This window comes from Blautia hominis, from assembly GCA_002270465.1.
GTDB lineage: Bacteria > Bacillota > Clostridia > Lachnospirales > Lachnospiraceae > Blautia > Blautia hominis.
In genome coordinates, this window is the sequence record NQOF01000010.1 from 57,672 (window position 1) to 115,342 (window position 57,671).

General features: G+C 46.9%; 54 protein-coding genes (2 of these 54 cut by a window edge). 40 read left to right on the top strand and 14 right to left on the bottom strand.

Annotated elements, in window-relative coordinates; all coding sequences use genetic code 11:
* The 7 genes from CI595_RS23825 to purM form a co-directional block, all read left to right on the top strand.
* A protein-coding gene (locus CI595_RS23825; RefSeq protein ID WP_095176103.1) for an ABC transporter ATP-binding protein crosses the window boundary here: on the top strand, window positions 1-72 show its 3' portion. Its footprint begins 684 nt before the window's first position; only the last 72 of its 756 coding nucleotides appear in the window; its start codon lies beyond the left edge, outside the window; it ends in the stop codon at window positions 70-72.
* On the top strand, window positions 69-791 hold the full coding sequence (locus CI595_RS23830) for an ABC transporter permease (RefSeq protein WP_095176104.1): 723 nt from the start codon (window positions 69-71) through the stop codon (window positions 789-791). Before CI595_RS23825 ends, CI595_RS23830 begins: the two co-directional genes overlap by 4 nt.
* A complete protein-coding gene (locus tag CI595_RS23835) occupies window positions 788-1,558 on the top strand; it encodes an ABC transporter permease (protein ID WP_095176105.1) in 771 nt (256 codons plus the stop codon). The genes CI595_RS23830 and CI595_RS23835 overlap by 4 nt, the downstream gene beginning before the upstream one ends.
* A 6-nt stretch (window positions 1,559-1,564) precedes the next feature.
* Window positions 1,565-1,849 carry a hypothetical protein gene (locus CI595_RS23840; RefSeq protein ID WP_095176106.1) on the top strand — a complete coding sequence of 95 codons (285 nt, stop codon included), beginning with the start codon at window positions 1,565-1,567 and terminating at the stop codon, window positions 1,847-1,849.
* Window positions 1,850-2,035: 186 nt separating this feature from the next.
* The gene (locus CI595_RS26975; RefSeq protein ID WP_330397480.1) at window positions 2,036-2,743 is read left to right on the top strand and encodes a metallophosphoesterase family protein; all 708 of its coding nucleotides are present in this window, start codon (window positions 2,036-2,038) and stop codon (window positions 2,741-2,743) included.
* A 108-nt stretch (window positions 2,744-2,851) separates the two neighbouring features.
* Window positions 2,852-4,180: an MATE family efflux transporter gene (locus CI595_RS23850; RefSeq protein WP_095176107.1), complete on the top strand. Its 1,329-nt coding sequence runs from the start codon at window positions 2,852-2,854 to the stop codon at window positions 4,178-4,180.
* A gap of 141 nt (window positions 4,181-4,321) precedes the next feature.
* The gene (purM, locus tag CI595_RS23855) at window positions 4,322-5,572 is read left to right on the top strand and encodes a phosphoribosylformylglycinamidine cyclo-ligase (RefSeq protein WP_095176108.1); all 1,251 of its coding nucleotides are present in this window, start codon (window positions 4,322-4,324) and stop codon (window positions 5,570-5,572) included.
* Between the two features lie 294 nt (window positions 5,573-5,866).
* On the opposite strand, the gene CI595_RS23860 is transcribed toward purM, so the two are convergent.
* Window positions 5,867-6,868, bottom strand: coding sequence for an NAD-dependent epimerase/dehydratase family protein (locus CI595_RS23860; protein WP_095176109.1), 1,002 nt, complete (start codon window positions 6,866-6,868; stop codon window positions 5,867-5,869).
* Between the two features lie 159 nt (window positions 6,869-7,027).
* Here CI595_RS23860 and CI595_RS23865 point away from each other — a divergent pair, with 159 nt between their 5' ends.
* The 6 genes from CI595_RS23865 to CI595_RS23890 all read left to right on the top strand — a co-directional run bounded on the left by CI595_RS23865 (window position 7,028) and on the right by CI595_RS23890 (window position 12,036).
* The gene (locus CI595_RS23865; protein WP_095176110.1) at window positions 7,028-7,609 is read left to right on the top strand and encodes a TetR/AcrR family transcriptional regulator; all 582 of its coding nucleotides are present in this window, start codon (window positions 7,028-7,030) and stop codon (window positions 7,607-7,609) included.
* A gap of 133 nt (window positions 7,610-7,742) precedes the next feature.
* Window positions 7,743-8,651, top strand: a complete 909-nt coding sequence (nadA, locus tag CI595_RS23870) for a quinolinate synthase NadA (RefSeq protein WP_095176111.1) — start codon at window positions 7,743-7,745, stop codon at window positions 8,649-8,651.
* 63 nt (window positions 8,652-8,714) lie between these two features.
* A complete protein-coding gene (locus CI595_RS23875; RefSeq protein WP_095176112.1) occupies window positions 8,715-10,028 on the top strand; it encodes an L-aspartate oxidase in 1,314 nt (437 codons plus the stop codon).
* Window positions 10,025-10,882 carry a carboxylating nicotinate-nucleotide diphosphorylase gene (gene nadC / locus CI595_RS23880; protein ID WP_095176113.1) on the top strand — a complete coding sequence of 286 codons (858 nt, stop codon included), beginning with the start codon at window positions 10,025-10,027 and terminating at the stop codon, window positions 10,880-10,882. The genes CI595_RS23875 and nadC overlap by 4 nt, the downstream gene beginning before the upstream one ends.
* A gap of 95 nt (window positions 10,883-10,977) precedes the next feature.
* On the top strand, window positions 10,978-11,502 hold the full coding sequence (locus CI595_RS23885) for a transcription repressor NadR (protein WP_095176114.1): 525 nt from the start codon (window positions 10,978-10,980) through the stop codon (window positions 11,500-11,502).
* Between the two features lie 30 nt (window positions 11,503-11,532).
* Window positions 11,533-12,036 carry a GreA/GreB family elongation factor gene (locus CI595_RS23890; RefSeq protein WP_095176115.1) on the top strand — a complete coding sequence of 168 codons (504 nt, stop codon included), beginning with the start codon at window positions 11,533-11,535 and terminating at the stop codon, window positions 12,034-12,036.
* Between the two features lie 32 nt (window positions 12,037-12,068).
* On the opposite strand, the gene CI595_RS23895 is transcribed toward CI595_RS23890, so the two are convergent.
* Genes CI595_RS23895 through CI595_RS23905 form a run of 3 tightly spaced genes read right to left on the bottom strand, consistent with a single transcriptional unit; the run spans window position 12,069 to window position 13,046 of the window.
* Entirely contained in the window at window positions 12,069-12,365 is a 297-nt protein-coding gene (locus CI595_RS23895; RefSeq protein ID WP_095176116.1) for a DUF6442 family protein, read from the bottom strand.
* 50 nt (window positions 12,366-12,415) lie between these two features.
* Complete coding sequence (locus CI595_RS23900; protein ID WP_095176117.1) at window positions 12,416-12,829, bottom strand: hypothetical protein; 414 nt, start codon at window positions 12,827-12,829, stop codon at window positions 12,416-12,418.
* Window positions 12,813-13,046, bottom strand: a complete 234-nt coding sequence (locus tag CI595_RS23905) for a helix-turn-helix transcriptional regulator (RefSeq protein ID WP_095176118.1) — start codon at window positions 13,044-13,046, stop codon at window positions 12,813-12,815. The genes CI595_RS23900 and CI595_RS23905 overlap by 17 nt, the downstream gene beginning before the upstream one ends.
* Before the next feature lie 366 nt (window positions 13,047-13,412).
* Here CI595_RS23905 and deoC point away from each other — a divergent pair, with 366 nt between their 5' ends.
* The 3 genes from deoC to CI595_RS23920 are packed head-to-tail and all read left to right on the top strand — an operon-like array spanning window position 13,413 to window position 15,641.
* Window positions 13,413-14,078, top strand: coding sequence for a deoxyribose-phosphate aldolase (deoC, locus tag CI595_RS23910; protein ID WP_095176119.1), 666 nt, complete (start codon window positions 13,413-13,415; stop codon window positions 14,076-14,078).
* Window positions 14,078-14,806 carry a Crp/Fnr family transcriptional regulator gene (locus tag CI595_RS23915; RefSeq protein ID WP_095176120.1) on the top strand — a complete coding sequence of 243 codons (729 nt, stop codon included), beginning with the start codon at window positions 14,078-14,080 and terminating at the stop codon, window positions 14,804-14,806. Before deoC ends, CI595_RS23915 begins: the two co-directional genes overlap by 1 nt.
* 16 nt (window positions 14,807-14,822) lie before the next feature.
* Entirely contained in the window at window positions 14,823-15,641 is an 819-nt protein-coding gene (locus tag CI595_RS23920; protein ID WP_095176121.1) for a purine-nucleoside phosphorylase, read from the top strand.
* Window positions 15,642-15,971: 330 nt separating this feature from the next.
* Here CI595_RS23920 and CI595_RS23930 read toward each other — a convergent pair whose 3' ends face one another.
* Entirely contained in the window at window positions 15,972-17,741 is a 1,770-nt protein-coding gene (locus CI595_RS23930) for a sensor histidine kinase (RefSeq protein WP_095176123.1), read from the bottom strand.
* Between the two features lie 218 nt (window positions 17,742-17,959).
* On the opposite strand from CI595_RS23930, the gene CI595_RS23935 reads away from it, so the two are divergent.
* From CI595_RS23935 to CI595_RS23975, 9 genes are all read left to right on the top strand, one after another.
* A complete protein-coding gene (locus CI595_RS23935) occupies window positions 17,960-19,264 on the top strand; it encodes an ABC transporter substrate-binding protein (RefSeq protein WP_095176124.1) in 1,305 nt (434 codons plus the stop codon).
* 64 nt (window positions 19,265-19,328) lie between these two features.
* Complete coding sequence (locus tag CI595_RS23940) at window positions 19,329-20,219, top strand: carbohydrate ABC transporter permease (RefSeq protein ID WP_095176125.1); 891 nt, start codon at window positions 19,329-19,331, stop codon at window positions 20,217-20,219.
* 12 nt (window positions 20,220-20,231) lie between these two features.
* Window positions 20,232-21,065 carry a carbohydrate ABC transporter permease gene (locus CI595_RS23945; RefSeq protein WP_158661460.1) on the top strand — a complete coding sequence of 278 codons (834 nt, stop codon included), beginning with the start codon at window positions 20,232-20,234 and terminating at the stop codon, window positions 21,063-21,065.
* Window positions 21,066-21,083: 18 nt separating this feature from the next.
* On the top strand, window positions 21,084-22,643 hold the full coding sequence (locus CI595_RS23950) for a response regulator (RefSeq protein WP_095176127.1): 1,560 nt from the start codon (window positions 21,084-21,086) through the stop codon (window positions 22,641-22,643).
* A 12-nt stretch (window positions 22,644-22,655) separates the two neighbouring features.
* Window positions 22,656-23,801, top strand: coding sequence for a Gfo/Idh/MocA family protein (locus tag CI595_RS23955; protein ID WP_095176128.1), 1,146 nt, complete (start codon window positions 22,656-22,658; stop codon window positions 23,799-23,801).
* 240 nt (window positions 23,802-24,041) lie between these two features.
* Complete coding sequence (locus tag CI595_RS23960; protein WP_095176129.1) at window positions 24,042-24,788, top strand: N-acetyltransferase; 747 nt, start codon at window positions 24,042-24,044, stop codon at window positions 24,786-24,788.
* A gap of 353 nt (window positions 24,789-25,141) precedes the next feature.
* Window positions 25,142-26,911 (top strand): Na/Pi cotransporter family protein, encoded by a 1,770-nt coding sequence (locus CI595_RS23965; protein ID WP_095176130.1) that lies wholly within the window; start codon window positions 25,142-25,144, stop codon window positions 26,909-26,911.
* 72 nt (window positions 26,912-26,983) lie between these two features.
* Window positions 26,984-27,658 (top strand): winged helix-turn-helix domain-containing protein, encoded by a 675-nt coding sequence (locus CI595_RS23970; protein ID WP_095176131.1) that lies wholly within the window; start codon window positions 26,984-26,986, stop codon window positions 27,656-27,658.
* A complete protein-coding gene (locus CI595_RS23975; protein ID WP_095176132.1) occupies window positions 27,655-28,983 on the top strand; it encodes a sensor histidine kinase in 1,329 nt (442 codons plus the stop codon). Before CI595_RS23970 ends, CI595_RS23975 begins: the two co-directional genes overlap by 4 nt.
* Window positions 28,984-29,253: 270 nt before the next feature.
* Here CI595_RS23975 and CI595_RS23980 read toward each other — a convergent pair whose 3' ends face one another.
* The 3 genes from CI595_RS23980 to CI595_RS23990 are packed head-to-tail and all read right to left on the bottom strand — an operon-like array spanning window position 29,254 to window position 31,219.
* Window positions 29,254-30,207, bottom strand: coding sequence for a DUF4097 family beta strand repeat-containing protein (locus CI595_RS23980; RefSeq protein WP_095176133.1), 954 nt, complete (start codon window positions 30,205-30,207; stop codon window positions 29,254-29,256).
* Between the two features lie 6 nt (window positions 30,208-30,213).
* On the bottom strand, window positions 30,214-30,876 hold the full coding sequence (locus tag CI595_RS23985; RefSeq protein WP_095176134.1) for a permease prefix domain 1-containing protein: 663 nt from the start codon (window positions 30,874-30,876) through the stop codon (window positions 30,214-30,216).
* Window positions 30,866-31,219 carry a PadR family transcriptional regulator gene (locus CI595_RS23990; protein ID WP_095176135.1) on the bottom strand — a complete coding sequence of 118 codons (354 nt, stop codon included), beginning with the start codon at window positions 31,217-31,219 and terminating at the stop codon, window positions 30,866-30,868. The genes CI595_RS23985 and CI595_RS23990 overlap by 11 nt, the downstream gene beginning before the upstream one ends.
* 342 nt (window positions 31,220-31,561) lie before the next feature.
* Here CI595_RS23990 and CI595_RS23995 point away from each other — a divergent pair, with 342 nt between their 5' ends.
* Both CI595_RS23995 and CI595_RS24000 read left to right on the top strand, forming a co-directional pair.
* Window positions 31,562-31,981: a spore coat protein CotJB gene (locus CI595_RS23995; RefSeq protein ID WP_095176136.1), complete on the top strand. Its 420-nt coding sequence runs from the start codon at window positions 31,562-31,564 to the stop codon at window positions 31,979-31,981.
* Window positions 31,981-32,592 (top strand): manganese catalase family protein, encoded by a 612-nt coding sequence (locus CI595_RS24000; protein ID WP_095176137.1) that lies wholly within the window; start codon window positions 31,981-31,983, stop codon window positions 32,590-32,592. Before CI595_RS23995 ends, CI595_RS24000 begins: the two co-directional genes overlap by 1 nt.
* A 64-nt stretch (window positions 32,593-32,656) precedes the next feature.
* Here the strand turns inward: CI595_RS24000 and CI595_RS24005 are convergent, their stop codons facing one another.
* Together CI595_RS24005 and trkA are read right to left on the bottom strand one after the other, a co-directional pair.
* A complete protein-coding gene (locus tag CI595_RS24005) occupies window positions 32,657-34,099 on the bottom strand; it encodes a TrkH family potassium uptake protein (RefSeq protein WP_095176138.1) in 1,443 nt (480 codons plus the stop codon).
* Window positions 34,100-34,114: 15 nt separating this feature from the next.
* Window positions 34,115-35,476, bottom strand: a complete 1,362-nt coding sequence (gene trkA / locus CI595_RS24010) for a Trk system potassium transporter TrkA (RefSeq protein WP_095176139.1) — start codon at window positions 35,474-35,476, stop codon at window positions 34,115-34,117.
* Window positions 35,477-35,692: 216 nt separating this feature from the next.
* Between trkA and CI595_RS24015 the strand changes: the two genes are divergently transcribed.
* Window positions 35,693-35,881, top strand: a complete 189-nt coding sequence (locus CI595_RS24015) for a DUF6472 family protein (RefSeq protein ID WP_065544566.1) — start codon at window positions 35,693-35,695, stop codon at window positions 35,879-35,881.
* A gap of 78 nt (window positions 35,882-35,959) precedes the next feature.
* On the opposite strand, the gene CI595_RS24020 is transcribed toward CI595_RS24015, so the two are convergent.
* Window positions 35,960-38,341, bottom strand: a complete 2,382-nt coding sequence (locus tag CI595_RS24020; RefSeq protein ID WP_095176140.1) for a heavy metal translocating P-type ATPase — start codon at window positions 38,339-38,341, stop codon at window positions 35,960-35,962.
* Between the two features lie 1,504 nt (window positions 38,342-39,845).
* On the opposite strand from CI595_RS24020, the gene CI595_RS24035 reads away from it, so the two are divergent.
* The 7 genes from CI595_RS24035 (at window position 39,846) to CI595_RS24065 (ending at window position 46,364) form a co-directional block, all read left to right on the top strand.
* Window positions 39,846-40,550 (top strand): ABC transporter ATP-binding protein, encoded by a 705-nt coding sequence (locus CI595_RS24035; RefSeq protein ID WP_095176143.1) that lies wholly within the window; start codon window positions 39,846-39,848, stop codon window positions 40,548-40,550.
* A gap of 234 nt (window positions 40,551-40,784) precedes the next feature.
* Window positions 40,785-42,077, top strand: a complete 1,293-nt coding sequence (locus CI595_RS24040) for a glutamate-5-semialdehyde dehydrogenase (RefSeq protein ID WP_095176167.1) — start codon at window positions 40,785-40,787, stop codon at window positions 42,075-42,077.
* A gap of 6 nt (window positions 42,078-42,083) precedes the next feature.
* Window positions 42,084-42,917, top strand: coding sequence for a CPBP family intramembrane glutamic endopeptidase (locus tag CI595_RS24045; RefSeq protein WP_095176144.1), 834 nt, complete (start codon window positions 42,084-42,086; stop codon window positions 42,915-42,917).
* Window positions 42,918-43,103: 186 nt separating this feature from the next.
* A complete protein-coding gene (locus tag CI595_RS24050) occupies window positions 43,104-43,322 on the top strand; it encodes a helix-turn-helix transcriptional regulator (protein ID WP_065540626.1) in 219 nt (72 codons plus the stop codon).
* Entirely contained in the window at window positions 43,309-44,055 is a 747-nt protein-coding gene (locus tag CI595_RS24055) for a DUF3169 family protein (RefSeq protein WP_158661458.1), read from the top strand. Before CI595_RS24050 ends, CI595_RS24055 begins: the two co-directional genes overlap by 14 nt.
* A 132-nt stretch (window positions 44,056-44,187) precedes the next feature.
* Complete coding sequence (locus tag CI595_RS24060) at window positions 44,188-45,084, top strand: ABC transporter ATP-binding protein (RefSeq protein WP_095176146.1); 897 nt, start codon at window positions 44,188-44,190, stop codon at window positions 45,082-45,084.
* On the top strand, window positions 45,081-46,364 hold the full coding sequence (locus CI595_RS24065; RefSeq protein ID WP_095176147.1) for an ABC transporter permease: 1,284 nt from the start codon (window positions 45,081-45,083) through the stop codon (window positions 46,362-46,364). Before CI595_RS24060 ends, CI595_RS24065 begins: the two co-directional genes overlap by 4 nt.
* Window positions 46,365-46,567: 203 nt before the next feature.
* On the opposite strand, the gene nagB is transcribed toward CI595_RS24065, so the two are convergent.
* Both nagB and CI595_RS24075 read right to left on the bottom strand, forming a co-directional pair.
* Window positions 46,568-47,296 (bottom strand): glucosamine-6-phosphate deaminase, encoded by a 729-nt coding sequence (nagB, locus tag CI595_RS24070; protein ID WP_095176148.1) that lies wholly within the window; start codon window positions 47,294-47,296, stop codon window positions 46,568-46,570.
* 108 nt (window positions 47,297-47,404) lie between these two features.
* Window positions 47,405-48,301, bottom strand: a complete 897-nt coding sequence (locus CI595_RS24075; RefSeq protein WP_084043377.1) for a helix-turn-helix transcriptional regulator — start codon at window positions 48,299-48,301, stop codon at window positions 47,405-47,407.
* Window positions 48,302-48,871: 570 nt separating this feature from the next.
* Between CI595_RS24075 and CI595_RS24080 the strand changes: the two genes are divergently transcribed.
* The 3 genes from CI595_RS24080 to galE all read left to right on the top strand — a co-directional run bounded on the left by CI595_RS24080 (window position 48,872) and on the right by galE (window position 52,029).
* The gene (locus CI595_RS24080; protein ID WP_095176149.1) at window positions 48,872-49,795 is read left to right on the top strand and encodes a nucleotidyltransferase family protein; all 924 of its coding nucleotides are present in this window, start codon (window positions 48,872-48,874) and stop codon (window positions 49,793-49,795) included.
* A gap of 3 nt (window positions 49,796-49,798) precedes the next feature.
* Complete coding sequence (locus CI595_RS24085) at window positions 49,799-50,905, top strand: phosphotransferase enzyme family protein (protein WP_187144058.1); 1,107 nt, start codon at window positions 49,799-49,801, stop codon at window positions 50,903-50,905.
* A gap of 107 nt (window positions 50,906-51,012) precedes the next feature.
* Entirely contained in the window at window positions 51,013-52,029 is a 1,017-nt protein-coding gene (gene galE, locus CI595_RS24090; RefSeq protein WP_095176150.1) for a UDP-glucose 4-epimerase GalE, read from the top strand.
* Between the two features lie 106 nt (window positions 52,030-52,135).
* Here the strand turns inward: galE and CI595_RS24095 are convergent, their stop codons facing one another.
* Window positions 52,136-53,611 (bottom strand): DUF1846 domain-containing protein, encoded by a 1,476-nt coding sequence (locus tag CI595_RS24095; RefSeq protein ID WP_095176151.1) that lies wholly within the window; start codon window positions 53,609-53,611, stop codon window positions 52,136-52,138.
* Between the two features lie 403 nt (window positions 53,612-54,014).
* On the opposite strand from CI595_RS24095, the gene ftsH reads away from it, so the two are divergent.
* A complete protein-coding gene (ftsH, locus tag CI595_RS24100; RefSeq protein WP_243135244.1) occupies window positions 54,015-56,024 on the top strand; it encodes an ATP-dependent zinc metalloprotease FtsH in 2,010 nt (669 codons plus the stop codon).
* Between the two features lie 143 nt (window positions 56,025-56,167).
* Window positions 56,168-57,671 carry the 5' portion of an excinuclease ABC subunit UvrC gene (gene uvrC / locus CI595_RS24105; protein WP_095176152.1) on the top strand. The gene runs 374 nt beyond the window's last position, so only the first 1,504 of its 1,878 coding nucleotides appear in the window; its start codon is at window positions 56,168-56,170; its stop codon lies off the right edge, out of view.

The window sequence follows — 57,671 nt, forward strand, 5'->3', positions numbered from 1 at the left end:
TCAGACAATCTGGAGGATACCTTTCTGGCAATGGTGGAGGAAGATAACCGAAAGAGAGGTGCTGGACAATGACACTTGCATTGGAGTGGAAAAAAATGAGGCGGACCGGTTTCTTTCCTGCCTTTTTGGCGGGAGGTCTTTTGACTGCAGCAGTCCCGGTGGTAAATATGACGGTCCGTTCTGAGAACTTCGTAAACCTGCCAAAATCCCCCGGGGCAATTCTGATGGATGCCAACTGGCAGGTGATGTCCATGCTGCTGTCGTTTCTTCTCATCATAGGTGCATGTATCATGTATCACACAGAATTTGCGGATAATGCCATGCAGCGCATGGATACCCTGCCCGTGCAGCCTAAGAATCTGTTTTTGGGCAAATGTATTGTGCTGGCAGTCTTGGCATTGGGTGCATTGATATTGGGAGGCGCGGCCCTTCTGTTCTGCGGATGGAAATGGTTTTTGGCGGACGGGACATTTGCGGCGGAGATATTGAAAAGTATGGGATTTTCCCTGGTCATGTTTCTGCCTTTGCTTGTCTTCATGGCAGCGGTGTCTTCCATCTGCAGAAACATGTGGATAGCCCTTGGGATCGGAACCATCGGATTGTTTATGACATCCATCCTACAAAACACGGAAGGGATATTAGCCTATCTGCCTTTTATGATGCCGTTTAAGGTATACCCGGCGCTAAAGGAGGCGCAGATAATGAAATGTATTATGATATCCTGCGGGGAAACAGCAGGACTGGGACTGCTGGAAATGATCTATATCAAAATAAGGGGGAACTTTACATGAACTTTTTATCCTTAACGGCAGTAGAATTGAAGAAAATACGCCGCTCAGGTATCCTCTGGATCCTGTTGATCCCTGTATGTTTGATATGGCTGACAAGCGTGAGCAACGCTGATATAAACTTCACCATGGGGAATGAGGGGATATCACCGGAAAACAATTTTTTTATTCAAAGTTTTATGGGGTATGCCTGGTTTATGTACCCGGCAAGTATTGTCATCAGTACGGTAATGATGGTGCAGACGGAGAGGAAGAATAAAGGAATCCTGAAAATGCTGGCCCTGCCTGTCTCCGCAGCACAGCTCTGCCTGGTGAAGTTTTTCGTTCTTCTGCTGCTGGCGGCCGTACAGATCCTGGTCATGACACTGGCGTATTTTCCAAGTGCAGCCATTGCGTCCCACATGCAGGATTATCCTTTCATGCTTCCTGTCCTTGACATAGTAAGAGAGGCGGGAAGGATTTACCTTTCATCCATTCCTATGGCAGCGTTTTTCTGGATGCTTGCTGTATGTATACAGACACCTATTTTTTCTATGGGTGTGGGGATGGCGTCCATAGTGCCGTCTGTGCTTTTGATCAATACGAAATATTGGTTTGCATATCCCATGTGTTACCCCTTTCTCATGACTGCGTCCAGGATGCATGAACTGGCAGCCAATATGGGGACATTTGGTTTTGATCTGATACCGTTCATACCGGTGGCGGCGGGCCTTACGGTTGTCTGCCTGCTGATCGCCTGCGTCCGTTTCGGACAGGCGGAAAGGAGATAAATGATAATGAAAGAAAAATTATTTACTGCCATAAGCACTGTTTTGCTGATTTTCCCGTTCACAATTTTCCCTGTCCGGTCAAATCCCTGGGCATTGGAGTCGCCGGCAGCGGAAACCATCATACTGATATATATAGCGGTAATGCTGCTGGGTGGTATTTTCACCATTGTCGCCTACAACAGAGGAAAGGTTAAGAACAATCTTATGAAAATATGCCTGGTAGTCCATAGTATTTATCTGGCAGGGGGCGTAGTGCTGCTTGGCATGATGGGTGTGACCAAATTTTCATAGGCAGCAGACAGGTCCTTTACAAACAGGAGAGTTTCAGATAAGATAAAAGAAAACCGCCTTTGGCGATAGGAATTTTACTTGACTTTGTAATGCGTTCTGACGGTCCGTGCAGTGAATGCGAAGGCCTGCCGAATCCTTACAAATAACCATACAGTTGAAAAAGCTTAAATGATCGGGAGCAGTCAAATGAGAATAGCCGTTTTATCTGATACCCACGGGCTTCTTCGCCCTGAGGTGATAGAAATTGTGAATACCTGTGATGTGGTTCTCCACGGCGGGGATATCAACACGCAGAAAATTGCGGATGAACTGTCCAAAGATAAGCCCCTCTATATTGTCAGAGGCAACAATGACAAGGAATGGGCGGAACATATACCGGCGTCCCTTCGTTTTGAACTGGACGGCATCGGTTTCTATATGGTACACAACAAAAAAGAGATTCCCCTTGATTTGACGGGTGTGGACGTGGTGGTCTTTGGGCATTCCCACAAATATCTGGAGGAACGAAAAGACGGACGTCTTTTTCTCAATCCGGGAAGCTGTGGAAAGCGGCGGTTTAACCAGGAGATTACCATGGCAGTTTTAGAGTTAAAAGGCGGAGAGATAGAGGTACAGCGGATAGATATCTCCCATACGGAGCCGGCTATCCATGCGCCCCAGGAAAAGGATATCCGAAAAACGGTGGAAAATATCAGCAAAGATATGAAAAAAGGGGAAACCATAAAATATATGGCAGAAAAATACGGCTGTACTTTGGAGTTTACGGAACAGGTCTGCCGTATCATTGCCACACACCCCGGTGTGACGGGGGAGGGGATACTGAATAAAATGGAGGTGAACCGGATACAAAATCCCCCTTGCAAAACCTCCCTTATTGATGATACAATAGCATAAGCATCCGTCTGCCACCGGGTAGACGGAAAAATGCCTGAATACATTCCGGTAGGTCATGGAAGGAATGTATTTGGGCATTTTTTATCTTAAATAATAAGGAGACAGGTTATGCAGAAACAAATAAACAGAGAATTTTATAAATACATATCCCTGAACGTTCTGGGAATGCTAGGACTGTCCTGTTACATTCTGGCAGATACTTTTTTTATCTCAAAACGGCTGGGAGCAGATGGTCTGACCGCTTTGAACCTGGCTATTTCCGTATACAGTATTATGAACGGGCTGGGGTTAATGCTGGGAATCGGAGGGGCCACCCGTTTTGCCATCTGCCGGGCGCAGGGGGAGAAAGAGAAGGGAAACCAGGTCTTTGCTGCCTCAGCCGTGGCGGGGATCACCGTGGGGATAGTTCTCTTGCTCATTGGGCTTGCAGGCTCGGATGCCGTGGCAGGAATGCTGGGGGCTGAGGGGAATATTCAGAAGATGACAGGGAGTTATCTGAAGACAATTTTGGGATTCGCTCCGCTTTTCATTATGAACAACATACTCATCGCCTTTGTCAGGAACGACGGCAGCCCCCGTCTCTCCATGGCTGCTATGCTGACCGGGAGTTTTTCTAATATTGTGCTGGATTATGTGTTTTTATTTCCCTGTAATATGGGGATATTTGGGGCTGCTCTAGCAACCGGTTTTGCACCGGTTATCAGTATAGGGCTTTTGTCCCTGCATTTTATCAGGGGGAAAAATCAGTTTACCTGGAGTTCGCCTATGGGGGCACTGTGCTGCCGGGTACGTGATATCTGCAGTCTGGGGATATCTGCGTTTATCAATGAATTGTCCTCCGCTGTTGTGCTCATTGTGTTTAATCTGCTGATCCTGCATCTGGCAGGGAATACAGGGGTGGCAGCTTACGGGATCGTCGCTAATCTGGCACTGGTGGCTGTGTCTGTGTTTACCGGGATCTCTCAGGGCAGTCAGCCGCTTATCAGCCGTTTTTACGGGGAGGGCAGGAAGAAAGAGAGTGCCGCTGTGTTTGTTCGTGCCTCCATATTGGCGGGAGCTGTGGGGATTTTCTTCAGTGTTGCTGCGTTTGCTTTTACCGCAAACCTGGTTGGCATTTTTAACGGGGAAGGAAATCGTGAGCTGGCAGAGATCGCATTTTGGGGACTGAGGCTGTATTTTCTGGGCTTTTGCCCGGCTGGTGTTAACATTGTGGCAGCCGCTTATATGGGGGCAGTGGAAAAGGGAAGAGAGTCCTTTGCCATTGCCTTTGTAAGGGGCGTCGCAGCCATACTGTTTTTTGCGTTTCTTTTGTCTTTTATCTGGAAGATGGACGGTATCTGGCTGGCATTTCCGGCTGCGGAGCTTTCCACATTGCTGCTGACCGCATGGTTTTTAAAAAGATATAAAAACCCGGTTCTACCGCCGGTTGAAAAATAAAAAGAAACTCAAATATCCCGTTATTGCTGCCGCCGATAAGCCGGGGTATGATTAAGACAGAAAAAGGCCCGGAGCTTGCTTGAAAATTGTTCTTGTAAAACTATGCGTGACTCTTGGCAGGGAAAATGAGGAGGATTCATCATGCTGGACAGTGTAAAAATCGGAGGTTTTATTTCCGGAAAGAGAAAAGAACTTGGGATGACACAGCAGCAGCTTGCCGACCGTCTGAATATTTCTTTTCAGGCAGTTTCCAAGTGGGAAAACGGCAGTACATTTCCAAATGTAGAGCTGCTCCCGGAACTTTCCAAGGTCATGGAAGTGACAGTGGATGAACTGCTGGCAGGCTGCGAAAAGGACGGGGAGGAATTGTCATACAGCAAAGCCGGTGTGGACATTGCTTATACGGACACGATCAAAAAAGAGATGGCAAAGCATCTGGAGACAGGGGACAGAAGAGTCTTAAATGGACTTGGACCTTTTGCTTCCCTCTACGATATTTCTTTTCCGGAGATAAAGAACCCTGTACTGGTGCTGAAATCAGAGGAGCCTGGTTCCAAACAGAAGCTTGCCATGGAATATGGCTATACAGGTTCCATCTGCCATGACATGATCAACCATTTGGTCAATGACATTGTGGTCATGGGGGCAAAGCCCCTTGCTGTGCTGGATACCATTGTTTGCGGAAATGCGGAGAAGGATACCATAGGCGCCCTGGTCAAAGGCGTGTCGGAGGCCTGCCGGGAAAATGAATGCTCTCTTGTGGGGGGAGAGACCAGCGTGCAGCCCCAGGTGGTGGAAAAGGGCGTGTATGTACTTACGTCCAGCATTGCCGGTATTGTGGAAAAAAACAGGATCATTGACGGGTCTGCTGCGGGGGAGGGAGATGTGGTGCTGGCTCTGGCATCAAACGGGCTGCATACCAACGGATATTCCCTGGTCCGTATGCTCATGGACCGGATGCCGGAGATCAAGCTGGAAAAAGTGGAGGGAGAGACATTCATAGAACAGATCATGAAGCCTCATACCCCTTACTATAAAGCCCTGAAAGGGATATTGGGGAAGGACTGCATCCATGGCATGGCCCATATTACAGGCGGCGGAATAGAAGGCAACCTGTGCCGGGTGATTCCGGATGGGTTAAGCGCTGTCATAGACCTGGACAAGATCAAGACACTGCCTGTATTCCGTTTTATCAGGCAGTGCGGAAATATCAGTGACAGAGAAATGCTTTCCACATTTAACTGCGGCGTGGGATTTATAATGGTAGTGCAGGCAGAGGCGGCAGCACAGATCGCTGTCCATATGAACAATTATTGTGAATGCTATGAGATTGGCCGAATCCGGACAGGGGAACAGAAGGTTGTAATGGAGCACAGACTGAACTGGCAGTGATATGGCTCGTGTAACTGCCAAAGGAATATTCGGCTGCCGGCTGGGAGTTATGATTACTTTGAGATCCATGCAATATGATATAAGGCGGACGGTATCCTCCCAAGGGGTTAGGGAGGCCGTCCGCCTTTTCAGATATTGGAATTTTGTAACTGTTCAGTACCCTCACAGTTACAGGCAAAAATCCATGCAGAATCGCCTTTGGCGATGGGATTTTTGCTTGGCCGTGGTACACTTTCTTACGGTCAGCACAGTGAATGCGCAGACCTACTGAATAGTTACGAAATTTTGTCTTTTCTAGATCAGAACGCTGTGGCCTTTCTTTTTCAGCCAGGTTATAGTGTCTGCAATGGTCTGAAACAGGTCTCTTGGTTTGAAACCCAGTTCAGAGGTGGCTTTTGTGTGGTCAAAACGGTCATTGCTCTGTAAGGTATACAGAGAGTACCGGGTGTACAGAGGGCGCCGTTTCCGGATCCGGCAGATAACGCCGATCAGAGGTGCCGCCATTTTTGCCATCCACATGGGGAGGACCGGCAGGCGTCTGCCGCCGCTTAACATTTTAACCATTCTAAGTACATCTTTTATCTCATAGTGGCGGTTTGAGAGAATGTAACATTCTCCTTTCTTTCCACGTTCCAGGGCTGCCAGGCACCCGTCAGCTACATCCCGGACATCCACAAAATCGTAACCGCCGTTTACACAGGCCGGAAGGCGTCCTTCGATATAATCTGTGACCATCTGCACCAGATGATTGCCGGAGGTGTCAAAGGGTCCCAGGATTCCCGACGGATGGACAACCACGGCATCCAGGCCTTTTTGTACAGCATCCAGTACCGCTTTTGTGGCCTCGGCTTTTGTTTTGGCATAGGCGCCTTCCACCAGATCAGGGGAAAAGTCTGTTGTCTCATGCAGAACTTTCAGCTTATTCTGCTCCGGGATCGCATGTACGGAGCTTACATAGAGAAGCCTCTTTACTTTGTATTGGAAGCAGAGGGAGATGATATTTTTTGTTCCGTTTACATTAACTTCGTATAATTCCGGTGTGACATTCTCAGCAATGGAAATCATGCCTGCAGTATGTATGACAGCCAGCTCCCGGCATCCGGCATTTTCAAAAAGGGGCCGCATACTTTCCAGATCTCTTACATCACCGTGGAAATACCGGACACCGGGAATATCCGGTGCGTTTTTTCCGGGAATAAGAAGTCCCCGCACCGTTCGGTTTTGTTTTCTTAACAGGCGGATAATGGTACTGCCCAGGTGACCGTCCGCTCCTGTGACAAGATATAGTGTTTTCATAAGGAAACATCTCCTTTTTAGATACAGATATTGTATCTCTTTCTACTATTTATTATAATGAGGGGATAACAGGAAAACAATCGGCAGATTTCGGCCATTTGGATAGTTATTGAACAGAATTGGCGAAAGTGTCGGGTATGATAATAAGGAGGTCTTTCTATGGGAAAATCAGGTGACCAGCGGACCAGAATAACGAAACAGCTTATCAGAAATGCATTTATGGATCTTCTCAGCAGGAAACCCATACAAAGTATTTCCATCAGAGAATTGTGTGGGATCGCCGGTATAAACAGGGGTACATTTTACACACATTATAAAGATATCTATGATCTGCTGGAGCAGATTGAGGAGGAGATGACCAGAGAGATTGAAAAAGCGTTGGAACCGCTTCTGTCAGAGGGAAATAAGGAACTGACCCCACTGAAGATCACTACGGAAATTTTCCGCTGCCTAAAGGAAAACGCGGATTTATGCACTGTGACTTTGGGGGATTACGGGGATAAATCCTTTGCGGTACGGCTGCTCAGTCTGGGACGGGAGAAATGCGTGGAAGCTTATTCCCGGTTCTTTGCTCTGGCCACACCTAAGGAAATAGAGTATTTCTATGCATTTGCAAGTGCGGGGTGTATCGGCCTTTTGGAGGAATGGCTCAGAGAGGGCATGGTGACAGGGGCAGAGGAGATCGCGGCCATGGCTGAAGATATGATGATGTATGGGGTTGGATGCCTGAAAAAAAGATAATGTGTTAAGGAGGAGATTGTACACGGTGCAGTCTCTTTTTGTATGAATTACAGTACAATTTTACAACTGTCTTGTCAGATGTAAAGGAAAGTTGTATAATGTTAAAAATTCGTAAAATTGAGGAGGAGAAACCGTGGATTCCATTTATCGGGAAATCGAGGAACTGAAGAAAGAGAAGGACGCAGTGATCCTTGCCCATTACTATGTGCCGGGAGAGGTGCAGGCATGTGCAGATTATATTGGAGATTCTTTTTATCTGAGCAAGATTGCCACAAAGCTGGAAGCCAGCACCCTGGTTTTTGCCGGTGTGACCTTCATGGGGGAGAGTGCAAAAATACTGAATCCAGAGAAGACCGTACTTATGCCGGATACCACAGCAGATTGCCCTATGGCCCATATGGCGGATGTTCATAAGATTGAAAAAATGAGAGAAGAATATGAAGACCTGGCAGTTGTCTGCTATATCAATTCCAGTGCTGCGTTAAAGACATATTCGGATGTATGTGTGACTTCCTCCAATGCAGTGGAGATTGTAAAGAAGCTGCCTAACAAAAATATCTTTTTTATTCCGGATGAAAACCTGGGAAGTTATGTGGCGAAGCAGGTACCGGAAAAAAATGTGATTCTCAATGACGGTTACTGCTATGTACATAAAGAAGTGAAGAAGGAGCAGGTGGAGGAAATGAAACGCCTGCATCCAGGTGTGGAGTTTTTAGTGCATCCTGAGTGCACCAAGGAAGTTCTGGAGCTTGCAGATTATATCGGCAGCACATCAGGTATCATTGATTATGCCACAAAGAGTGAAAGAAAGGAATTTATGATCGGAACAGAGAACGGCGTACTGTATGAACTGCAGCAGAAGAACCCGGACAAGAAGTTCTATACCGTTCCCGGCGGACAGACCTGCGCTTCCATGAAAAAAGTGACGCTGGAAAAGGTCCGTGACTGCCTGAAATATAATAAAGGAGAGGTAAGCGTGGATGACAGCCTCCGAAGCCGGGCAAATGTGCCTTTGAACCGGATGCTGGAGACTGCAAAGTAGATGGAACCTGCACGTTCCTTTAAGGAGGGGCAGGCTGCGGAAGGAAAGAAGGTTTAGGAGAAAATGGAAAGAAAAAAAACAGATATCGTGATCGTTGGTACAGGTGTTGCGGGGCTGTTTGCAGCGCTTCATCTGCCAAAAGAGAAACAGATTCTGATGCTGACAAAGGATGACCTGGAGAACAGCGATTCTTTTCTGGCGCAGGGGGGCATCTGTGTCCTGCGGGATGAAAAGGACTATGATCTGTTCATGGAGGATACCCTGAAGGCCGGGCATTACGAGAACCGGAGGGAATCCGTGGATGTGATGATCCGTTCCTCCAGAGAGGTGATCGAGGAACTAATCGCCTGTGGTGTGGATTTTAACCGCAGGGAAGGAGAGCTTGCCTATACCAGGGAAGGGGCCCATTCCCAGCCCAGGATCTTGTATCACAAGGATATCACAGGAAAAGAGATCACCACCAGACTGCTGGAGGCTGTTCAGAAACTCCCCAATGTAAAAATTTTGACACAGACAACGATGATTGATATACTGGAGGAGAACAACCGGTGTTATGGTATTGTGGCCCGGAAAGAGGACGGCAGTGTGTTTGGAGTCACTGCCCAGGACACGATCTGGGCTTGCGGGGGGATCGGCGGACTTTATGAGCATTCCACCAATTTCCCACACTTGACCGGTGACGCCCTGGCAATTGCACTGAAACATGATATCGAGCTGGAGCATCCGGATTACGTGCAGATTCACCCTACAACCTTATATTCCAGGAAACCGGGGCGCCGATTCCTTATATCCGAATCCGTGCGCGGGGAAGGTGCCAGATTGTACAATGCCAATATGGAACGTTTTGCCAATGAGGTTCTGCCTCGGGATGTCCTTGCGGACGCGATCCACAGACAGATGGAAATAGATCACAAGCCTTATGTGTGGCTGGACATGCGCCCTCTTGGGGAAGATGAGATCATGTCACATTTTCCGAATATTTTTGAACGGTGCCTGGAGGAAGGGTACGATGTGAGGAAAGAGTGCATTCCTGTGGTGCCTGCACAGCATTATTTTATGGGCGGCGTGAAAGTGGACCTGGACAGCAGGACCACGATGGAAAATCTCTACGCAGCAGGAGAGACAAGCTGTAACGGTGTTCACGGGGCCAACCGTCTGGCCAGTAATTCCCTGCTGGAAAGTCTGGTATTCGCAAAACGTGCAGCTCTGCGTATTTCTGCCCGTGAAGCGCAGGAAAATGGAGAGATGTGCCAGGAAAGGGCAGCTATGCTTCTGACAAAAGCAGAGAGAGAAGGTTTTCCAAGGCAGGAAGAGCTTCAGAGAATGTATGGCGAGAGTGTTTTGAAAGAAATCGAAAGGGTGAAAAAAGCGGGATGAATCAGATTACAATGAAATTAAATGCAGACCATCTTATTATGCAGGCTCTGCAGGAGGATATCACAAGTGAGGATATTACCACCAATGCGGTGATGCGGGAAGCGTGTCCGGGCGAGGTACAGCTTATCTGTAAACAGGACGGAGTGGTTGCCGGACTTGATGTTTTTAAACGAGTATTTGAGCTGCTGGATGAAAAGACAGAAGTGGAATTCTATGTAAAAGACGGAGAACGGGTGAAGAGCGGCCAGCTTATGGCAACACTGCACGGGGATATCCGTGTGCTTCTCTCCGGGGAACGTGTGGCTTTGAACTATCTGCAGAGAATGAGCGGAATTGCCAGCTACACAAGACAGATTGCTGATCTGCTTGCGGGAAGCAAGACAAAGCTCCTTGATACCAGAAAGACAACACCGAATATGCGTGTCTTTGAAAAATATGCAGTCAAAGTAGGCGGCGGCTATAATCACAGATACAATCTGTCTGATGGGATTTTATTAAAGGACAATCATATCGGGGCAGCAGGGAGTGTGAGAAAAGCCGTGGAGATGGCAAAGGAGTATGCTCCTTTTGTGCGTAAGATCGAGGTGGAAGTAGAGGATCTGGATATGGTGAAGGAGGCCGTGGAAGCAGGGGCTGATATCATCATGCTTGACAATATGACCCCGGAGATGATGAAGGAAGCGATCCGGATCATTGACGGAAAAGCGGAAACCGAGTGTTCCGGCAATGTGACTAGGGAAAATGTGGAGCGGCTGGTATCTATCGGTGTGGATTATATTTCCAGCGGGGCCTTGACCCATTCCGCGCCGATCCTGGATATTTCTTTGAAAAATCTGCATCCCGTGTCCTGTTAAGCCGACCAGTGCTGCCCGGGAGTATGGAATCAGAGGATGTGGAAAAGATATAGGATAAGCACCGCAAAAGGACAGTGAGAAAGGATTAGTGGAGGATGAACGGCGAAAAACGCAGACAGGAAATTTTAGGATATATCAGGCGCAGCCCGGAACCTGTTTCCGGCACAAAGCTGGCACAGCGGTTCCAGGTCAGCCGCCAGGTGATCGTGCAGGATATTGCACTTTTACGGGCGCAGAATCAGGATATTCTTTCCACACACCGGGGTTATGTATTTCACGCACCGGTGTTTGCGAGCCGTGTGTTTTATGTATGCCATAAGGACAGTGAGATTTTGGAAGAGCTGAATTTGATCGTAGACTGCGGAGGCAAGGTGGAGGATGTGTTCATATGCCATGAGGTTTACGGCCAGCTTCGGGCTGAGCTGTCTGTTGACTCCAGAAAAAAAGCTGCAGAGTTTGTAAAAGGCATTCAGGGCGGAAAATCCAGCCCTTTGAAGAACATAACATCCGGCTATCATTATCACACGGTTCTAGCGGACAGTGAGCAGACTCTGGACGAGATAGGGGCAGAACTTATGAAACGCGGTTTTCTGGCTAAGGCGGGAACCAAAATATCATAACCGGGAATACAGGTAAAGGGGCAGAGAGATATGCGCGAACAGCTCACTGAGAGTGATGTAAAGAAAATTCAGGAGGAGATCGAATACCGGAAGCTGGTGGTCAGAAAAGAAGCCATAGAGGCTGTGAAAGAGGCCAGGGCTCAGGGGGACCTGAGTGAAAATTTTGAATACTATGCGGCAAAAAAAGATAAGAACAAGAACGAGAGCCGTATCCGGTATCTGGAAAGAATGCTGAAGACCGCTGCCATTGTGAAGGATAATTCCGGAAATGACCAGGTGGGAATCAACAATGTGGTGGAAATTTTCTATGAGGAGGATGACGAGACAGAGACATACAAACTGGTAACGTCCATCCGAGGCAACTCTCTTGACAATAAGATCAGTATAGAATCGCCTCTTGGAAAAGCCATCCGGGGTCACCGGGAGGGAGACCGGGTCATGGTGAAGGTCAATGACACGGTAAGTTATCCGGTGGTGATCAAATCTATTGTAAAGACAACAGAAGACGAGGATGACCAGATCAGGAGTTTTTAAGGCTGGCCGGCCAATTTGGGGCCGGCCTTTTTCTAACCCGTAATGATAAACCAGACGATCAACAGGATCCCTATCACCAGGGAAGCGATACCGACCTGCATATATGGTTTTTCTTCATACTGCGTATGCTGATAAAACATTTCAAAGGCAAGGGCGAAAAATAAGATGGATAAACTACCGATCCAGGCGGAATTGCCTTTGATAAGACATATAATTGTAAAGATCTGGGTTACTGTGGCAACATATTCAAGCGCATAACTTTTTGACTGTGTCTCGATCATTTTATCACGTTCGTCCTTAATGGGACGCGGTCTTGGTGTTTTTCTCATAAAATCGTTCCTTCCTATTATTTTATTTGGCTCCCTTCGGTGACGTATACCTATTCGTTTTTTTCAAAATAGATATTAATGCACAGAAAAGCAATAAAAATGAAAACGGTAACCGCACAAAGAGTCATGGAGATAATTAGAAAAGAGGATGCTTTCCATGCACTATAAGCGATCAGAAATAGAAATGTAAAAGTGCATAAAACATAATTAGTAATTTTTAATAATAGATGGCTGGTTCTCATGGTCAGATACAGATCTCTTTCGTCAGCAGTATCTTCCAGTTCTTCTAAAATCCCTTTTTTAGTAAAAGCGTTATTCAAATTCGTTAATGAGAATACGATCAGGAGTATGGATGAGATAAAAAACCTCTGTTCTTTTGAAATAACATAAAAGATGATACTTGCCATACCCAGTAAAAAAGTTATGATACCTGCAGCAAATCCACGCCTATTCTTTATCTTCATATTCCAAATCCTCCATTTCTTTATTTTCCTTTAGACAGCATAAATCCTCAACTGTTGTGCCAAATACTTGGGCCATTCGGTAGGCAAGCATAAGGGACGGACTGTATTGTTCCTTTTCAATAGAAATGACCGTCCGGTTGGACACATGAACAAGCTCAGCGAGCTGCTGTTGGGTTAATCCTCTGGATATTCGTAATTCCCGTACTTTTGTTTTCATATTCCACCCACCATCTATGTGAAGTTAACTTCGTATGAAGCTAACTTCATAATATGACAGGAGGAAAAGAATGTCAATACTAATGTGAAATGAACTTCACATAGACATAACGCCAAAAGTAAACGTAAAAAAGACTTTAGTCCTTTTTTCGGAGTGGAAAATGCATTATAATATAAAACATACCCTGTAGAGCATCTGGTAACTTATACAGCAGGATGAGTTTGGGGATTTGGTTATCTGCCCAGAGGTGTACCGGATACTGGCATGATGGATCTCCGGTAAGACTTTGCAGTAATATGGATAAGCAGGTTTGCCTGTAAGCCATCGTGTCAGTATACCGGCAATAGTGAAAGTGAGGAAAGCAAAATGACAGAGAGAGAAATTTTAAGGCATGTGGATCATACGCTTTTAAAAGCATATGCTTCCTGGGAGGAAATACAGAGATTGTGCGATGAGGCTGTCTGCTACCAGACTGCCTCGGTCTGCGTTCCACCCTGTTATGTAAAAAGAATTCATGATACCTACGGGGAGAAGATCAATATTTGCACCGTTATCGGTTTTCCCCTGGGCTACAGTACCACAAAGGCAAAGGCAGCGGAGACAGAACAGGCGCTTCAGGACGGTGCGGCAGAGGTGGATATGGTGATCAATATCACGGATGTTAAGAACGGGGATTTTGATGCTGTGAAGAGGGAAATCCGCACATTAAAAGAAATTGCAGGTGATAAGATCCTAAAGGTGATCATTGAAACCTGTTATCTCACAAAAGAAGAGAAGACAGCCATGTGTCATGCTGTGACAGAGGCAGGCGCGGATTATATCAAGACCTCCACAGGATTTGGGACCGGGGGTGCAGTTCTGGAGGATATCCTGCTCTTCAAAGAGCACATTGGCAGAAATGTAAAAATAAAAGCAGCCGGCGGTGTGAGAAGTGTGGAGGACATGGAGGCATTTTTGGAAGCGGGATGTGACAGGATTGGAACAAGCTCTGCGGTCAAACTGATCCAGGGACAGGAGACGAAGGGATATTAATGGAACAGAAGTATCTGTATCAGGCGCTGCCTTTTCTGCGGGAGCTGGATAAGAGAAGGCGGGAACTTTTTGAGGCGTATTTCGAGACGGCTCCGGTTTGGCTCATGGATTCTTTTCAGATAGAGGTGCTGGAGAAGGGCGTTACCTTTGTCCGGGAGAATACACCTGTAGAAACGGTTTATATTGTGGGGCAGGGAAGTATTCGGGCAGTGGATTACCGAATCTATGGCATTGCCTATGATTTTATGCGGTTTGACGGTGTGTATGCCATGGGCGGTATGGAAGTGATCATGGATCTGAGTGAATATCGGACAACACTGGAGACAGTGACAGAGTGCACAGTGATAAAGATTCCCAGAGCAAAATTTGAACGATGGCTGAAAACGGATATCCGTGCCCTAAAACAGGAGGCAAAACTCATGGGAGAGTATTTGCTGGAGCAGGGACGGAACAGCAGGGCGTATTTGTTCCTGCAGGGAGCTGACAGGCTGGCCATGCTTTTTACAGAGCGGTATCAGCGTTATGCGAAGCAGGATGTTTACCGGATCAGAAGCACGAGACAGGAATTGGCAGAGGCTTCGGGCCTGTGTGTGAAGACGATCAACCGTGCGGTTAAGAAGTTTCAGGATGAGGGACTGATATCCAGGGAAGGTAATTCTATCTTGATAAGCAGAGAACAGTATGAGAGGATGCAGGCCATGGTTTCCTCCGTGGTTGAACAGGAATGAAAGGAAGGGTGAAATTATGAATCAGGCAGAAGAAAAGTTATTCAGGTGTTTGGAAAGTGTTAAGAAGAGAACAGGATTTAAGCCGGAGGTGGCGCTGGTCCTGGGGTCCGGACTGGGAGATTATGCGGATGGGATCCGGATCGAGGATACCGTGGATTATAAGGATATTGAGGGATTTCCAACCTCCACAGTGGAGGGGCATAAGGGAAGATTTGTGTTCGGATATGTGGGGAAGGTGCCTGTGGTGATCATGCAGGGACGTGTTCATTATTATGAAGGGTATCCTATGACGGATGTGGTGCTTCCTGTGAGACTGATGGGGCTTTTGGGGGCGAAAAAACTGATTCTCACCAATGCGGCAGGGGGAGTGAATTTTGATTTTGAACCCGGGGATTTTATGCTGATCCGTGACCATATCACCACGGCGGTGCCCAGTCCTTTGATTGGGGCAAATATGGATAAATTGGGGCCAAGATTTCCGGATATGAGTGAGGTTTACAGCGTGCGCATGCAGAAAGTGGTGAAGGAGGCGGCATGTAAGCTGGGGATTTCTCTGAAAGAAGGGGTTTATATGCAGTTTAGCGGACCGAATTATGAGACTCCGGCGGAAATCCGTATGTGCAGAGTGTGGGGGGCTGATGCGGCTGGGATGAGTACCGCATGTGAGGCTATGGCTGCACGGCATATGGGGATGGAAGTGTGCGGGATTTCCTGTATTACGAATCAGGCTGCGGGGATGGGGAAGAAGTTGGATCATGCGGAGGTGCAGGAGACGGCGGATAGGGTTTCGCGGGAGTTTGCGGGGCTTGTTACGGAGGTTATAGGGGGGATTTAGACAGGGCAATGTTATAGGGGGGCGGATTATGGCGGATGGTGGACGGCAGGCGAGGCGGCGCAGCAGGGGCGGGAGGCAGAGATACAGCCTGGCTCCTGGCTGCGCTCCCCTCAGCTAACTTGCTCCCAGCTGCTAAATTCGTCGGCAATGGCCTCCTCATTAATCAGCTGCGGCAAGTGGATCTTCGGCTCGCTCCGCTTGACACTCGCCAGCCTGTATCTCTGCCTCCCGCCCCTGCTGCGCCGCCTCGCCTGCCTGGGGTTGGAATGCGGGACATAAGGATGCGGGGATGATAGGGACTGGAATGCGGGACATAAGGCTGCCTTGCCCTTAGGGGTGGATGGGGGGGAGGGTTAGGGTGGTTTGGGTGCCTTTGGGGGTGCTGGTTATTTGGAGGCCGTAGGCGGGGCCGTAGTGGAGGCGGATGCGTTGGCAGCAGTTTTGGAGGCCGTAGCCGGTTGTGGGGATTAGGGTGTTGGATGTTAATAGTTGATTGAGTTCTTTTTGACGGTCTTGGGGGATTCCGGGGCCGTTGTCTTTTAGGGTTATCTTGATGATTTCTGTGTATTCCACGTTTATTGTGATGGTTAGAGGCGTTGGCGCTGAGATGAAATCTCCGTGTATGATGGAGTTTTCTACTATGGGCTGCAGGGTGAATTTGGGGATTCCGAAGGAGGATATCCGGTCGCTGCAGCTTATTTGCCATGTGATCTTTCCGTCGTAGCCGGCCTGCTCGATCTGGAGGTAGGCCTCTATCATGCGCAGCTCCTGGTCTATGGTGATGATGTCTTTTCCTTTGCTTAGGGAGATGCGGTAAAATTGGGACAGTGACTGGATCAGACGGCAGGCTGTCTCTTTTTTGTCCATGAGCATGCATATGCGTATGGTGTCCAGGGAGTTGTATAGGAAATGGGGGTTTATCTGTTCCTGGAGTATGGTGAATCTTGATTTTTCGATCTCCAGCTCATGTTCTCTTATGGATGTGTTGAGCTGGGTGTTTTTTTTGAACAGGTTGCTGAAGGTGATGATGATGGCGTCTATTTCGTCACCGGTAGTGTCGTCTTTGACCAGGGTATCCAGGATGGCTTCAGCAGCACTGGCGGATGTCAGGTCCTTGTCGGAGATATTGTTGATGGTGTTTGAAAAGTGTTTTATGCGTTTGGACAGGGTGATGGGGAAGATGATGACTGCGATGATGCATAAAAGTACGGTCAGTGAAAATACCAGCAGATATCCTGTCAGCAAGGCCTGGTTTACTATTTTGGAACTGCCTTTTAAGGACTCAAACAGATAATACCAGTCTGTGTATTTGCTTTTTTTAAGTATTTGGCAGCGGGCGTTTTCCGTGGAGAAGACTTCATTTATTTTGCAGGAGGCCGGGGAACCGGGAAGGGTCATGTCCTGGCTGCTGCTGTATAAAAGACCGGATTGGGAGTTCAGGAGCGCAAGGGCAGTGGTATTGGAGCCTGGGGAAAGGATGCTTTTCAGGGTACTGGGCAGATCTATGTCTATGAAGTAAACGGCAATGATGGTCCCGTTTATGTTTTTGATGGCTTTGTAGAAGCTGGCGGTGTTTGCAGAGGACGTGTCAGCTGTAGTGAAGGTCTTCAGGCGGTTGGCACCGGAGGATTCGGATGTTATCTGGCGGAGGGCAGAGGGGTCCAGGTTTTCCAGAGGGAAAAAATGAAAGCTGTCCCCATCTGTGAATGGAAAATAGTCGGAGTAGATTCTTATTTTTTTTACATTATAGACGTATTCCAGGCTGGTGACATTGGCCCGCAGGGATTCAAAGCGCGACAATGCCAGGGAGGAAATGTCTTTTGAGGCGTTGTCCGGGGTCAGGGAGGAGGAGAACAGGGAGGAGAGCGCATTCTGCATGTCAATGATCTGACCCAGACGGGCCTCTATCTGCTGTGCTTCCAGGCTGGCATCAGAGGTGAGCTGGTTGACAGTCTCCTTTCTCAGATAGCTGTTTATGATAAACATGGCTATGGTGATGGAGAGGAGCAGAGGGATCATGGAAGTTAAAATAAAGGCAGCCGTCAGTTTGGAACGGAAGGTGGAAAAACGTTTGTTGAATATTTTTTTGAATGTATTCATAATGGCCTCCGATTGTTGTTGTATTGGCAATATTATAGCAAAATCCGGAAGGAATAAAAACGATTTATGTAAAAATGGATATGATATATTAAAAAATAGATAATAAATTGTATGATTTTCCTAAATAGATGTGATATCTTAATATTAGCTGAACAAGCGGTACTATTTACAGATTCTTTTGCGCAGGAGATTCTAAGAGCTGAAAAAAGGAGTAAGGTATGAAGAAAAGAAATTGGAGAAGTAAATTGGCAGCAGGGACTGCTGTATTTATGACAGGGACTATGCTTTTATCAGGATGTACATCCGCAGAAGAAGATGCCGGTGCCGGCAAACAGGAGACAAAACAGGAGGAAACCTCCCAGGATACGGAGATAACCGTCTATACTTCAGCTATTAATGATGATGAGTATGGGCAGGCGTTTAAGAAAATGGTGGAGGACAACCTGGATTTTAAAGTTAATTTCGAGGCGGAACCTCTGCTGTATGCGGATACAGTCAATAAGGCCACTACGATGCTGGCTTCCGGTGATGATTCTGTGGATGTGTACTTTATTGATGAGATCATGCAGTTATCTTTTATGAGTGCTGATTTTTTGGAGCCTGTAGATGATGTGATCACAGAAGAAGATTTGAATGAGTTTATGGATGGGTATGCAGATAAGTTCTTGAAAAAGGACGGTCACGTGTATGGAGTACCTGCTGATTTCGGTGGTATCCTTTTCTTTGTGAATAAGAAGATGTTTGATGAGGCGGGGATCGCAGTGCCTACGAATCAGGAAGAATTCATTGAGGCAGCAAAGGCTCTGACAAAGGACGGAAAATATGGGCTTCTTGAGGCATGGGATAAGGCTTCACATCTCCAGGATAACCTGAACCGCTGGTGTCTCATGTTTGGCGGGAATTTCTATGACTGGACACTGGACGGGACAAAAGAAGCGATTAAATTTATGTATGATCTGGTACATACCTACGGTGTGACCAGTATTGACAATCTTAGCGTGGATTATGAGACCGGCAACCAGAAGTTTACAGACGGAAATGCAGCCATGTATTTTCAGTGGGCATCAGCCTCCTCCTCTTTTGCTGAGGCAGGGAAATACGGGGATGAGATCATCTGTGCGCCAATGCCTACGTTTGCCACCAACAAGACGCCAATGAGTTCCTGGATGTGGGTGGTGAATAAAAATTCCTCCAAGAAAGAGGCTGCCAAAGAATATGTAAAATTCATGGCAACGCCTGAGGCACAGGCAGCTTATATGAAGGCAACAGGTAAATTCTCCCCTACAGCCAATCTGCGTGCATGGGATGATACGGAGCTGACGAAGAACCTTCTGACTGTGGAAGAACATAAGTCCTATGTGGAGGACAATGCATTTGAGGCCAGGACTTTAAGCGAGAGACATAGTGAATATATGGATACAGTGACCGGAACTCTTCAGGAATATCTTATGGACGAGATCAGTTATGAGGAATGTCTGGAAAAAGGACAGCAGCAGATTGATGAACTATTAGGAAAAAATTAAGACGGACAGGAGGCTGCAGTGCATGCAGCCTCCATAGGAAAAATATTTGGAGGAGGGGAATGCGATGTTGAGAAAACTGACGCTGACAAAGCGGAAAATTTTATTTGCATGGCTCTGCATTCTTCCGGTTCTGCTGATCCGGGCCTGGACAACCATATATCCGGTGGTGACCATGTTTTATTATAGTCTGTTAGACTATGATCTGATTCGGAGAACAAAAAAGTTTGCAGGTCTGCTGAATTTTAAGAAACTTACCACCAATAAACAGTTTTTGGAATCTTTATCTTTCACGGCGGTTTTTACGGTATTGTCCATACTGGCCATTATTGTGCTGGGGATCGGCCTGGCTCTTTTGCTGAAGCAGAATTTCGGAGGACGGAAGCTGATAAGGACCGTATCTCTGATTCCGTGGGGCCTGTCCATGATCGTTGTCTCTATAGCGGCACTCTGGGCTTTTGATGATACATATGGGATCGTAAATGATCTGATCAGAAGGATCGGATTTGCGGGATACCATTTTAGCTGGCTGTCAGATAAGTCAGGGGCACAGATCGCAGTTATTATGGTAAATATATGGAAGAACGTTTCTTTCTTTGGAATTATCATGCTGGCTGCTTTTCAGGGAATACCTGGGGAATTGTTTGAATCAGCAAAGATTGACGGGGCAAATGACTGGAAGATATTGTTCCATGTGTCACTGCCTTATGTTATGAGAACCTTCATTATCATGATAATCTTCATCGGTGTGTCTCAAATCAACAGTTTTGAGATCGTTTACGCCATGACAAAAGGAGGACCGGGGACTTCCACATCCCTTTTGGCATACAGGCTGTATATGGAAGCAACAAAGAATATGAACTATGGAATGGCATCTGCAATTACGGTGGTCATGTTTTTAGCCACGGCAGTTTATGGGGTTGTGGGGCTGTCCATTTACCGAAAAGTGGACTATTAAGGGGGGATGAATATGAAAATGTCCGGGAAAAAGAAAGTCTTTTTATGGATCATGACAATTGTTGTGGGATTTATCATTATGTGGCCTGTTTACTGGATCATAAAGTCATCCTTTACCCAGCAGGTGGATCTGTTCAAATCTCCTATAGAATATAGGCCGATCCATCTGACACTGGATAATTATAAGCTGTTGTTTCAGGCAGCAGGGCTGACGGAATACCTGAAGGGGACCGTGATCATAACTGCAGTATCCCTGATCCTTTCAGTCTTTCTGTGTGCTTTAGCCGGTTATGGGTTTTCCAGATGTCAGACAAAGGGACTGAACGCGGCTTTCGCATTTATTATGTTTTCTACTATGATCCCCGGTACCGTGACGGTGATCCCGCTTATGACATTATGGCGTCATCTGGGGCTGAGTGATACATTTGCAGGGCTGGTGATCTTATACTTTTCCATATTGATCCCGTTTTCAACGATCATGTATTCCGGCTTTATCAGTCAGATCCCCTCTTCCCTGGAGGAAGCAGCCAGGATTGACGGGGCAACCATGGCGGGCGCATTTGTGAGGATCATCCTCCCTCTGCTGAAACCGATCATGGCAACCCTTTGTATCATTAATTTTATTACCTGCCTGAATGAATTTTTTACACCTCTGATGTTTACTACGAAAAATGTGAAGGTAATGAGTCTCTTAATGTCGTCAATTCCCAAGATGAACCAATACCAGATGCCGTGGGGGGCCATCAGTGCAGCGGGATGTATGATGCTGCTCCCGGCGATCTTGTTTATTGTCTGCTTTGAGAAGAATATTATGGGCGGTCTGATGATGGGCAGTATAAAGCAGTAACGTAAAGGATGATGAGTTATGATAAATGTAATGGTGATTGAAGACCGTATCTTAACCTTGAATGCACTGAAAACACAGATACAGTGGGAGGCGTACGGGCTGAATCCGGTGGGCTTTTATGCTGACTGTCAGGAGGCAATGAAGAACCTGGATGAGCGAAAGCCGGATGTTATCATATCGGATATTGTGATGCCCGGAATGGACGGCCTTAGTTTTTGCGAGTATATTAACGGGCTGGGATGTAATATCAAAATTATAATCATCAGCGCATATAGTAAATTTGAATATGCTAAGAAGGGCATTCAGCTGGGCGTGTACGATTTTCTGGAGAAGCCTGTGGATTATGAATTTTTGAGCCAGCGCATTTTACAGGCGGGCAAAGAAAAACATCATGAGGAGCAGGTGCAGCGTGTGTACGAAAACAATCACGGGATTTATCAGGAGGCTTTTTTCCGTAAGCTGCTGAAGGACAGTAAGGAAAGCAGTAAACTGGACCGGATGGAGCTGGAAGAAATACTGGAATCGGATTTGCGGAAAATGCAGTTTAACTGCATAATGATAGCTGTGGAGGCGGGGGAGAGCGGCAGGACGGGAGAGGAGATTTGTGCTGATCTTTGCAAAAACCTGTCTCAGTATTATCAGACCCAGGAATTTTGGGGGCCGTTTTTCATGGAGACTGGTGTGTACTGCATTGTGTTCGGGGAGAAGGAGAATTTTCTTGTGAGTACCCTGATTCATCTGCTGAAAAAGTATATTCGTGATACTGCAGACAATGGGACAGGCGTGTATATGGATATTGGTGTGGGATATTGGGTGGATGATATCAGAAAGCTGCAGTATGCGGCAGACACTGCTATGCAGGCCCTGGAGTATCGTTTTGTCCTGGGCAGGAATCAGGTGTTCCACATCCATGATCATGCGGATAAAGAGTTATCAGATTATACACGGTTTGATTATTTTGAAAAAGAGCTTGCAGATAGTCTGACCTGCGGTGATTTTGGCGGAATCGACAAAGTGTGTACGGAAATTCGCAGTTATGTGGAAAACCATCGCATTAAAAGGCCGTACCTGCTGTTCTTCATCACTAATTTTTTAAGTACACAGATGTGCAGCCTTCTGCCGGAGGAGAGGGTAAAGGATCTGATAAGCCTGCAGAAACTCAATGCTATGGTCTATGCCTCGGATATCCTGGAGTATTTTGAGAAGATCCTCATATCCTCATGCCGGGAGATACGAAATTATACGGTAAAGGACACAACGCACACGGTCGCTAAGATCAAACAGTATATTGAAAAGAATTACAGGGAGGAAGATCTGAGCCTTGGGCAGATCGCAAAGGTCTTCTGTATGAGTCCCAATTATATCTGCCGTATTTTTAAAGAGCAGACAGGCGGTACGCTGGTAAATTATATCAGCAGTCTTAAGATCCTCCAGGCTAAAAAGCTTCTGGTGGAAACAGACAAGAAGATCGGAGAGATCAGCAGTGAGCTGGGGTATTCCAGCCAGTATTATTTTAGCATGGGATTTAAAAAAGCAACCGGATATTCACCAAAGGAATACCGGAAAATACAGGAGTAAAGGAGAAGGATCATGGGCGGTAAAAAAATAAAAGTGGGTATTGTGGGACTTGTGTTCGGAGGAGCCTTTCCCACCATTTACAGAGACCATCCCGATGTGGAGGAGGTAGTTATCTGTGATAAGAACGAAGAGCTGCTTGACAGTTTTTCACGAAAGTTTGGATTTACCAAATGCTGCAGGGATTATCAGGAGTTATTGAACTCGGATGTGGACGCAGTCCATATACTTACCAATATACATACCCACGCAGACCTTGCAGTGCAGGCATTAAATGCAGGAAAACACTGTGCAGTGACGGTGCCTATGGCAACAACGCTGGATGAGATCAGGGATATTATCCAGGCAAAGAAGAAGAACCGGAAGAGATTTATGATGATGGAGACCAGTGTCTATACATATCAGTGCTTGTACGTGAAAGCACTGATGGAACAGGGGAAGCTGGGGAGAATCCAATATCTGAGAGGAACACATTTTCAGGATATGGAGGGATGGCCTGATTACTGGAAGGGACTTCCCCCTCTTCATTATGCCACCCACGCGGTATCGCCGCTTCTGTATCTAAGCGGACAGAGAGCTTTAAAGGTACATTGTTTCGGCAGCGGGACCATGAGGGAGGAGCTTGTGGAACATTATGGGAATCCTTATCCTGTGGAGACGGCTGTCTTTCAGCTGGAAGACGGGCGGACTTCAGCGGATGTTACACGTTCCCTGTTTGAGACGGCCCATGACTATGTGGAGGGATTCAGTGTCTTTGGTGATAAAATGTCGTTTGAGTGGAATTTTGAAAATGAGGACCCCTACGTGTATGCGTTTGAGGAGGGGATGGCAGAGACAAATATCGGAAACAGAGGCAGGATGATAAGCAGGCAGGCAGTACACTGTCCAAACAGAGAAGAACTTCTGCCGGAAGAGATCAGAAAGTATACCACGGAGTTTGCTATCCTGGATCCGGATAACCCTGAAATGTATATGAAACAAGGGGGAGGGCACCATGGCTCCCATCCGCATCTGGTGAATGAATTTGTACGGAGTATTGTGGAGGAGCGGGAACCTCTGATCGACGTATATACGGCAGCCAACTGGACGGCAGCGGGGATCTGTGGGCATCTGTCAGCCATGAAACAAGGTGAGGGAGTTGAAATTCCGGATTTCAGATGAAAGCGATCCGCCATGCCGCAGCTTTGGCAGAATAACACAAGCCGCGCGCAGGAAGAGACAGCAATCAGTGGCTTTGTCAACTATATAAAAATATTTCCCGTCTGTTGTATATGCCTCTGGCCGGATATGTCTTTTGCAGGCCGGGGCAGATAAATTTGTTTCCCATAAAAATATGACATACCGTGTCATGTTTTATATGTTATACTGGCATTAGTTCAGAAAGGAAAAGGGAAAATTTATATGGATATTATTACACTGACAAAGGAAAACCTGGAAAAGGAGCATATCTGCTGTGCGATCTCCAACAATAAGGACTGTCAGGTGGCGGCAAAGAAGGAATGGATCTCCCGGCAGCTGGATGCTGGTCTGATGTTCAAAAAATGTGATGTGCGGGGGAAATGTTTTATTGAATACATTCCTGCGGAGAACGCGTGGGCGCCGGTTTTAGCGGAGGGTTATATGTACATTGACTGTCTGTGGGTATCAGGGAAATTTAAAGGACTTGGGTATTCTAATCTCCTTTTGGACGAATGCATCAGGGACAGCAAGGCAAAAGGAAAAAAGGGACTGGCAGTCCTCTCCTCCCCTAAAAAAATGCCATACTTGTCTGATCCCGGCTATCTCCGTTATAAAGGATTTATCACTGCAGATACGGCTAAGCCGCATTATGAGCTGCTTTATCTGCCTTTTGAGGAGAATGCGGAAAAGCCACAGTTCAGGGAACAGGCAAAATCCCCGCACATAGAGCAGGAGGGATTTGTTCTATATTATACGCATCAATGTCCTTTTACCGCAAAATACGTTCCGCTCATTGAGAATTTGGCAAAAAACAAAGGGGTGCCCTTCCGGGCCATACGTTTTGAGACGAAAGAACAGGCACAAAATGCCCCGGCACCTTTTACGTCATACAGCCTTTTTTATAATGGGGCTTTTTTGACAAATGAAATCTTATCTGAAAAGAAATTTGAAAAGATTCTTGCAGAGTAACGACTCCTCCGGTCATCGTATTTATTTCGCTGACCGTGAGAACAAGTCCAACAGCCAAGCATAATCCCATTGCCCAGGCAATCGTCAATTCTAATAGTCAGTTCAAGGGCCGCTGCCGGAGTTTAAGGCAGCGGTTTGTGAATCTATAAGCCTGTATTTCAGGTATCAGAAAATTTTACATAGATTTTACAAAACCCCAATAAAAGATTTTACATACCTCCCCTACAATAAGGACAGAATAAAAGGTAATAAGCTGTTACTGCTCACTGCCACGATCCCTAGGAGCGTGTTGCTGAGAACGGAGTGAACCGTAACCAAGTTTGCCTTGCTACAAAAGGAAAAGGAGAAAAAGTATGGATTTCTTTAGTATTTTGACCTTAGTCGGTGGTCTGGCTTTGTTTTTATACGGAATGAATGTCATGGGCGACGGTCTGGCCAAGGTATCAGGCGGCAAGATGGAGAGGATTCTGGAAACACTGACCTCAAATCCCTTAAAAGCCGTGGGACTGGGAGCCGCTGTCACTGCGGTCATTCAGTCTTCATCAGCAACCACAGTCATGGTTGTAGGTTTCGTTAACTCCGGCATCATGAAGCTCTCTCAGGCAGTGGGTGTTATCATGGGGGCCAATATCGGTACAACAATTACATCCTGGATCCTGAGTCTTTCCGGAATTCAGAGTGATAACTTCTTTATACAGCTTTTCAAACCATCCACATTTTCACCCGTCCTGGCTATTGTGGGTGTCGCTTTCCTTATGTTTGCCAAAAGTGAGAAGAAAAAAGACATTGGCATGATATTTATTGGATTTGCGGTGCTTATGTTTGGTATGGAGAGTATGAGCAGCGCTGTGAAGCCGCTGGCGGACGTTCCGGAATTCACCGGTATTCTGACACAGTTTTCCAACCCCATCCTGGGCATGATCGCAGGTACGGTCCTCACAGCAGTTATCCAGAGTTCTTCCGCGTCTGTGGGTATTCTGCAGGCACTCTGTGTGACAGGGGCGGTGAGCTTTGATGTTGCCATCCCCATTATTATGGGACAGAATATCGGTACTTGTGTGACCGCGCTTCTCTCCGCTGTGGGAGCTAATAAGAATGCAAAACGTGCGGCTATGGTACATCTGTACTTTAACGTGATCGGTACGGTTACATTCATGATCCTTTTCTATGCACTTAACTCCTTTATCCATTTTGGATTTATGGGACATGCGGCAAATGCGGCAGGTATTGCCATCGTGCATACCACATTCAATGTTTTTGCGACTTTGGTCCTGCTGCCATTCTCCAGAGGCCTGGAAAAGCTTGCCACCCTTACGATCCGGGACAAAGAGGAGGAGGCAAAAACATCCCCACAGGATATTCAGACACAGCTTTTAGATGTGCGTTTTCTTGATAAACCGGCGTTCGCCATGGAGCAGAGCCGCCACGTGGTGGATAGTATGGCAAGAGATGCACAGGAGTCTCTGCGCAAAGCCCTGTCTCTGATTGATAATTACGATGAGAAAGGGGCGGAGGATGTGGTCAGCTTGGAAGATCATGTGGACCGCTATGAGGATGCGCTGGGAACGTATCTGGTGAAATTAAGCCAGAAAGATCTGAATCAGAAGGACAGCCATGACTTGTCCATTATGCTCCACTGCATCGGTGATTTTGAGCGTATATCTGACCATGCGGTAAATATTATGCAGTCAGCAAAAGAAATGTATGCAAAAAACATGAAATTTTCAGATAAGGCAATACAGGAACTGCACGTGATAGCCAAGGCTGTTGAGGACATCTTTGATTCTGCCTACAAAGTATTCGCAGGGCAGGACCAGGAGCTGGCAAAAAGTGTGGAACCTCTTGAACAGGTAATAGATGAGCTGAATATGGAGCTGAAGGCCCGTCATATCCGCAGGCTCAGGGAAGGCAAATGCACCATTGAACAGGGCTTTGTCCTTTCTGATATCACAACCAGTCTGGAGAGGATCGCAGACCACTGTTCCAACATTGCAGTCTGTATCACCCAGGTTCCGGATGATGCGTTTGATACCCACAGTTATCTGGAGCATATGAAGCGTGAGGATAACTCCGAGTTCCAGCGGGTAATGGAACTTTCCCGCAGTCATTATCAGCTTCCATAAATTTTTCTTGTGCGCTCCCTGAAAAATGCGTATACTGTCTATAGGATAGGATGGCAGAAGAAGGGAGCGCATATGATTTATTGTGTGGAGGATGAAAGAAATATTCGGGAACTTCTTGTATATACATTGGGCACTACCGGATTTCAGGCAAAGGGATTAAGTGATGGAAAAGAATTGTTTGCAGCACTGGAGGGTGAGATACCGGAGCTGATACTTCTGGATATTATGCTGCCCGGTGACGACGGGTATGCGATTCTGGAAAAATTGAAAAAAGAGCACAAAACCAGAGACATCCCTGTTATTATGGTAACTGCCAAGGAGGCGGAATACGATAAGGTGAGAGGGCTGGACGGCGGGGCGGATGACTATATTACCAAACCTTTTGGTATGATGGAATTTATTTCCCGGGTCAGGGCAGTGCTCCGCAGAAGTAAAAAGCAGTATCAGGACAAAATCCTGCGCTGTGAAGATCTCTCCGTAAATGTGGACAGGCATGAAGTGCTGGATGGGCAGCGGAGAGTGGAACTGACACTGAAAGAATTTGAAATGCTCCGCTATCTGATGGAGAATCAGGGGATCGTGCTGAGCCGTGACCGACTGCTGGAACATATCTGGGGATATGACTTTGACGGTGAGACAAGGACAGTGGATGTACATATCCGGACACTGCGGCAGAAGCTGGGAGACTGCGGAAACCTGATTGAGACCATCCGGGGAGTGGGCTATCGGATTGGAGATGGAAGATGAAACAACGTATACTGAACCACGTAGGGATCATGGTGGTTCTTTCCGTGATACTGACCTTTTTCGCGGCCAGTGCTGTTATGTACGGGAAATACAATCATTATATGAAGCAGGATGTCAGGAATGAAGTCCAGTACATCCGCTACGCGGTGGAGAATACGGGGGAGGAGTATCTGAACAAAACCACAGGTGATCTGACTACAAGCCGTATTACTCTGGCAAGGCCTGACGGGACGATCCTTTATGATTCAGAAAAAGATGCCTCTGATCTGGAGAACCATAAGGACAGACCCGAGATCATCCAGGCATTGGAAAAGGGGACCGGGGAAGTGGTACGGTTTTCCCAGACGCTGTCAAAGCAGACCTTTTATTATGCAGTCAAATTAAATGACGGAAATATTCTGCGGGTAGCGAAGACAACAGACAGTGTTTTGTCTACCATGATGTCAAGCTTTACGCTTTTGGGGCTTTTGCTGATCGCGATTCTGGCGCTGGCTTTTTTTGTAGTCGAGAAGCAGACCAGAAGGCTGATCGCGCCCATCAATGAATTGGATCTGGAGCATCCGCTGGAGAATGTGGCGTATGAGGAACTGCGGCCTCTTTTGAATCGGGTGGATGAGCAGAATGTGCAGATTGCCAAGCAGGTAGAGGAACTGAAACAGGCGGAGTTGGTGCGAAAGGAATTTTCGGCAAATGTCTCCCATGAATTGAAGACCCCGCTCATGTCCATTTCAGGTTATGCGGAGATCATGCGTGACGGGCTGGTACAGCCTCAGGATGTGCCGGAATTTGCAGGCAGGATTTACGATGAGGCAAGCAGGCTTACCAGTCTTGTGCAGGACATTATTGAAATCTCAAAGCTGGATGAGAGCAGGAATATGCCTTTGGAAGAGGTGGATCTGTATGAAATGACCCAGGATATCTGCCAGACCCTTATGCTCCCTGCCAAAAAGAAACGAGTGACGGTTCTGATGGAAGGAAAGAGCGTGACGATCCAGGGGGTAAGGCACGTTTTATATGAAATGCTGTATAACCTTGTGGATAACGCCATTAAATATAATAAAGAAGGTGGATACGTGAAGGTTCTGCTCGCCCGGGAAAAAGACGGGGTGCGGTGGAGTGTGGAGGATAACGGGATCGGCATAGCAAAAGAGGAGCAGGAGCGAATCTTTGAGCGGTTTTACCGTGTGGACAAGAGCCATTCCAGAAAGACCGGGGGAACAGGGCTGGGGCTTTCCATCGTGAAGCATGGAGCCGCGCTGCATCACGCCAAGATCGTGCTGAACAGTGAGCCTGGGAAGGGCAGTAAGATAGTATTGAGATTTTAGCGGCTGTAAAAGATTGAGGAGACCGTCTGTATTGGCGGGCTCCTCAATTTTGTTTGTGCGCAGTATTATTTGGTTTTCAGCGCAGTATTATTTAGGTTACTGTTCACTGGCCACTGTACCGGGAGGCGTTTTCCCAAAGGGATGCTGCGCGATGCGAAGCAAAATCCCGAGTTAGCCAGCGCGATATGGGGCAGAATGCTCCATATCTGTGCATCGCGAAGCGCGTTACTGTGCAAAGAGCTACGTTTTTAGTATACTGTGAACAGTAACTCATTTTGTTTTGCTCAGTTTGATGCTGCCGCTTACCGTATCGATCCGGAAGTGGCTTTTGCCGGACTCGTAGGTGCGGTGGGAGTCAGAACCGGTAGTCGGGAAGTCGCTCTCCAGGTCACCGCTTACGGTGTCATATTCCAATGTAAAACCGGAATTGTCGGGGATGTTCAGGGTTACGCTTCCGCTGGTGGTGTCTGCCTGGATATTTTCAGGGCAGGCAGCAGAGGTGATCTGTAAATCTCCCGATACACTGTCGTGCTGCACAGCAGTCAGAGAACCATCCAGGATAACGTCGCCGCTGGTAGTATTGGTAACCGCATTTTCGCTGACGATCAGATTTGTGGAAATCAGGGAGCCGCTGGTGGTGTCCGCGGAAAGGGTGTCGGACTCCACATTTTTAAGACTGATATCTCCGGACACATTATCCAGGGACAGTTTTTTTGTTTTCAAGTTATCCAGGCTGATATCTGAGGAGACACCATCCACAAGAATTTCCTGGAAGGAGTCCGCATATTTCCTGGGAATCTGGATCTCCAGCTTTTTTGAAAGGCCGTTGGCAAAAGCGGTTATGATATTTTTGGTGGCACCGCGGTATTCAATAAGAAGCGTGTCATCCTTCAGGTAATAGTGCAGTTGTTCTTTGGTGTTTAATTTCCGTGAAGATGTTTCTTTGACAATGACCTGATCGGTATCTGCGGCAGATAAAGTGACGCTGCCGTCTAACCAGTTTACTCTTATGTTCTTTATTTTATCCGCAGGAAGTTCGGCGGGCCCGGCCGTGTACTTGCCGCTTTCCGCGTAGGTCCAGCCTCCGGAAGAGGTGTGATTGCCAAAAGGAAACAGGGTGACACTCCAGTTGCCTAAAATACCCATGATAAGTACAACTGTCAGGATAACAGCCACAATAGACCAGGAAACTATGCGTATAACAGCAGATGTTTTTCTATTCATGGTTACCTACTTTCTCAGCTCAAAGGCTGCTCGGATGATAGACTGTACCGCAGCGGCGATCAAAAAAATGATCCAGGTTACATTCCACCGCATGGTAGTGAAACTGATGATAATATACAGTACAGTGGCAAGACTCCATAAGGCACTGTTGACTGCCCGGAAAGTCTGGCGGCTGCCGCCGTTGTATTCCTGCCATTCTCTGAAATCATCTACGATAGTGCCGTCATTGGCAGTATAGCGGGGGCGGGTCATATTGTTATAGAGCAGCAGACCGGTGGCAGCGGCGATCATTAGAAACATGAGGCATACACCTACGGTATCGTGGCCTAAACTGTCCGCAATGATGACAGGGACCACACATGTGATATAAAGCATAATGGCTGAGGAGAACAGGATGGCGGATTTGCGCTTCTGTTTTTTATGGCTTTCTTCATCAGGGAAGGGGTTGGGATTGTAGCCGGCAGTCAGACTGGACAGCAGCTCATCCACGTCTCCTACGCTGGCTACAGAAATATTAAATGCCGCTTCCGGGCTTTTGCCTTCAGCCAGAAGGTCATGGTATTTGTCTATAAGGTTCTGAAGAATCTCCTCTTTTAGCTCCACGGCCTGTTTGGTGGGGGGAATTTCCCCGAATAAATTGTCCATATATTCCCTGAGTCTATTTTCCATCTTTTACTTCCTCCTTTTTTGATTGGATCAGAACATCAATTAATCGTTTCGCTGTGTCCCATTCTTCCTTCAGACGTTCATAAGTCCGTTCTCCCTCCGGGGTGATGGAATAGTAGCGCCGACGGGCACCTGTCAGCTCATTGCCCCAATAGGATGATATGCAGCCAGCCTCTTCCAGACGTCTGAATGCAGTGTAGAGGGTAGCTTCTTTTAATTCGTACTGTTGATTTGTCTTTCTTTGTATCTCTTTATTGATCTTATATCCGTAGCTGTCGCCTTCCAGCAGGTGTGCCAGAATAATAGTATCGGTATGGCCGCGAATCAAATCAGAAGCGATCGACATATAGCATACCTCCTTTTCTTAGTTACATTTAAACACAAACATACCTCGCCTGTCAAGGTATATTTAAAATTGAAAAAACTACCTTTGTGAAACGATTTTTTTCTGCGCATACTAACAATGCAGAGAAAAATTTGATGTTTTTTGGTAACTATTCAGTAGGTCTGCGCTTTCATTGCGTTGACAATAAGAAAGTGTACCACGGCCAAGCAAAAATTCCATCGCCAAAGGCATCCAAATGCAAAAGGCGATTCTGCATGGATTTTTGCCTGTAACTGTGAGGGTACTGAACAGTTACGGTTTTTGTCAAAAAAAGTATTTGCACAGCAGAAAGGAGACGATGATATGGAACAGCAGCATCTTGCAATAGCCTCCGTTCCCATTCAGAGCTGGGAGACACTCTATGATTGGGAACAGGCACTGGCAACGGGAACCATTTTTCCGGGGCTGAACAAGCCTTTCTTTGTATTGGAGGAAACTCCTTATGAAACAGGTTTTAAACCGGATGAAAACGCATCCCCCGAGCAGCAGGAGAGGGAGCGGATGATGAAAGAGATCAGTGCACTGAGTTTTGCCCTGGATGATACGGTCCTGTACCTGGACACCCATCCCGAATCCGCAGAGGCCATGGACCTAAGGAAAACACTCATTGAACAGAGAAAAGTTCTTCTCAAAGCATTTGATGAAAAATTTTATGCTTTGACAAAAGATTGTATGGGATGTTGGGGAGAAGGCCCCATGCCATGGGAAGGAGCGTGTATCTGATGTGGACTTATGAAAAAAGACTTCAGTTCCCTGTAAAGATCACAAAAACATGTCCGAAGACGGCACAGCTTATCATCAGCCAGTACGGCGGGCCTGACGGAGAGCTTTCGGCATCCATGCGGTATCTGGCTCAGCGTTATACCATGCCGGTGAAATCGGTAGGCGGACTTTTGACCGATATCGGCACAGAAGAGCTGGCCCATATGGAAATCATATGTGCCATGGTTTATCAGCTTACCAGGGATTTGACGGTGGAGCAGGCCCAGGCTGCAGGTTTTGACGCCTACTATATTGACCACACTAAGGCACTGTGGCCCCAGGCTGCGGCAGGTGTTCCTTTTACAGCACTGGAATTCCAGTCAAAGGGTGATGCCATTGCGGATCTGACAGAGGATTTGGCTGCAGAGCAGAAAGCCAGGGTGGTATATGATAACCTTCTGCGTATGATCACAGACCCGGAAGTAAGGGAACCGCTTAAATTTTTAAGAACAAGAGAGATCGTGCATTTTCAGCGTTTCGGAGAGGCACTGGAGAGAACAAAAGAGAGACTGGATTCCAATAATTACTATTATTTTAATCCGGAGTTTGACAAGAAGTTTCTTCAGGACTAATAAGATGTCAGCACAATAGAAAAAGCCGTTATCTGAAATTTTCGTTATCAGATAACGGCCTTTTTTAGAATTTTTTCCAGGTGTCCCTGGTAAACAGCAGGAGGATGGGGAATAATTCCAGTCTTCCCGCAAGCATATCAAAGATCAGGATCAATTTGGCTCCGCCGGAAAATATAGAGAAGTTCTGAGTAGGCCCAACCAGTTCAAGTCCAGGTCCGATGTTGTTCAAAGTGGCGGCGACACTGGTAAAATTGGTTATCAGGTCGTGATTGTCAAAACTGATCAACAGGGCAGAGAAAGCAAACACCAGTACATAGGCGATCATGAATACATTGGTGGAGCGGACAACCTCATGCTCAACCAGTTTTTCATCCATTTTGATTTTCTTGATACTGCGCGGATGCAGGAACTGACGCAGTTCTTTTTGGATGGTCTTCATCAGAATGACAAAACGTGACACCTTGATACCACCGCCGGTACTGCCTGCGCAGGCACCCACGAACATCAGGATGACCAGAATCGTTCGGGACATTTCCGGCCACGTGTTAAAGTCCGTGGTGGCAAATCCGGTAGTAGTGATAATGGAAGCCACCTGGAATGCCACTTGCTGCAGGGATTCACCGATACTGCCGTAAATATGGTACACATTAAATGTAATAGTGACGATGGCAATGGCAATGATAGCCAGATACCAGCGCACTTCCTCAATGTGGAGGGCCTGCCTCAGCTTGCCGCTTATTATCAGGAAATAAGCACTGAAATTGACGCCGAATAATATCATGAATACAGTGACAACCACCTGAATGTAGGTGGAATAACTGGCAATACTGTCATTTTTGATACCAAATCCACCGGTACCTGCCGTTCCGAAGGCAGTGGTCAGTGCATCAAACACAGGCATACCGCCGCAGAGAAGGAAAAGAATCTCCAACAGGGTAAGTGCCAGATAAATGCCGTACAGGATTTTAGCGGTGGACTGTACTTTTGGAACCAGCTTGCTGACAGAGGGGCCAGGGCTTTCCGCTTTCATAAGATTCATATGGTAGCCGCCGCCGGTCAGAGGAAGCAGGGAGAGCAGAAATACAAGTACCCCCATACCTCCGATCCAGTGGGTAAAACTCCTCCAGAACAGGATACAGTGGGAAAGGGATTCTACCTCCGTCAGGATACTGGCACCTGTAGTGGTAAATCCGGACACGGTTTCAAAGATTGCATCAATAACATTGGGAATGGAGCCGCTGAATATAAACGGCAGCGCTCCCATGATACTGAGCACGATCCAGCTCAGCGCTACGGTGACAAAGCCTTCTTTTGTATAAAATATTTTGTTCTTTGGCTTTCTCTGAGTCAGAGGTATGCCGATGAGGAGGCACAGAAGCATGGCCAGCACAAAAGCCCACCCGCTGGATTCCTTGTATATCATGGCGACAATACAGGGAAGGAGCATAAAAAGTGCCTCAAAATTTAAGATCCATCCTATAATATAGGAAATAATTGAGTAATTCATTTCATCCCTCGTAAATTATTTATTTTTCAGTATATCTTTAATGTCGTGCAGCCCCTTCACAGTGGTGACCACGATCACAGTGTCCCCAAGCTGAATACTGTCCTGTCCCCGGGGAATGGTGATTTTTCCTTTTCTGTTGATACAGGTGATCAGCAGATTGTCCCGGATATTCAGGTCGGCAAGCGGTATGTTTAAGAAGGTGCAGTCCTCGTGTACAGAGAATTCCAGAGCTTCCGCTTTGTTGTCCAGGATCTGGTAGAGGGTTTCCACATTGCTTCCGATGCTGTTCTGCATAGCCCGCACATACTGCAGGATGTAATCAGCGGTCAGATATTTGGGATATATGACGCTGCCGATGTCCAGGCCTTCAATGATATCGTCAAAGGCGATACGGTTTACTTTTGATATCAGCTTGGCATTGCTGTTCTTTTTGGCAAACAGAGCTAGGAGAATGTTCTCCTCGTCCAGGTTGGTGAGTGTTACAAAAGATTCTACACGTGTCAGGCCTTCTTCCAGAAGAAGATTTTTATCGGTGCCGTCACCGTTTATGATCGTCGCGTCAGGGAGAAGCTCACTTAACTGTTCGCAGCGGTCCTTGTCGGCCTCCACGATCAATACCCGGATCTTCATAGCCAGAAGAAGCTTTGCCAGGTAAAAGGAGAGGGTACTGCCGCCCACGATCATGGTACTCTTGACCTGGTGGGTGTGAATGCCGATCCTCTTGAAGAACAGCGCGGAATTTACCGGGGAGGCAATGATAGAAATAATGTCGTTGTCTCTCAAAACAAAATTACCGGAGGGAATGCTCACCTCGTCTCCGCGCTCTACCGCACATATGAGGATACTGTTTTTATAGCGCTCTGCTACTTCCATGACAGTGGTCTGATCCAGATTAAATTCTGGTTTTAACTTGAATTTCAGAAGTTCGACCCTGCCTTTGGCAAAGGTGTCAATCTTAATGGCAGATGGAAAACGCAGAAGCCTTGAGATCTCAATAGCTGCGGCATGTTCCGGATTGATGATCATGGAAATGCCCAGACGCTCCTTGATAAAGCCAAGTTCTTTGCTGTACACAGGGTTTCGTACCCTGGCGATGGTGTGACATTTGCTGACCTTTTTGGCGATCAGGCAGCAGAGAAGGTTCAGTTCGTCGGAACCGGTCACCGCAATGAGGATGTCAGCCGTTTCGATGCCGGCATCCAGCAGGGTATTAATACTGGATGCATTGCCCAGTACGCCCATGATATCTGCGTCTTCTGAAATGTCCTGGACCTTTTTGGCGATTATATCGACCATAACTATATTGTGTCCTTCGTTGCTGAGCTGTTCGGCAAGGGTACGGCCCACTTTACCACTGCCTAAAATGATGATTTTCATAACTTCCTCCAGTAATTAAAATTGTATAAAAAAAATATACCTGACATAAAGATTTTATAAAGGGATATCGTCCAATCATTATAACACCACTTGCAGTTTTTTTAAATCATAGAATCATAAATTTTTCTGTTTTTTATAGGAAATTTATAGTGAAATTTGACAAAAAGAGAAGATTCTGCTATACATAATTCAAAAGATAGAAAAAGGGAGCGGATTATGGAAAAAAAGAAAACAGCTAACTGCGAATATTGCAGTAATTATGTCTATGATGAGGAATACGGCTATTATAGCTGCGACGTGAATTTGGACGAGGACGAGATGGGCAGATTTATGACCAATACTTTCCAAAACTGTCCTTACTTCCAGATGAATGATGAGTATAAAATTGTTAGAAAGCAGATGTAAAAGAAGAAGCTGTGCCCAGACAGGATATTCAGTCAGGGTACAGCTTCTTTTGGGTATACAGGCAGACCTGTTAATGTATTATGAAAGGTTCTTTTTATAAAGAATACGGATGGAATTGAGCACGCACAGAATAGCAACACCGGTGTCTGCAAAGACAGCCATCCACATGGACGCAAATCCAAAAAGACCGAGTATCATAACCAAAACTTTTATGATCAGGGCGAAGATAACATTCTGCCAGGAAATGCGGCTGGTGGCTCTGGCAATGGATAATGCCTGGGGTACTGCCTCCATGGAAGAATTCATAAATACCACGTCGGCTGCCTCTATGGCAGCATCGGCACCGCTTCCCATGGCAGCGCCCACATCGGCACCTGCCAGTACCGGTGCATCGTTGATACCGTCACCTACGAACATGACAGAGCCGTATGTGTTGCGCAGCCGTGTCAGTTCATTTAGTTTATCCTGGGGCAGGAGACGGGCCCGCACTTCCTCAATGCCCGCTGCTTTGGCTACTGCCAGAGCTGTCTCCTGGGCGTCACCGGTCAGCATGGCAGGGGTGATGCCCATATCCTTTATCTTTTTAACCGCAGATTTGGCATCCCCTTTCAGGGTATCGGCGATGACAAGGCAGCCTACATAGGTTTTATCTTTTGCGGCAAAGACTTCTGCGCCCAGGCCGTCAGTGGAGATATTTTCCATAGGGATATGGAACTTTTCCATCAGTTTGCGGTTGCCGCATAGAATTTCTGAACCGTTTATAAATGCATGGATTCCGCAGCCTGCGATTTCCTCCACAGAATCCGGGCGTTTGATGGGGAGACCTTTTCCCTGTGCTGCAGTGACGATACTGTTTGCAATGGGATGGGAGGAAGTGGATTCACAGGCAGCGCAGAGTTCCAGAAGGTCATCCGCGTTCATATGGCCGGCAGGGAGAACTGTCTGCAGGACAAAATTTCCTTCTGTCAGGGTTCCTGTTTTATCCATAATAACTGCATTTACACCCTTCATAGCTTCCAGGGACACGCCGCCTTTAAAAAGAATGCCTCTCTTGGAGCCGGCCCCGATCCCGGAGAAAAATGCAAGGGGTACACTTAAAACAAGGGCACAGGGACAACTGATCACCAGGAAAGTAAGTGCTGTGTATACCCAATGGTTCCAGTCACCGGTGATCAGGGAGGGGATAATTGCGGTTGCCAGTGCAAGAAATACAACAAATGGTGTGTATACTCTTGCGAAACGTGTAATGAACCGGTCAATTTTGGGCTTGTTGGCAGCAGCGTTCTCCACAGAATCCAGAATACGTGTCACCATGGATTCCTCCAGTACTTTTTCAACGCGTACCTTTAAGAGGCCGGAAGTATTGACGCATCCGGAGGTCAGTTCATCTCCGAATCCTGCTTTGACAGGCACGGGTTCTCCGGTCACGGGGGAGGTGTCGATACGGCTTTCACCCTCGATCACCACGCTGTCCAAAGGAATCCGGTCGCCGGGTCGGATAAGGATAATATCGCCCACCACTGCATCCCCGGCTGCGATGGTCTTTGTATCATCTCCGATAACCAGGGTGACGGTTTCCGGTCTCATGTCGACCGCGTCCATGATCTGGGAGCGGCTTCTCTCCACAGCTTTGTGCTCAAAGTATTCTCCGATACGGTAAAACAGCATTACACCCACAGCTTCAGGGTATTCCCGGATGATGATGGCGCCAATGGTGGCGACGCTCATCAGGAAGTTTTCATCGAACACGTGGCCCTTTGTCAGGTTACGGAGGGCAGTCAGGACAATTCTTCCGCCCAACAGTACATAGGCGGTCAGAAGCACTAAAAGGGACGGTATCTCCATACCCATATGTTCCAGTACTTCCCCTGCAACGAACAGGACAGCGCCGGTACAGAGGGCAAGGATCGTTTTTGTATCCTGTGAGAGCACCCTTGTGGGGGGGACTACGTCCCCGATCGGCAGGGTATCTGCACTTTTCGGGGTAGTATCCTTTGCCTTGAGCGTTACACCGCTCTCAATGTCGGTACAGATTTTTTGGATCCGATCCAGCAGAATGTCAGGGTCACGTTTTGCGGTGACGCGGAGCTGGTGTGTGGCAAAAGTCAGGGTGGCATTGGATACCTCCGGGAGAGCGTTTATCTTTTCCTCCATTTTGGACGCGCAGTGGGCGCAGCCCAGATTTTCGATCAGGTATGTTTTGGTGGTAAATGCACCGGGCATTTTGAAGCGGGGCACTACATCTACCTGCGACTCAATAGAGGCACAGATTTCCTGGATCCGCGGTAAAAGGGATGCATGGTCCCTGGCTGATAGGCGGAGCTGGTTCGTGGCAAAAGTGATAGTGGCATACTCTACACCGGGAAGTTCTTTGATTTTGGCTTCCATTTTAGCGGCGCAGTTTGCACAGCCCAGGTTTTTCAGGATATAGACTTTCTTTTCGCAGTCGGCATCCGGCATATGACACTTGCAGTTTGCAAGACTCTCGCCGCAGATATCACAGTATTCCTCATGCGGGTGGCACAATTGGCACTGGCAGTCCTTGGGATGACCAGGCGTGTGATGGGATTCCTCATGTCCGTGTTCATGCTCACAGCCGCAGTCACAGTTTTCCTCGTGGTGATGGTTGCCGCGATTGTGTTCATGGGAATGCTCATCATGGTCGCGATCACAGCCGCAATGTTCCTCGTGGTGGCAGTTGTCGTGATGGTGTTCATGAGAGTGCTCGTCATGGTCATGGTCGCAGCCGCAGTCACAATGTTCCTCGTGATGACGGTTGTCGTGAAGGTGTTCATGGGAGTGCTCGTCATGGTCATGGTCGCAGCCGCAGTTACAGTAGTCATGTTGCTGCTGCTCATCGTGATAATGCTCATGGGAATGTTCGTCATGGTCATGTCCACATCCGCAGTCGCAGTGTTCCTCATGTTGGTGGCTGTCGTTAAGATGATCATGAGAGTGCCCGTCATGGTTATGCTGACACCCACAGTCGCAGTGTTCCTCATGTTGGTGGCTGTCGTTAAGATGATCATGTGAGTGCCCGTCATGGTCATGCTGGCATTCAGAGTCGCAGTGTTCCTCATGTTGGTGGGTGTCATGATATTGCTCATGGGAATGTTCGTCATGGTCATGCCCGCACCCACAATCACAATGTTCATCGTGGTGGTGGGTGTCATGATAGTGCTCATGGGAATGCGCGCCATGGTCATGTCCGCACCCACAGTCGCAATGTTCATGGTGTTGTTGCTCATCGTGATAGTGCTCATGGGAATGCTCGCCATGGTCATGTCCGCATCCGCACTCACAGTGTTCATCATGCAGATGTTCATGATTAGGTTCTTTTTCATACCTCTGCTGACTTATGGAAGAATTTTTTTTATCTTGTTTCATATTCGGACCCTCCAAATATATTTTTTACCTATGTAATGATAGTATATTAATCATATGAATATCTGTTCATATATTAATATGAAAAAGTGGAAAAGTCAATACTTATACAGAAAAAAGTAAAAGTTCTGCTATTGTACACAGGTCACTGTTCAGGAAACATTTTACCCAAGAGGATGCTGCTCCATGCGAAGTAAACGCCATATCCGGTCAATGCCAAAATGCTCTGTGTTTTTCACCCTGCGAGGCGGACTGCCCCTGTAAGGTGAAACACATCTGTAATGCAAACTCCCCCTGCATAGAGGAACTACCCTAAAGGCTGGAACTAGTCGGTAGGAAGGAAGTATCCCAAAGAAAGAAAACATTACAGACGGCAGATGCAGATGGCAGAACTTGTTCATATTAAAAGGTGTTACGATTCAAAAAACCACGGGTGAAACATACTGTGACCAATAATAAAGTTATCAAAAATATTTCCAGGCATAAAAAACCTGATTGCGGTACAGCTAAAATGGCGATATAATGAGAACTAACATTAGAGCAATTATCAAATACGCTCTGAAGCCGGGAGGATAGAAGTGTGTCATTTATAGAATTCCAAAATGTAAAAAAAATATACGGCAGCAAGAATGAGGTGGAGATCAGAGCGTTGGACAATGCCAGTTTTTCCGTGGAAAAAGGGGAGCTTGCAGTGATCCTGGGAGCATCCGGCGCGGGAAAGACCACTGCCCTCAATATTCTGGGCGGTATGGACAGTGCCACTGAGGGAGTAGTCATTGTAGACGGAAAACATGTAAATGAATTAAAGGCAAAGGATTTAGTCACATACAGACGTAATGATGTGGGGTTTGTATTTCAGTTTTACAACCTTGTTCCAAATCTCACAGCCCTTGAAAATGTAGAACTGGCTGTTCAGATATGCAGGGATTCCCTGGATCCGGCTACAGTTTTGGGAAAAGTAGGGCTTGCAGAGAGAACCTCGAATTTTCCGGCACAGCTTTCCGGCGGTGAGCAGCAGAGGGTAGCAATAGCCAGGGCTATAGCCAAAAATCCCAAGCTTTTACTCTGTGATGAACCAACAGGCGCTCTTGACTACAATACGGGCAAACAAATTCTTCAGCTTCTGCAGGATACCTGCCGCAAGGAGCATATGACGGTCATCATTATTACCCATAATTCTGCGCTGGCGCCCATGGCTGACCGGGTCATCCGGTTCAGGAGCGGAAAAGTGACGGAGATCATAAAAAATCCATCCCCCATTCCGGTGGAAAAGATTGAATGGTAGCGTAAATGTAAAGCCTTTCATGGAGTGAATTTACAGGCCTGCTGAGACGTTGTAACAGTTCAGATAAGCTGAACCGTTACGCATCCAGCCATTAAAAATCGCTTCGCCATGGGTTGGATAAAGCTGGCACTGCTTTTTCATACAGTCAGCGCAGTAAATGCACAGACCTGTCTGAACGGTTACGAGACGTTACAGAAATTTCACACATATATAATAGTAAAGAATAACAGGAGGATACATCATATGAATATAAAAGAAGCAACAAAAAAAATGAAACAGGATAGTTTCCGCATGGCAGCTCTCAGCCAGGAACAGAGAAATGCTGCTTTGGAGGCAGTGAGAACCGCACTTCTTGCAAATCAGGAGGCTGTCTTCCAAGCAAACCGTGAAGATATGGAAGCGGCAGAGAAAGCGGGAATTGCAGCTGCTGTGATGAAAAGACTCAAGTTTGATGAACATAAGCTCCAGGATGTGACCGCAGGGATTGCGGAACTTATCAATCTGCCGGATCCGCTCTCAAAAGTACAGCTTGCAAGAGAGCTGGATGAAGGGCTGGAATTATACCGGGTGACATGTCCTATCGGTGTGATCGGTATTATATTTGAAGCCAGGCCGGACGCCCTGGTGCAGATTTCTTCCCTCTGTTTAAAAAGCGGAAACTGTGCCATCCTAAAAGGTGGGAAAGAAACAGCCAGGACAAACAAAGTTCTGTTTGATATCATCTATCAGGCCGCTGTCCAAGCAGGTGCGCCCCAGGGATGTATGCTGCAGGCCGAACTGCATAATGAAATTGATGAGCTTTTGTCCTGCCATGAGACAGTTGACCTCCTCATTCCAAGAGGCTCCAATCAGTTCGTACAATATATTATGAACAATACGAAAATACCGGTCATGGGTCATGCTGACGGTGTGTGTCATATATATGTGGACGAATCCTTTGAAGAACAGAAGGCAGTGCCAATCATCGTTGATGCTAAGATACAGTATACAGCGGCCTGCAATGCTGTGGAGACCCTGCTTGTCAACAGGAAGATTGCACAGGAGTTTCTGCCAGTGATCAGCAAAGCCCTGGAAGAGAACCATGTGAAGATCAGGGGAACCGCGGAAGTGTCAGAGATCATACCCTGTGAAATTATGGAGGAGGAGGCCTTTGATACGGAGTATCTGGACCTGGTGATCTCAGTGAAACTGGTGGACAATGTAGAGGAGGCAGTGGAACACATTAACAGATTTGGCTCCCACCATACGGATTGTATCATTACAGAAAACGAAGAGACAGCCCTGACCTTTATGCAGCTTGTGGATTCCGCAGGTGTTTACCGGAATTGTTCTACAAGGTTTGCCGACGGATTCCGTTACGGATTCGGTGCGGAAGTGGGGATCAGTACCGGGAAGATCCATGCCAGGGGTCCTGTGGGGCTGGAAGGTCTGGTAACTTACAAATATAAGCTGTTTGGCAGCGGACAGACGGTGGGAGAGTATGCAGGCGGTACAAAGCAGTTTCATTTTAAAGACCTGGAGGCATAATAAGGAATGGTAAAAAAAGCAAAGACACTTCTGCTGAGTCTGACACCAATTGCACTTATGTATATCATCCAGATCCTTGTGGTATTTGGGGTGCAGTTTCTGATCATTTTTGCTGACCGTTTTTTGACCATGATCCACATATACCAGTCGCCGGTGCTGCAGTATGTGATAAATCAATATGTGTATATCATAAGTGCTGCATCCTATGGGCTTTTTCTGTTGGTGGGGTATTTCTGGTACCGCAGAGTGATGGCAGACAGACGGGCTGTTTATCTGGAGCGGGGGCATAAGCCGGTCCTGGATTCAGGGGCAATACTGGGTATCTTTTTTGTGGCCTTATTTATCCAGTTTGCAGTCAGCAGCCTTTTGAATATTCTTGCCGTGGTGGCCCCGGACCTGATGGGACAGTACATGGAAGTGATGGAAGGGCTGGGAATGTCAGAGCCATCCATCATTTCCATGCTGTATGTGATCATTATGGCGCCTTTGGCGGAAGAACTGCTTATGAGAGGGCTTTGCCTGAAAATATTGGAAAATAGTTTCCCTTTCTGGGCTGCAAATTTCTTTCAGGCATTGTATTTCGGCATCTATCATATGAATCTGGTACAGGGGTGTTATGCTTTTGTGATGGGATTGATCCTGGGCAGGCTGGTAAAGAAATACGGTACCTTGAAGGCATCCATACTCTGTCACTTTATTATTAATTTCAGCGGACAGGTGATGTCTGTAATAAATTTCAGCATAATGGGAATTTTCACAGGGGCGCTGGTATGCGCAGCAATTCTGGTGATTTTATTTATTTGGGAAAAAAGAAAAAACGAAGAGTATCTCTATAAATGATATAACAGCAGGTAAACCGACGAATCAGCTTTGTGGCAAATTATGATTGCAAGAGACGGTGGCTAAAAACAACAGCCCCGTCTTTTTTGTATAAACAGTTGACAACTATCCTTGTCAAGTGCTATAATTGGTGACAAGAAAAGTTGTCAAAATGACAAAAAATTTTGTCACAAAGGAGGGATGGGAATGTCGCTACACAACCGCCTGAAGGAATACAGGGCAAAGCTGGATATCAACCAGCAGGAAATGGGGCGGCGCGTGGGAGCATCCCGGCAGACCATCAGCCTCATTGAGCGAGGAGATTATTCCCCATCTGTGACTCTGGCATTGAAAATAGCCAAAGAGTGCGGGGCATCCGTGGAGGACATTTTCTGGTATGTGGAGGACGGGAATGAAGAAGCATAAAAAAGAGAAAAAAGGATATCTGGAATTTATTATGATCATTCTGGTCAGCGGTCTTATGGGCGGGGTAGGTACTATGATCATAGGAAAGCACGGCGGGGATGTGGAAAAACTGGGAAGCATCCTGGAGGCATTCATTGGTAAGGGCGCCTTTTGGCTCATAGTCCTTATGTCCATCCTGGGGAGTATTGCCAATACATACATGGTACTCACAGTCCGGAAGAAATTCCGTGAATGGGATGGAGAAGACGATGAGACAGCAGAACAGATTGAAAGATATAACAATCGCTGCCAGGGCATCATTTCATGCTGCGCCACAATGACAATGGTATTAAGCGGTGTTAACATTGTTTACGGACTTCACAGAAGTGAAAGTAAAGCCAGTCTTGCAGTCATCCCCACTTTGTTTGTGGGATACTGTTTATGGTCCGCCTTCTCGGAACATATTCTGGTTGAACAGACAAAGAAGATGAATCCTGAAAAGAAAGGAAATGCTTTGTCGCTGCATTTTAACCGGGACTGGGACAAAAGCTGCGATGAACAGGAGAAGGCCAGGATGTATGGGGCCGCTTATGTGGTATACAGAAAGTCCAATTGGCTTTATGCGGGCATCTATATAGTTTTGCTTATGTGTTCTGTGGCAGTGGATATCGGTGTACTGCCGTTTCTTATGCTAGGAATTATCTGGACGTACCAGATTGTTCTATATATGTGTAACTATGAAAAAAGACGTTAAGGGTAACGATCCGCTGCGGTTTCGTGGACAGTTGACGTTAAGGAAACTGGTGCTCCATCCTGTCAAAAACAAGGCCGCCGGCACTGACAGTCTTGTTTCTGATGGGATGGAACAGCAGAAGAGGAGGAGTATATGAGTTTAGTAGTGGAAAATCTGACAAAGCGGTTTGGAGAGAAAACAGCGGTTGACCATCTGTCCTTTTCCATGGAGACACCGGGGGTATTTGGCCTTCTGGGAACCAATGGGGCGGGCAAGACCACCACGATCCGGACCATACTGGGGATTATGGAAGCTGATGAAGGAAAAGCCCAGTGGAATGGAAGAAAGATCAACAGGGAGACACTGGCTTTCGGCTATCTGCCGGAGGAGCGCGGCATCTATATGAAGACAAAGGTTCTGGAACAGCTTATTTATTTCGGGATGCTGCGCGGCATGAAGCGGGAAGCAGCGAAGAAAGCAGCCCTTGGCTATATGGAACGCCTTGGGGTGATGGAGTACAGAAATATGCCCGCAGAAAAGCTTTCAAAGGGAAACCAGCAGAAGGTGCAGCTGATATCTGCCATTATCCATAATCCGAGGCTTGTCTTTCTGGATGAACCTTTTTCCGGCCTGGACCCGGTGAACGGCAAAATGCTGAGGGATCTGGTGTCTGAGCTTGTGGAAGAGGGGAAATATATTATTCTGAGTACGCATCAGATGGAGACCGTAGAAGAATACTGTAAGAACCTTCTGATCCTGAACAGGGGCAGAACAATCCTGCAGGGGAATTTAAAAGAGATTAAATCGGCGTTTGGCCATACCAATCTATGTGTTTCTGTAAATGCAGAGGTGGAGGAGATAGCCAGAGAAGAAGGACTGGACGTTTTTGAAGTGCGTGCCGCTGAGACAGAGTATAAAATCAATGGGGATGAGATGGCTCACAGATTCCTGAAAAGAATGCTGGATGCAGGGATCTACCCAAACAAATTTGAAATCCGGGAACCATCTTTACAGGAGATTTTCGTCAGAAAGGCAGGGGAGACAGAATGAGACAGGTAACAACAGTATTTTCATACACCTTAAAAGAGGCAGCCAGAAAGAAAGCTTTTATTGTATCAACCGTGATCATTATGGTCATGGTGCTGGGTCTGTGTCTGGCTCCGCGGATCATATCAGCCGTGAAGGGCAGCGGCGGCGAGAAAGAGACGGGCACGGCAGGCACGGAAAATTCTTCAGAACAGATCGCTGTGGACGAAGATGCACCCGTCTGTTACCTGATCGACCAGACCGGGATCTTTGAGAAAAATCTGGATTCCTTGAGAAAGATATATATGGACAGGAATTTTAAGATTGCCTCAAAAGAGGAGGAGGAAGGCATCCGTGCTGAGATCAGAGAAAATGAAAATAACGCTCTGATCTCCATTGAGGAGAAGGACGGAGTTCCCTTTATCCATGTGGTAAATGCTAATTTCATGAAGGGAATAAGCGCTCAGAAAATATCAGATGAGTGTAATAAAATATGGCAGAAGAATGTCCTGGAGGAGAGTGGTGTGGACAGCCGGACCATTGAAGAATCCACGCTGTCTCTGCCATACACAGAGGAATCCGTAGGTGATATGGATGTTACAGGCTACATCCTGGGCCTGGCCGTGGTATTTATCATGTTTTTTGCAGTATATTATTACGGCTACGGCGTTGCCATGTCTGTGGCATCGGAAAAGACCTCCCGGGTTATGGAGACCTTGGTGGTCTCAGCAAAACCATCCAGGATCCTCATCGGAAAATGTCTGGCAATGGGCGTCTTGGGACTGATCCAGATGGTGGTTATCATTGCCTTTGCAGTTATATGCTACACGGTATTTGTGCCTGCGAACTTTAATATAGGCGGAGTTGCAATTAGTTTTTCCAGCATCACACCGTTCACGGTTTTCATTTTACTGGTTTATTTTATACTCGGATATGCATTGTATGCGGTGATGAATTCTGTATGCGGCGCGGCTGTGAGCAAGGTGGAAGACCTGAACTCAGCTATGATGCCTGTAATGTTTATCAGTCTTGGCAGCTTTTATCTGGGATATTTTACAGCTATCGCCGGAGGCGGAAGCAGCGGATTGGCCAAATTTGCCATGTATCTGCCGTTCTCCTCACCGTTTTCCGTACCGTTCACTCTGCTGACAGGCGGGATGAAGACAGGGGATCTGTTGGTTTCCATGGGCCTTCTCCTTCTCTTTATCATTGTGATCGCGGCAGTGTCGATCAGGGTGTACAGTGCATCTGTTCTCCATTACGGCAATAAGCTGAAAATGAAAGAACTTTTAAAAATGAGATGATCAATAGAATGCAGTAAAAAAGAGGGAACAGCCGGCTGGTCGTTCCCTCTTTTTCATGAAATTATTGTAACTGTCAAGTACCCTCACAGTTTCAGGCAAAAAATCCATGCAGATTCGCCTTTGGCGATGGGATTTTTGCTTGGCTGTGGTACACTTTCTTACGGTCAAGCAGTGAATGCGCAGACCTACGGAACCGTTACAAATTATTTAACTTTGGAAAGTGCCGCATTATCAGCAACGATTGTCACATCAGGATGAAGCTGCAGGATGGATGCAGGAACCTGAGGGGTGATCGGTCCGTTGATGATCTTGTTAAGGATTTCCGCTTTATCCTCACCGCTTACCACAACAAGGATTTTTTTAGCACTCATGATGGTTCCGATACCCATGGTGTAGGCCTGTCTCGGTACATCAGATTCTTTTTCAAAGAAACGTTTGTTGGCCTGGATCGTGCTCTCTGTCAGGTCAACACAATGTGTGATCTTGGGGAATTCCTCTGCAGGCTCGTTAAAGCCAATATGTCCGTTGTGTCCAAGGCCCAAAAGCTGCAGATCAATGCCGCCCAGATCCTGGATGATCTGCTCATACATCTGGCAGGCTTTGTTGCTGTCCGCTTCCTGTCCGTCCGGTACAAAAGTATGGTCTTTGCGGATATTTACATGGTCGAACAGATTTGTATTCATAAAGTAACGGTAGCTTTGGTCATTTTCAGGGCTTAATCCTCTGTATTCATCCAGATTGCAGGAGGAAAGTGTGGAGAAATCCAAATCCCCGTTTTTATACCATTCAACCAGGTTCTTGTATGTGCCTACCGGTGTGGAGCCGGTTGCCAGACCGAGAACACAGTCAGGTTTTAATACAATCTGAGCAGCAATGATGTGTGCTGCTTTTTTGCTCATTTCATCGTAGTCTTTTGTTCTGTAGATTTTCATAACACATTCTCCTTTATTGCGAGCCCCCGTTTCACCGTGCTCTTTTTCTTCATTATAATATGAATAGTCTTGTAAAACAATGATAAAATTCTGAAAGAAGTTTCAGAATTATGGCCTTTCGGCAAGCAGTTTAATGGATGAGGCATATTCGGACGGGGTCATGCCTGAGAGCTTTTTGAACTGCCTGGAAAAATAATGGATGGAAGTATAGCCAAGGAAATCTGATATCTGCGTAAAATTGTGGTGATTCTCCCGGATGAGCTGTTTTGCCAGCTCGATCTTAAGCCGTGAGAAGTATTCAATGACACCACACTGGTTCTGCTCCCGGAAAAGCTTCTGAAGCTGGGAGCGGCCGATCAGGTTTTCTCTGCAGATCTCATCAATGGTCAGATGCTCACGGATATGTTCCTCCAGATAAGCGGTGATCCGCTTGTAAATGATGGCATCATTTTTCTGTTTGATGGATTTGACTACAGCAGGTGCAGTGCTGCGGCCTTTTAACTGCTCCCGCACAAGGTGTATGAGCAGATGTTCCAGATAGAGCTTGATCAGTTGTTCGGAACCGAAATCTGCCCCTGGGTGCCGTTCCATATGGGTAGTATACGGGTCATCAAGGGGTGTGGCAATGCAGTGTTTGGCTTCGTAAATGATCTGAGCCATGAGATAACGGGCTGTTTCACCGATTTCGGTTATAAGCCCCTCAAAATACTGCATGGCAGGAGAACTGCATTCAAATGAGATAACCACCAGGTTCGGCGCGATCCGGCCATTGGCCTTCAGGCTGTGGAATTCATTCGGTTTGTGGAAGGCAACCTGCCCCCTCTTCAATGTGTGGGGCCTGTCGCCGGCCATGATATCCACCTCTCCTTTATCAACGCAGACAAATTCCCAGAAATCATGGGATTCCCCGGGAAAATTAAAGTCACTCATATATTCAAAATAGTGTATGGTGACAACTTTGGAGATACTGATATCTTCTCTTAATTCAAGACTTTCAAATGGCATAAAACACCTCCATAGCATGAATACATTATAAAACAACTTTTCCAGAAAAACCATATCGTTTCGCCAGTTGGACTATTACGGAAAAAAAACAGCAAGAAATGCAGGGATGCTGTCTGTAATGAGACATATCACCAGGCTGAACCGAAAATGCATTTGTACAATCAGATTGCCATATCAGTAAAGTTATTATGTCGCCTGTAGGATATGTGTTGCTGAATATAGATACACTTACTTTATTTATAGTGCTATATGCATAAAAAAATCGTCAAAAATTGTGGTATAATACGGAATTATAAATTTAAGATATTATTAAGATAAATAACATATTAAATTGTGTAAAGAACAATTGTACAAATATGATATACTAAAGTTATTATTCACATAACAGTCCTGCCTTTTGCTTTTCCGCCAGGTGCTGTTCCGGGAAGCATTTTCCTAAAGGGAGTGCTGTGCATTGAAATTGCTTTTACTTGTGGTGAAAAAAAGGGATGTGTAGTATAATGTTTAACAGGCAGGAATACAAGGGTATCCTGTGTCCGGAAAACGCATTCATAAGGAGGAGCAGTGAAGATGAAAGAACCGGTATTAGTAGTTATGGCAGCAGGGATGGGAAGCCGTTACGGCGGGCTGAAGCAGATTGACCCGATCGACGAACAGGGACATATCATTATGGATTTTTCCATCTATGATGCAGTGAAGGCAGGGTTTAAGAAAGTAGTATTTATTATAAAGAGAGCCAATGAGAAGGATTTCAGGGAGGCCATCGGTGACAGGCTGGGCAGACAGATCCGGGTGGAATATGTATTTCAGGATCTGGAGAATATCCCGGAAGGTTTTGCCGTGCCTGAGGGCAGGGAGAAACCATGGGGTACCGGACACGCGGTCCTTAGCTGCATGGATGTGGTGGATGCACCTTTTGCGGTGATCAACGCAGATGATTATTACGGTGCCCATGCATTCCGGATGATCTATGATTACCTGACTACTCATGAGGACGATGATAAATACCGTTATACCATGGTGGGCTATGTGCTTGAGAATACGCTTACAGAGAACGGGCATGTGGCAAGAGGCGTCTGTGAGACAGATGAGGATCATCATCTTGTGGGGATCCACGAGAGGACCCATATTGAGAAGCGGGCAGACGGCACTGCTTACACGGAGGATGAGGGCAGAACCTGGACAGAGATTCCAAAGGGAAGCACAGTGTCCATGAATATGTGGGGCTTTACAGTCAGTATGCTGAAGGAACTGAGAGACAGATTTCCTCTGTTCCTTGAGAAAAATCTGCAGAGTAATCCCATGAAGTGTGAATATTTCCTTCCATCAGTGGTTGGAGAGCTTCTGGCTGAAGATAAGGCTACCGTGGAAGTCCTCAAATCCATGGATAAATGGTACGGCGTTACATATAAAGAGGATAAGCCGGTGGTAGTTGCTGCCATCAGAAAATTAAAAGAAAGCGGCCTATATCCGGAGAAACTTTGGGAGGAATAACAAGTGAGCGGCGAGGAACTGATACGCAGAGAGGTAATTGAGAATTTTACATTTCCGGGGAAGCTGGTGGAGGAGATCCCATACGGCAGCGGACATATAAATGATACCTTCCGTCTGGTCTTTGAGACGGAACAGGGCAGGAAAAGATATATCCTTCAGAGGATGAACAAGAGCATTTTCCATAAGCCTGTGGAGCTGATGGAGAATATTGTTGGGGTCACATCCTGGCTCAGGAAAAAAATCCTGGAAAACGGCGGGGATGCCGACCGGGAGACCCTGAACATCGTCTCGGCCGGAGATGGAAGGCCATATTATCTGGACTCTGCCGGTGACTACTGGAGAGCGTATCTGTTCATCGAAGGCGCAAGCTGTTATGATAAGGTGGAGAAAAAGGAAGATTTTTACCAGAGTGCAGTTGCGTTCGGGCATTTCCAGGGACTGCTGGCGGATTATCCGGCGGAAACCCTGCATGAAACCATTGTAAATTTCCATAATACAGCAAGCCGCCTGGATGATTTTAAGGCAGCCGTACAGCGGGATGCCTGCGGTCATGCAGGGGATGTGCAGAGGGAGATCCGGTTTGTTCTGGAGAGGGAGCACTTGGCCTATGTGCTGGGAGAGATGCAGGCAGAGAAGAAACTGCCTCTTCGGGTTACCCACAATGATACAAAGCTCAACAATATTATGATTGATGATAAGACCGGCAAGGCCATCTGTGTCATTGACCTGGATACGGTCATGCCGGGACTGGCGGTCAATGACTTTGGAGATTCCATCCGTTTCGGCGCCAGCACTGCGGATGAGGACGAGAGGGATCTGGCGAAAGTCTCATGTGACATGGAATTGTTTGAGCTGTACACGAAAGGGTTCGTGGAGGGCTGCGCAGGCAGCCTGACAGATGAGGAGCTGGACATGCTGCCTATCGGTGCCATGGTTATGACATACGAATGCGGCATGCGTTTTCTGGCTGATCATCTGGACGGAGATGTGTATTTCAAGACACACCGGGAGGGACATAACCTGGACCGGTGCCGTACACAGTTTAAGCTGGTTGCGGATATGGAGAAAAAGCTCTCTGCCATGAATGCCATTGTGGACAAGTACAGGTAGGGTGAAAGATAGAGAAAATTTTCCTTTTCTTTTCACAAAAAAAGTGTTACAGTAGTTATGAACAGAAAATATGTTTTAAAACAGGATAGTTAGAAGGAGGAGTTAAAATGGCAATTTTAGTGACAGGCGGTGCTGGTTACATCGGAAGCCATACGGTAGTGGAACTGCAGACTGCAGGATATGATGTAGTGGTACTGGACAACCTCAGTAACTCCAGTGAGAAATCTTTACAGAGAGTGGAGAAAATCACAGGCAAACCGGTTACCTTTTATAAGGCAGACATTCTTGACAGGGATGCACTGAATGCTGTTTTTGAAAAAGAGAGCATTGATTCCTGTATCCATTTTGCAGGTCTTAAAGCGGTAGGGGAGTCTGTACAGAAACCCTGGGAATATTATGAGAATAATATTGCCGGTACCCTGACTCTGGTGGATGTCATGAGAAAACATGGCGTGAAGAATATCATTTTCTCATCCTCCGCAACCGTATACGGGGATCCGGCTTTTGTACCTATCACAGAAGAGTGCCCAAAAGGCCAGTGTACCAACCCATATGGCTGGACAAAATCCATGCTGGAGCAGATCCTCATGGATATCCAGAAAGCTGACCCGGAGTGGAATGTAGTGCTTCTGCGTTATTTCAACCCAATCGGTGCTCATAAGAGCGGCATGATCGGTGAGAACCCTAACGGTATTCCTAACAACCTGATGCCATATATCACACAGGTAGCTGTGGGTAAATTAAAAGAGCTGGGCGTGTTCGGCAATGACTATGATACGCCCGACGGAACCGGTGTGCGTGATTACATACATGTGGTAGACCTGGCAAAAGGCCATGTGAAAGCCCTGAAGAAAATTGAGGAGAAAGCAGGCCTGAAAGTATACAATCTGGGAACCGGTATCGGTTACAGTGTTCTTGACATTGTCAATAACTTTGAGGAAGCAACCGGCGTGAAAATCCCGTATGTGATCAAAGACCGCCGCCCGGGCGATATTGCCACCTGCTATTCCAGCGCTGAGAAAGCAGAAAAAGAACTGGGATGGAAAGCGGAATTCGGAATCAAGGAAATGTGTGCGGATTCCTGGAGATGGCAGTCTAATAACCCGAATGGCTATGATGAGTAAGAAATAAAGTTTTTGAGGGGCGGATCATTTGTGTCCGTCTCTTATTATGCACAAAAACAAAGACAGCGCCTGCCATATAGAATGGTGAGGCGCTGTCTTTCTATTATTAATACAATTTTTTATGCTCGTAAACCGGTTCACAGGTAAGCTGGACAGCCAGCTTCTGGAAAATGGTCCTGTCCACAGAGGAGAGCATCACAGAGGAGTGCACCTGGCAGCCTTTCAGTTTGGGGAGCTGTTCCAGTGCTTTCTTTGCCACATCGCTGGTTGCAGCAGAGCTTGACAAAGCGATAAGCACTTCGTCTGTGTGCAGCCGCGGATTCTTGCTGCCCAGATAAGCTGTTTTCAGCTTCTGGATAGGCTCAATAGAAGCCGGAGAAATGACATGGGTCTCATGAGGGATCTCTGCCAGTTCCTTCAAGGTGTTGAGCAGAAGCGCCGCGGAAGCGCCCAGCAGATCAGAGGTTTTTCCTGTGATCATTCGTCCGTCCTCCAGTTCCAGTGCAGCGGCAGGGGCACCTGTGACTTCTGCCCTGATAAGTGCTGCTGAGGTGACTTTCCGGTCATCTGTGGAGATGTGGGCCTGTTTCATCAGAAGCTCTAATTTGAATACCTCTTCCTGGGTGCGGGTGCCCTCTGCCAGTCCGTCAATGGCCTGATAGTAACGGCGGAGGATCTCCTGTTTGGATGCCTCCTTGCACGCTTCATCGTCAAAGATACAGTTTCCGGCCATGTTGACGCCCATATCCGTTGGTGACTGGTAAGGGCACTGACCGAAGATGCGCTCGAATATGGCGCTGAGGACAGGAAAGATCTCCACATCCCGGTTATAATTGACGGTTGTGACACCATAGGCGTCCAGATGGAAGGGGTCGATCATGTTCACGTCATTTAAGTCAGCAGTTGCCGCCTCGTAAGCCAGATTCACCGGATGTTTCAGCGGAATGTTCCAGATGGGGAAGGTCTCAAACTTGGCATAGCCTGCGTGAACCCCTCTTTTGTGCTCATGGTAGAGCTGGGACAGGCAGGTAGCCATTTTGCCGCTTCCGGGCCCCGGTGCTGTGACGACCACAAGGGGTCTGGTGGTTTCAATGTATTGGTTTTTGCCATAGCCTTCATCGCTGACGATGAGGGGAATATTGCTTGGATATCCCTCAATGGGATAGTGAAGATACACTTTAATTCCCAGTTTTTCCAGTTTGTCCTTGTATTTATTGGCACTGTTCTGTCCGGAGTACTGGGTGATGACAACGCTTCCCACATAAAAGCCTCTGCCTCTGAAAGAGTCGATCAGGCGGAGTACATCAATATCGTAAGTAATGCCTAAATCCCCGCGGACTTTATTTTTCTCAATATCGCCGGCGCTGATAACGATAACGATCTCTGCGTGGTCACTGAGCTGCATCAGCATGCGCAGCTTACTGTCAGGGGCAAAGCCGGGCAGAACCCTGGATGCGTGGTAGTCGTCGAAGAGCTTGCCGCCGAATTCCAGATACAGTTTGTTGTCAAACTGGTTGATCCGCTGGCGGATGTGTTCTGACTGCATGGATAAATACTTGTCATTATCAAATCCGATTTTCATTTTTTTCTATGCCTCTATTCTACAAAATATTGGGGTATGTGATAGTTACTATTCACAGTCACTGTCCCGCCAGGTGTTTTGCAAAGCAAAATCCCGAGTTGGCCAGCGCCGAAATGCAATTTATTGCATTTTGTGTGCATCGCGAAGCGTGTTACTGTTCACAGAACTGCGTTTTTTGCAGGGCTATGAATAGTGACATGTGATGTCGCCTTCCATAGTATACTACAAAAGATAGAGGAAATTCCAGTGGCTTAGGGAAAAATATATTATTTTGTTCAGATTACACAGAATAACAGGTAAATTAACAAAAGTTTTATAAATGTGTCGTCTTTTTCATAATCTTCTTATTGATTTATCAAGTCCCAATCCGTATAATAGAAGAGATAATAATAGGAGGAAAGAGATGGATCAAAACCAAAATAGAAACCAGGACCCAAACAAAAAAAGTCCTCAAAATAAGCAGTCCCTTTTGGTGCTCCTGATTTGTATAATAGTCATGCTGCTCTGCATGAATATGATGACAAAGATAGGCAGAGGAGATTCCAGCAAAATAAAATACAGTGAATTTATCACTATGCTGGACAAGGGGGAAGTAGAGAGTGTAGTCCTCAAGTCCGATACACTCACCATCACCCTGAAGCATGGCGCGGGAGTTGCAGCGCAGACCAAGACCACCACACTGATGGAGGATTTGAGCGAACTTACCAAAAGGCTTGAGAAAGCAGGTATCAAAGACTTTGATAAGGAGCAGCCCAATATAGCGGGAGAGCTGATCTACAGTTTGCTGAGTATTCTCATACCCGTTGTTTTGATGGTGGCCCTGTTCAGCTTTATGTTCCGCCGGATGAACAAAGGCGGCGGCATGATGGGCGGTGTAGGCAAGAGCAAGGCGAAGGCCTATGTGCAGAAGGAGACCGGTGTCACCTTTAGGGATGTGGCCGGTCAGGATGAGGCAAAAGAATCCCTGCAGGAGGTTGTTGATTTTCTCCACAACCCCGGCAAATATACAGCCATCGGTGCAAAGCTCCCCAAAGGTGCCCTGTTAGTAGGCCCTCCGGGAACCGGTAAGACACTGCTTGCAAAAGCGGTAGCCGGGGAAGCCCATGTTCCATTTTTCTCCCTGTCCGGTTCTGACTTTGTGGAAATGTTCGTAGGTGTAGGTGCCTCCCGTGTGCGTGATCTGTTTGAGGAGGCAAAGAAGAATGCCCCTTGTATCATTTTTATTGATGAGGTGGACGCCATCGGCAAAACCCGTGATACCAGGTTCGGCGGCAATGACGAGCGTGAACAGACCCTGAACCAGCTTCTGGCTGAGATGGATGGATTTGACACATCGAAAGGTCTTTTGATCCTGGCAGCCACCAACAGACCGGAGGTATTGGACCCGGCGCTTCTGCGTCCCGGACGTTTTGACAGACGTGTTATTGTGGACAGACCCGATTTAAAAGGCAGGGTAAACATTCTGAAAGTACATGCAAAGAGTGTCTCTCTGGATGAAACGGTGGATTTGGAAGCAATTGCCCTTGCAACGTCAGGAGCTGTAGGTTCTGACCTGGCAAATATGATCAATGAGGCGGCCATCCTGGCTGTCAAGAACGGCAGAAAGGCAGTAGCCCAGAAAGATCTGCTGGAGGCTGTGGAGGTTGTGCTGGTTGGTAAAGAGAAGAAGGATAGGATCTTAAGCGCTGAGGAGCGTAAGATCGTCTCATACCATGAAGTGGGCCATGCCCTTGTAAGTGCCCTTCAGAAAGACTCTGAGCCTGTTCAGAAGATCACCATTGTGCCCCGTACCATGGGTGCTCTGGGATACGTGATGCATGTGCCAGAGGAAGAAAAATTCCTGAATACCAGAAAAGAACTGGAAGCCATGCTGGTGGGATACCTGGGTGGCCGTGCTGCTGAGGAGATTGTGTTTGACACAGTGACCACCGGTGCTGCAAATGATATTGAGCAGGCAACAAAAGTGGCACGGGCCATGATCACCCAGTATGGTATGTCTGACCGTTTTGGCCTTATGGGGCTTGCGGATACCCAGAGCCAGTATCTGGATGGCCGTGCGGTATTAAACTGCGGTGATGCCACGGCAACAGAGATTGATCATGAAGTGATGAAGCTTCTGAAGGTTTCTTATGACGAAGCAAAACGTCTTCTGGCTGCCAACCGGGAAGCCCTTGACAAAATAGCGGATTTCCTCATTCAGAGGGAGACGATCACCGGCAAAGAATTTATGAAGATCTTCAGGGAGATCAAGGGAATCGCAGAGCCTGAAGAGAAAAAAAGGATCGCGGAAAAGGACGGAGCGCCGTCAGTGCCTGTCATTGAGGCTCCGGACGATACGATAGCTTCATCCGGGGGCAATGTCCCCACAGAGGAGGAAGAAAAAAATAATCGTACACCTGTTCCTTTTAGCTGAATGATATGATAGAATAATAGAAAACACGCGCTGCGAGTTTTCCATTATCATGAATAAAGGAAGTTATCGCATGGCGGTAACTTCTTTTTCTTTATTTATCAAGAAAGTCCGTCAGAAAAGGTATTAGCTGTAAGGAGGAATACATGTTTAACATAGAGGAAGAACTGAAAAAGCTGCCGGCCAGACCTGGGGTCTATATCATGCATGATGCCGACGACACCATTATATATGTGGGCAAGGCGATCAGCTTGAAGAACCGGGTGCGCCAGTATTTTCAGGGCAGCCGGAACCTGGGTATCCGTAAGGAGCAGATGGTGGAACAGATCGCCAGATTTGAATACATCGTCACGGATTCCGAATTGGAAGCTCTGGTCCTGGAGTGCAACTTAATAAAAGAGCATACACCAAAATACAACATTCTTTTAAAGGATGACAAGACATATCCCTTTATCAAGGTTACGGTTGGGGAGGATTACCCGAGAATACAGATCGTCCGCAGGGTTAAGAAGGATAAATCACGTTATTACGGCCCTTATTCCAGTGCTATGGCTGTAAAAGACGTGGTGGAGCTGACTACAAAGCTTTACCGGCTGAGGACGTGCAGCAGAAATCTTCCCAGGGATATAGGGAAAGAGCGTCCCTGTCTTTACCATCAGATCCACCAGTGCGATGCACCCTGCCAGGGGTATATTTCCAAGGAAGAATATAAGAAAAAAGTGGATGAACTGCTGGATTTTTTAAACGGCAATCACAAAGAGATCTTAAAAGAGCTGGAAGAAAAAATGCTTGCTGCATCTCAGGAAATGAATTTCGAGGATGCAGCCCAGTACAGAGACTTGATCCAGAGCGTGAAACGGATCGGTGAAAGGCAGAAGATCACGGACCAGCACGGGGAGGACAAGGATGTTGTGGCAGTTGCCCAAGATGGGGAGGATGCTGTGGCACAGGTATTCTTTATCCGGGGCGGCAAACTCATAGGAAGAGACCATTTCTATCTGAAGGTTGCCAAGGAGGACCCGCGTGCCCAGATCGTGTCCAGTTTTCTGAAACAGTTTTACGCGGGGACTCCGTTTATCCCAAAAGAGATCATGATCCAGGAGGAGATTGAAGACCGGGAGGTCATATCCCAGTGGCTGGAAAAGAGAAAGGGAAGAAAAGTACACATACGGATACCAAAGAAGGGCACTAAGGAAAAGCTTGTGGAACTGGCCCAGAGGAATGCGGAACTTGTACTTAACCAGGATAAAGAGCGCATAAAACGTGAGGAGGGCCGTACGATCGGCGCATCCAAAGAAATTGCCGGTATGCTGGGACTGCCAAAAATGGAGCGGATAGAGGCCTATGATATATCCAATATCAGCGGATTCCAGTCTGTTGGTTCCATGATCGTCTACGAAAAAGGCAGGCCAAAACGCAGTGACTACCGCAAATTCCGCATCAAGTCTGTTCAGGGACCAAACGATTACGCCAGTATGGAGGAGGTCCTTACACGCCGCTTTGTGCATGGACTGGATGAGCAGGAAGCCAGGAGAAAAGAAAATCTGGATGAGGAGTTCGGAAGTTTCACACGTTTTCCGGATCTGATCATGATGGACGGCGGCAGGGGACAGGTCAACATTGCGCTGGAGGTACTGGGCAAGCTGAATC

Coding starts and splice junctions, on each gene's coding strand:
- CI595_RS23830 (WP_095176104.1), top strand. CDS start 69: ATGACACTTGCATTGGAGTGGAAAAAAATGAGGCGGACCGGTTTCTTT.
- CI595_RS23835 (WP_095176105.1), top strand. CDS start 788: ATGAACTTTTTATCCTTAACGGCAGTAGAATTGAAGAAAATACGCCGC.
- CI595_RS23840 (WP_095176106.1), top strand. CDS start 1,565: ATGAAAGAAAAATTATTTACTGCCATAAGCACTGTTTTGCTGATTTTC.
- CI595_RS26975 (WP_330397480.1), top strand. CDS start 2,036: ATGAGAATAGCCGTTTTATCTGATACCCACGGGCTTCTTCGCCCTGAG.
- CI595_RS23850 (WP_095176107.1), top strand. CDS start 2,852: ATGCAGAAACAAATAAACAGAGAATTTTATAAATACATATCCCTGAAC.
- purM (WP_095176108.1), top strand. CDS start 4,322: ATGCTGGACAGTGTAAAAATCGGAGGTTTTATTTCCGGAAAGAGAAAA.
- CI595_RS23860 (WP_095176109.1), bottom strand. CDS start 6,868: ATGAAAACACTATATCTTGTCACAGGAGCGGACGGTCACCTGGGCAGT.
- CI595_RS23865 (WP_095176110.1), top strand. CDS start 7,028: ATGGGAAAATCAGGTGACCAGCGGACCAGAATAACGAAACAGCTTATC.
- CI595_RS23875 (WP_095176112.1), top strand. CDS start 8,715: ATGGAAAGAAAAAAAACAGATATCGTGATCGTTGGTACAGGTGTTGCG.
- nadC (WP_095176113.1), top strand. CDS start 10,025: ATGAATCAGATTACAATGAAATTAAATGCAGACCATCTTATTATGCAG.
- CI595_RS23885 (WP_095176114.1), top strand. CDS start 10,978: ATGAACGGCGAAAAACGCAGACAGGAAATTTTAGGATATATCAGGCGC.
- CI595_RS23890 (WP_095176115.1), top strand. CDS start 11,533: ATGCGCGAACAGCTCACTGAGAGTGATGTAAAGAAAATTCAGGAGGAG.
- CI595_RS23895 (WP_095176116.1), bottom strand. CDS start 12,365: ATGAGAAAAACACCAAGACCGCGTCCCATTAAGGACGAACGTGATAAA.
- CI595_RS23900 (WP_095176117.1), bottom strand. CDS start 12,829: ATGAAGATAAAGAATAGGCGTGGATTTGCTGCAGGTATCATAACTTTT.
- CI595_RS23905 (WP_095176118.1), bottom strand. CDS start 13,046: ATGAAAACAAAAGTACGGGAATTACGAATATCCAGAGGATTAACCCAA.
- deoC (WP_095176119.1), top strand. CDS start 13,413: ATGACAGAGAGAGAAATTTTAAGGCATGTGGATCATACGCTTTTAAAA.
- CI595_RS23915 (WP_095176120.1), top strand. CDS start 14,078: ATGGAACAGAAGTATCTGTATCAGGCGCTGCCTTTTCTGCGGGAGCTG.
- CI595_RS23920 (WP_095176121.1), top strand. CDS start 14,823: ATGAATCAGGCAGAAGAAAAGTTATTCAGGTGTTTGGAAAGTGTTAAG.
- CI595_RS23930 (WP_095176123.1), bottom strand. CDS start 17,741: ATGAATACATTCAAAAAAATATTCAACAAACGTTTTTCCACCTTCCGT.
- CI595_RS23935 (WP_095176124.1), top strand. CDS start 17,960: ATGAAGAAAAGAAATTGGAGAAGTAAATTGGCAGCAGGGACTGCTGTA.
- CI595_RS23940 (WP_095176125.1), top strand. CDS start 19,329: ATGTTGAGAAAACTGACGCTGACAAAGCGGAAAATTTTATTTGCATGG.
- CI595_RS23945 (WP_158661460.1), top strand. CDS start 20,232: ATGAAAATGTCCGGGAAAAAGAAAGTCTTTTTATGGATCATGACAATT.
- CI595_RS23950 (WP_095176127.1), top strand. CDS start 21,084: ATGATAAATGTAATGGTGATTGAAGACCGTATCTTAACCTTGAATGCA.
- CI595_RS23955 (WP_095176128.1), top strand. CDS start 22,656: ATGGGCGGTAAAAAAATAAAAGTGGGTATTGTGGGACTTGTGTTCGGA.
- CI595_RS23960 (WP_095176129.1), top strand. CDS start 24,042: ATGGATATTATTACACTGACAAAGGAAAACCTGGAAAAGGAGCATATC.
- CI595_RS23965 (WP_095176130.1), top strand. CDS start 25,142: ATGGATTTCTTTAGTATTTTGACCTTAGTCGGTGGTCTGGCTTTGTTT.
- CI595_RS23970 (WP_095176131.1), top strand. CDS start 26,984: ATGATTTATTGTGTGGAGGATGAAAGAAATATTCGGGAACTTCTTGTA.
- CI595_RS23975 (WP_095176132.1), top strand. CDS start 27,655: ATGAAACAACGTATACTGAACCACGTAGGGATCATGGTGGTTCTTTCC.
- CI595_RS23980 (WP_095176133.1), bottom strand. CDS start 30,207: ATGAATAGAAAAACATCTGCTGTTATACGCATAGTTTCCTGGTCTATT.
- CI595_RS23985 (WP_095176134.1), bottom strand. CDS start 30,876: ATGGAAAATAGACTCAGGGAATATATGGACAATTTATTCGGGGAAATT.
- CI595_RS23990 (WP_095176135.1), bottom strand. CDS start 31,219: ATGTCGATCGCTTCTGATTTGATTCGCGGCCATACCGATACTATTATT.
- CI595_RS23995 (WP_095176136.1), top strand. CDS start 31,562: ATGGAACAGCAGCATCTTGCAATAGCCTCCGTTCCCATTCAGAGCTGG.
- CI595_RS24000 (WP_095176137.1), top strand. CDS start 31,981: ATGTGGACTTATGAAAAAAGACTTCAGTTCCCTGTAAAGATCACAAAA.
- CI595_RS24005 (WP_095176138.1), bottom strand. CDS start 34,099: ATGAATTACTCAATTATTTCCTATATTATAGGATGGATCTTAAATTTT.
- trkA (WP_095176139.1), bottom strand. CDS start 35,476: ATGAAAATCATCATTTTAGGCAGTGGTAAAGTGGGCCGTACCCTTGCC.
- CI595_RS24015 (WP_065544566.1), top strand. CDS start 35,693: ATGGAAAAAAAGAAAACAGCTAACTGCGAATATTGCAGTAATTATGTC.
- CI595_RS24020 (WP_095176140.1), bottom strand. CDS start 38,341: ATGCCGGATGCCGACTGCGAAAAGAAAGTCTATATCCTGAAAAACCTG.
- CI595_RS24045 (WP_095176144.1), top strand. CDS start 42,084: ATGGTAAAAAAAGCAAAGACACTTCTGCTGAGTCTGACACCAATTGCA.
- CI595_RS24050 (WP_065540626.1), top strand. CDS start 43,104: ATGTCGCTACACAACCGCCTGAAGGAATACAGGGCAAAGCTGGATATC.
- CI595_RS24055 (WP_158661458.1), top strand. CDS start 43,309: ATGAAGAAGCATAAAAAAGAGAAAAAAGGATATCTGGAATTTATTATG.
- CI595_RS24060 (WP_095176146.1), top strand. CDS start 44,188: ATGAGTTTAGTAGTGGAAAATCTGACAAAGCGGTTTGGAGAGAAAACA.
- CI595_RS24065 (WP_095176147.1), top strand. CDS start 45,081: ATGAGACAGGTAACAACAGTATTTTCATACACCTTAAAAGAGGCAGCC.
- nagB (WP_095176148.1), bottom strand. CDS start 47,296: ATGAAAATCTACAGAACAAAAGACTACGATGAAATGAGCAAAAAAGCA.
- CI595_RS24075 (WP_084043377.1), bottom strand. CDS start 48,301: ATGCCATTTGAAAGTCTTGAATTAAGAGAAGATATCAGTATCTCCAAA.
- CI595_RS24080 (WP_095176149.1), top strand. CDS start 48,872: ATGAAAGAACCGGTATTAGTAGTTATGGCAGCAGGGATGGGAAGCCGT.
- galE (WP_095176150.1), top strand. CDS start 51,013: ATGGCAATTTTAGTGACAGGCGGTGCTGGTTACATCGGAAGCCATACG.
- CI595_RS24095 (WP_095176151.1), bottom strand. CDS start 53,611: ATGAAAATCGGATTTGATAATGACAAGTATTTATCCATGCAGTCAGAA.
- ftsH (WP_243135244.1), top strand. CDS start 54,015: ATGGATCAAAACCAAAATAGAAACCAGGACCCAAACAAAAAAAGTCCT.